This is a genomic window from Bacillus luti (assembly GCF_001884105.1).
Taxonomy (GTDB): domain Bacteria; phylum Bacillota; class Bacilli; order Bacillales; family Bacillaceae_G; genus Bacillus_A; species Bacillus_A luti.
The window spans coordinates 114,814-168,511 of sequence record NZ_MACI01000093.1; the positions used below are offsets into that span (position 1 = coordinate 114,814).

Genomic DNA, 53,698 nt, shown 5'->3' on the forward strand with positions numbered 1-53,698 from the left:
CGCGAAGCACGAGAGAACAATCTTGTGGTCCTAAAATAGCACCGAATGCATTTTGTAAAAAACCAAGTTTTTGAGCGAGTTCGGCATCTTTTACAACCGCTAATCCGGCAGTAACATCACTATGACCAGCAATAAACTTTGTGGCACTATGAAGAACGACATCAGCGCCAAGGTCAAGTGGCTTCTGAAATAATGGTGTCAAAAATGTATTATCAACAAAAGTAAGAGCGCCAATAGATTTTGCGAGTTTAGAAACCTCGCGAATATCTGTCACTTTTAAAAGTGGGTTGGAAGGTGTTTCTACATAAAAGAGCTTCGTATTCGGTTTAATATTCTGCTTTATTTCTTCTAGATTGGTCATATCAACAAAGGTATGTGAAACACCGTATCGAGAGAGCACTTCAGTTATAATTCGGTAAGTGCCTCCATATACGTCCTCTGAAATAAGTACATGATCGCCTTGTGAAAGGAGGAGAAATGCAGTAGAAATTGCCGCAATGCCGGATGCAAAGGCGAATCCCTTTGTTCCGCTTTCTAGTAAAGCGATAATATCTTCAAGAGCTTCACGAGTTGGATTCCCGGATCGGCTATAGTCATATTTTCCAAATGTATCTACATCAAATTGGTGGAATGTTGATGTATTATAGATGGGAACGTTAACAGCTCCTGTTTGCGGGTCATGTTTATATTGGTTGTGCAGTAAGAGTGTATCTATAGAATAACTCATATTCTTACACCTTCTTTTACAAGTTTAATGGCTTGCTTTAAGTCTTGAATTAAATCGTTACTATTTTCAATACCGACGGAGAATCGAAGAAGACGATTGCACACACCGTTTGCTGTTCTGATTTCTTCAGGAATATCAGCATGTGTTTGTGTTGCTGGATATGTCATTAAACTTTCCACACCACCAAGACTTTCAGCAAATGTAATTAAGGATAAAGATTGTAAGAATGGATTAACCCAGGCTTCATCTTTAAGACGAAATGAAATCATACCGCCTCTTCCTGGATAAAATACATCTGTCACACCATCTTCATTGTTTAAATAAGCAACAACAGCTTTCGCATTTTCTTCATGTTGTCTCATGCGAAGCGCTAACGTTTTCATACCGCGAATTAATAGCCATGAGTCAAATGGGCTTAAGACAGCACCAGAGGCATTATGATAATGAGCGATTTCCTCACAAAGTTCCTTTCCTTTTGCAACGACAAGTCCGCTTAGTACATCGTTATGCCCACCTAAATATTTCGTTGCACTATGAAGTACGATGTCGGCACCTTCCGTTAATGGTTGCTGTATATACGGCGTGTAGAAGGTGTTGTCTACAATAAGGAGTAGTCCATGCCTTTTCGCTACAGTTGCGACGGCGGCAATATCAGTAACTTGCATTAATGGATTAGTTGGAGTTTCTATGAAAATAGCCTTCGTTTCAGTGGTGATAGCTTTTTCGATTTGTTTAATAGATTGTGTATTTACGTATCTACATCGAACATTCCACTTTTTTTCGTGCTCAGAGAATAATCGATAAGTGCCCCCGTATAAATCTTCGGATACAATAAGTTCGTCTCCAGAGCGGAATAAAGAAAGGACGAGGAGAACAGCAGCCATCCCTGAACTACAGGCATAACCTTGTTCGCCATATTCTAAGTCCGCGATTGCCTGTTCTAAAAGACCACGAGTTGGGTTACCAGTTCGTGAGTAGTCAAAACCAGTAGATTGACCAATCCCCTCGTGACGATAAGCGGTTGAGAAATAAACAGGTGGATTAACGGTTCCTGTTGTAGTTTCGCTACGATTTCCGATTTGTGCTAGTTTTGTTTCGATAGTTGACATGTAAAAATTCCTCCTTTTTAAATTAACAATTAAGTGAATATAAAGTGAAACTTTAATCAGTGAGGGATTCATCCCCACTGATTATTAGTTGAACCAATCGGGCTTTTATGGGCAGTTCGATTCCAACCTAACTTCTTTGTTCCAGCTGAATTTTGAGGTGGGAATCTTACTGCCCGTTAATGCGGGGTAAAATAAAAAAAGCCTTCTAAGAAGAAGGCTTTCGGTTTGAATAGAGTCTTCTTCTCATCTGTCAAATCGTTCACAATTTGCTGGAATTAGCACCTTATTAACAAATGTTAATGGTTGCTGAGGCGTCATAGGGCCAGTCCCTCTACCTCTCTAGATAAGAAAGTTCGTATGAAATTTTATTATGGTTTTAACTTTACAACAAAAGATAATTGAATTGCAACTTTATTTTAAATAATTTTTATTTTTCCGCAAGTGTCATTGACTTTTGCATTTGTGCATGCTAAATTTATTAAAAAATTAACAAACATTGTTAAAAGGGGAACGCATTTCCTTTTAGCTACATAAATAAAATATATAGACAAACTCTTATTGAGAGCGGTGGAGGGAAAGGCCCTGTGAAACCCGGCAACCTTCAAACAATATGTTTGAAACGGTGCTAATACCTGCAAAACGAATGTTTTGCATAATAAGAGGAGGATCGATTATGTCCCCCTCTTCAAAGTGAAGAGGGGGTTTTTATATTGATAGAAATGAGGGAGATTCGTGAAATTACTAGATTTATTATCAAAAGGAACTGTAATAGGTGATGGTGCAGTTGGAACGTTATTGCATTCACATGGTTTGCAAAGTAGTTTTGAAGAATTGAATATATCAGATCCAGATTTAATTATATCGATTCATAAGCAATATGTAGCTGCTGGGGCAGATGTAATTCAAACAAATACGTACGGTGCAAATGAAGCGAAATTACGTATGTATGGTTTAGAAAATCAAGTTACTGAAATTAATAGAGCGGCAGTAAAACTGGCGAAAGCATCTGTAACAGAAAGAAATGCAATTTTAGGAACAATTGGTGGTATGAAACATATCGGAGCTGTTACAACGACCGATATGGAAAGGGAGTTTATGCTACTTGAGCAGGCAGGTGCTTTACTAGAGGAACAGGTTGATGGACTGCTATTAGAGACTTTCTATGATGAGTTTGAATTACTTCATGCTGTTAAGGTGTTACGAAAACAAACGAATATTCCCATTGTAGCTCAATTAGCGTTACATGAGGCAGGTACGACTCAAAATGGAAATGATGTAAATGAAATATTAAAACAGATTTTAGATTATGGTGCAAATGTTGTTGGATTGAATTGCCAACTAGGACCACTTCATATGACAGAAGCCTTGAAAATGATATCGATCCCTCAAAATGGTTACTTGTCAGCATATCCGAATGCAGGTCTTCCAAATTATGTGGAGGGGCGTTACGTATATGAGGGAAGTCCAGCTTATTTTGAAGCAATGGCACCGAAATTTATTGAGCAAGGTGTTCGCTTATTGGGTGGTTGTTGTGGTACGACTCCAGAACATATTGAAAGTATGAAGCGTGCTACTCTAAATGTTACACCTGTAATAGAAAAGGACACGATTCAAAGACCGAAAGTAGTTCATACACACGAGAAACGTTCGAAAGCCCACGTTACTCTAGCAGAGAAGGCAAAGAAACAAACGACAGTTGTAGTGGAATTAGATCCACCGAAAACGCTAGACACACAGCGGTTTTTTGAAGGGGCAAGAGCGCTGAAAAGAGCTGGAGCGGACGCTATTACTCTAGCAGATAATTCGTTAGCGTCGCCTCGCGTTTCGAATATGGCGATGGGTGCATTATTAACGAAGCATGATATTCCAGTATTGACGCATTTAACGTGTAGAGACCACAACGTCATTGGACTACAATCTCACTTACTAGGTTTATCGGCGTTAGGTATGGAAGAAGTGCTAGCTTTAACTGGTGATCCAGCACGTGTTGGTGATTTTCCAGGTGCCACTTCTGTATATGATTTGTCCTCTATTGAGCTCATTAAAATGATTAAAGAAATGAACGATGGACGTTCTATTTTAGGGAAATCAATTGGTCCAGCGACAAGGTTCTCGGTCGGAGGTGCGTTTAATCCGCATGTAAGGCATTTAAAAGCGGCAGTAAAACGAATGGAACGAAAAATAGATGCTGGAGCAGAATACTTTTTAACGCAGCCGATTTATGATGTTGCTTTAATTAAAGAAGTATATGAAGCGACAAAGCATTTGGAACAGCCTATTTTTATTGGAATTATGCCGTTAGTAAGTAAGCGGAATGCAGATTTTCTGCATTTTGAAGTGCCTGGTATTACTCTCCCAGAAGAGATAAGACAAAGAATGGATGGACATGAAACGAAAGAGGAAGCAATTGAGGAAGGAATCCGTATTTCACAAGAACTAATCGATGTGGCGATGAAATATTTTAACGGCATCTATCTTATTACACCATTTCTAAAATATGAAATTACAGAACATCTTGTTAAATATGTGAGAGAAAAGCAAGAAGTGAAAGAAGGTATTAATTGATGAAATGTATAGAAGAAAAATTACAAAATAACATCTTAATATTAGATGGTGCAATGGGGACAATGATCCAACAAGAGGACTTAACTGCGGAAGATTTCGGGGGAGAAGAGTACGAAGGTTGTAATGAATATTTAGTAGAAACAAGACCAGATGTTATTTTAAAGATTCATAAAGCCTATATTGAAGCTGGAGCTGACATCATTGAAACAAATACATTTGGTGCGACGAACATTGTATTAAGTGATTATGAGTTATCTCATTTAGATGAAGAGTTAAATGAAAAAGCAGCAATCTTGGCGAAGCAAGCTGTTATAGAAAGCGGGAAGGAAGTATATGTTGCAGGTGCGATGGGACCGACAACGAAAGCGATTAGTGTTACTGGTGGTGTAACGTTTGAAGAATTAATTGAAGCCTATACGCGGCAGGCAAGAGGATTGTTGAAGGGAGAAGTTGATGTATTACTCGTTGAGACGAGTCAAGATATGCGTAACGTGAAGGCTGCTTATATTGGAATTCAAGCAGCTTTTGACGAACTAAATAAAATTGTACCTATCATGATTTCGGGAACGATTGAACCGATGGGAACGACTCTGGCGGGGCAAACAATAGAGGCTTTTTACTTATCGATAGAACATATGAAGCCATTATCTGTTGGATTAAACTGTGCGACTGGTCCGGAGTTTATGAGAGACCATATTCGTTCACTATCTGATTTATCGGAGTGTTACATTTCTTGTTATCCAAATGCAGGTCTTCCTGATGAAGATGGACATTATCATGAATCTCCATCTTCTCTCGCTGAAAAAGTGAAGCGATTTGCTGATGAAGGATGGATTAATATTATCGGTGGTTGTTGTGGGACAACACCAGAACATATAAGAGCGATGAAATCCGCATTAGCGTCTCTTAAGCCTCGTGAACATCATGAACGAGAAGGGCATGGGGTTAGTGGATTAGAGGCATTGCAATATGATGATTCTATGAGACCGCTATTTGTTGGTGAAAGAACGAACGTTATTGGATCACGTAAATTTAAACGATTAGTAGCAGAAGGAAAATTTGAAGAGGCCGCTGAAGTCGCAAGAGCGCAAGTGAAGAAGAATGCTCATATTATTGATATTTGTATGGCAGACCCGGACCGCGATGAAATAGAAGATATGGAAAACTTCTTGGCAGAAGTTACGAAAGTGTTAAAAGTACCGATTATGATTGATTCAACAGATGAAAACGTGATGGAGCGAGCTCTTACTTATATTCAAGGGAAAGCTGTTATTAATTCAATTAATTTAGAAGATGGAGAAGAACGATTTAAAAAAGTGACGCCGCTTCTTCAGAAATATGGCGCTGCTATTGTTGTAGGAACAATTGATGAAGATGGTATGGCGGTTAGTGCAGAACGAAAACTTGAAATTGCGAAAAGAAGCTATGATTTATTGACGACGAAATATGGTATACGTCCGTCTGATATTATTTTTGATGCGCTCGTATTTCCTGTAGGTACAGGTGATGAAGAATATATTGGCTCGGCGGCCGCGACGATAGAAGGAATTCGCCTTATTAAAGAAGCATTACCAGAGTGTTTGACGATTTTAGGTGTAAGTAACATATCATTTGGTTTACCACCGGCGGGACGTGAAGTGCTAAATTCGGTATTTTTATATCATGCAACGAAAGCAGGATTAGATTACGCAATTGTTAATACGGAAAAATTAGAACGCTATGCGTCGATTCCAGAGGAAGAAAAACACCTTGCAGATGCATTATTATTTGAAACGACGAAAGAGACGTTAGAAGAATTTACAAACTTTTACCGAGTCGCTAAAAAGAAAGATGTCGTTGTGCAAGAAACGTTAACTCTTGATGAACGACTAGCAAATTATATTGTGGAAGGTACGAAACAAGGGTTACACGAGGATTTAAGTCTTGCACTTGAAGAAGGTAGGAAACCTCTTGATATTATTAATGGTCCACTTATGACAGGAATGGATGAGGTGGGACGATTATTTAATAATAATGAATTGATTGTTGCTGAAGTATTGCAAAGTGCTGAAAGTATGAAAGCAGCTGTAAGTTATTTAGAGCCTCATATGGAATCTAGTGACAGTGCGAAAAAAGGGAAAGTATTATTAGCGACTGTTAAAGGGGACGTACATGATATTGGGAAAAATCTTGTTGAAATTATTTTATCGAATAACGGATATGAGATTATTAATTTAGGAATCAATGTTCGCTCAGATCGAATTGTTCAAGAAGTACAAGAGAAGAAGCCTGATATTATAGGGCTTTCTGGTTTGCTAGTAAAATCAGCTCAACAAATGGTAACGACTGCAGAGGATTTACAAGCGGCGGATATTGACATTCCAATTGTTGTAGGCGGAGCAGCGTTAACGAGAAAGTTTACAGATAATCGAATTTCGCCCTCCTATAAAGGGCTCGTATGTTATGCGAGCGATGCGATGACAGGTCTTGATATTATTAATAAGCTTCAAAAAGAAGAAGAGCGTGAGAAGATGAAGCAGGATAAAAAGGAACGTCATCTTCATATCGTAACAAAAGAAGAGAAGAAAGTAGAAATTCCAGTAGTAATTGAGCCATTACCAAAATCAGAGGTTATCGTGCCTGATTCAACAAAACGAATTGTATTACGGGATATTCCTGCCCTCCATCTTGCTCCATTTTTAAATAGACAAATGCTACTTGGACATCACCTTGGATTAAAAGGAAATGTGAAGAAGCTGTTGAAAGAAGGGGATAAAAGAGCGCACGAATTAAATGATTTAATAGACGAGTTATTAGTGGAAGGACAATCTTGGTTAAAACCGAAAGCAGTGTATCAATTCTTCCCAGCGCAAAGCGACGGACAAAATATTGTAATATATGATCCAGAAGATCATACGCGTGTTATAGAGCGTTTCACATTCCCAAGGCAAGGAAAAGCACCGCATCGTACTTTAGGTGACTATTTAAGACCAATTGGAGATGAAATGGACTATGTTGCTTTCCTATCAGTTACTGTTGGGGAAGGCGTTCGGGACATTGCTGAAGAGTGGAAGGCGAAAGGTGATTATTTACGCAGTCATGCCATTCAATCGTTAGCGCTTGAATTAGCAGAAGGACTTGCTGAAAAAACACATATGCTCATTCGCGATCGCTGGGGTATTCCAGATTCACCAGAACTCACGATGGAAGAACGCTTCCGTACAAAATATAGAGGGATACGCGTGTCATTCGGTTATCCAGCATGTCCAGAACTCGCAGATCAAGAAAAGCTATTTCGCTTAATTAATCCAGAAGAAATAGGGATTTCATTAACGGAAGGATTTATGATGGAGCCAGAAGCATCTGTAACGGCTATGGTATTTTCTCACCCCGAGGCAAGATATTTTAGTGTATTATAGTCTAGAAGGGGGAGACGTATGAAAAAAGTAGTCTTTACAGGTGGCGGTTCGGCAGGGCATGTAACACCTAATTTAGCCATTATCCCGCATTTACAAGAACAGAATTGGGATATTTCTTATATTGGTTCTCATCAAGGAATTGAGAAAACGATTATAGAAAAGGAAGGCATTCCGTACTATAGTATTGCGAGCGGGAAGCTACGCCGTTATTTTGATTTGAAAAATATAAAAGATCCTTTTCTTGTAATGAAGGGTGTTATGGATGCGTATGTAAGGATTCGAAAACTAAAACCGGATGTGATTTTTTCAAAAGGTGGTTTCGTATCTGTACCAGTCGTAATAGGCGGATGGTTAAACAGGGTACCAGTTTTATTACATGAATCTGATATGACGCCAGGACTAGCAAACAAAATTGCGCTCCGTTTTGCTTCGAAAATATTTGTTACATTTGAAGAAGCTGCGAAACATTTACCGAAAGAAAAAGTAATATATACAGGATCTCCTGTGCGTGAAGAAGTGCTAAGGGGAAATCGTGAAAAAGGTTTAGCGTTTTTAGGTTTTTCGCGTAAAAAACCAGTTATTACAATCATGGGAGGAAGTTTGGGCGCGAAGAAAATTAATGAAACAGTTCGAGCCGCGTTACCAGAACTTCTAAAAAAATATCAAATTGTTCATCTTTGCGGAAAAGGTAATCTTGATGAAAATTTACAAAATAAAGAAGGATATAGACAATTTGAATATGTACATGGAGAGCTGCCAGACATATTAGCGATAACAGATTTTGTTATTTCACGTGCGGGCTCTAATGCCATTTTTGAGTTTTTAACATTGCAAAAGCCGATGGTTTTAATTCCATTATCGAAATTTGCGAGCCGTGGAGATCAAATACTAAATGCAGAGTCTTTTGAAAGACAAGGATATGCTTCTGTATTGTATGAAGAAGATGTGACTGTAAAAGCACTTATAAAGCATGTCGAAGAATTAGATCAAAATAATGAGATATACAAAACAGCACTAAAAAAATATAATGGAAAAGAAGCAATTAAAACAATCATTCAACATATTTCAGAGGCATGATGAAACAATCATGTCTCTTTTAGTAGGATGAAAGATTCCAAGAAATGATATTTTTATGTTACAATAAAGTGAAACTTTAATCAGTGGGAGGTTCACCCCCACTGATTATTAGTTGAACCAATCGGGCTTTTACGGGCAGTTAATCCCCCACCTAACTTCTTTGTTTTCGCTGAATTTTGAGGTGGGGGTCTTACTGCCCGTTAATGCGGGGTAACAAATGGTTAATAGGGAAATTCCAATTAATGAAGCGTGAAAATACGAATGGATTAGGAGTGACTGTGTTGGAGCTAAGTCTCTATGAAAATACTGCACTTATTATATGCTTTGTGTTGTACGTTGGTAGTGTTATTGTTTATATCTCAAGGAAATTTTCGCAAGAAAGAGAGCTTGAAAAATCAGAAATAACAGCTGAACTAGAAATGTTAGCTGATGAAAGTTATAAAAAACAAAAAATAAAAGAAGATCATGAAGCATCCCATCATTTAAACGCAAAATAAGTTTTAAAGATGGGGATTTTTTTTTGAAGTCGTTTTTTATTATGTTTATAGCAAGTAACGCTAAAAGGAGTTTCCCGTACATAATGAAGGAGTGTATATAAATGAATTTTTATATCGCCTCAGGATTCCAAAATAAACATCTTGTCCGTTCGATAGCAAATGAACTGAAAAGTGCAGGATGGTCCCATACATATGATTGGACAAGAAACGAAAGAGCAGTGAATCAAGAGCAGTTAAGAGAAATTGGTCAGTCAGAAAAGAATGCTATTAAAGAAGCCGATGTCTTTTTACTTATATTAGATGGCGGAAATGGAAGTCATACAGAGTTTGGAATGGCGATTGCGCTAGAGAAACAGATATATGTATATCATGAAGGCAACCCGCTGCAAACAACGTTCTATCATTTGCCAGAAGTAAATATTTTTGAAGGAGATGCAGCTGAATTTGCATCTCATGTTATGAATCATGTGAAATAATAGTAACTGCCTAAAAGGTTATAAAAGTGATCTTTTGGGTACAGTGATGATAAGAAACGTATATAAAGGAGTTTACATAATATGAAATTAGAAAATGGATGGGAAACGAGCTTTTTAGAAGTCGTACAAAAGAGTGAATTTAAGAAAGATGCGCTTCTTAGTCAATTGCTTTTTGCAGATAACGAAGAAGTAGAAGAACTTGTTGATGATTACGGATACGAAGAGATTATTGAACGCGAACATGACGATGAATTAGCAGAAGTGTTAGGGGAAGAACTGTTCAGTGAGATGGAGAGGTACGTATTTTTATCTTCACAACAAGAAGAGAAACTCATTTCATTCGTAAATGGATTAGGTTTTCATGTACTAGATTGGATCGTGCTTCTTGAAACAGAATTTGGTATTGATAGTGCAAACTTTACGTCGGACGCCGTGAAAATGTTAGAAAAGCGCTTTAGACAATTTCCACATATAGAGGATAAAACAATTTTTGATATGACATTTGGAGAAGCAATGGATGTATTAGAGTCCATTACAGGATTACAACTGAAAGAAAAGATGAACGCATAATGTAAAAAAGAACGTGAGGCTATCACGTTCTTTTTTTACATTATAATAATTTTGTCATCTAGTTTTGTTTGTCCGCTAAGAAGTGCGTTTAAATATTCCACTTTTCTTATACAGGCTTGTATATGTCTTTCAACCTCTTGTAACTCTCCTTGGTGATGCGTTTCAATTGGATGAATTTGCACGTTGAATTTTTCAAATTGACTACTATATGTTATTTCTGCATAGCCGCTCATAATATCGGTTTCGTTATGAAATAAAAATTGCTTCGTTTTGTCACAGAATGATACATCTTGAAATCCATATACTTTTAATGCTTCAATTACTTTTTTAATCATTTTTGTATTCATTTTTTAACCCTCTTTACGAAGTTCTACTTATGTATTATAACATAAAAAATTACATAGAAAGCGCTTCCAAGTGTATTTTATTATAAACTTTACGTTTCAATCATAAAAATGAAACAAAGAAAAAATAATTGTAATGAAGAGAGGATTCTTTTATTGTTCCGTCATATATATAGAGAAATAGTGCAATAAAAGAGGTGAGGATCTTGAACTTTGATATTGTAGGACAAAAAGCATATATAAAAGATGGGCCGCATCGGAACCGAATTGGAATTGTAAGAAAAAACGAAGAGCAATTAAAATCACATTTTGTTATTGTAATTGGAGAACAAAGTATTGATGTGGAGCTAAAGGATATCGTGCTAGTTGGAGTGGACGTAGGACAATTTCATACATGGTGTGAGCAAAATGGTTATTTGTAAAAGGGACGGGCTGTGAGATAATGAAATCTATTTGAGAAAAGAGAATATGTTATTGTATTCTCTTTTTCTATGTGTAAGGAGATAAAGATGAAGTATAGAGAACAAGATTTTACATTGGAGTTAAAAGAGAAAATTCAACGTATGGAAAAGGAAATAGAGCGCATATCATTTAAACTTTCTAAGGAGCATTCGTATTTATACATAGAAAAAACATGGAATTAGATATGGGACTTGTTAAAGATAAAGAGCACCCTTTTGAGGTCGGGTATAATTCATCAGTTGCTATAGCTATATTAGATGAAGAAAAAGAGATGATTGGATTTCACAACATTCCAATTTGGAAATGCGAAAGAATCTTTTTAGGAATGTCAATTCAATCAAACATTTTGGGGAGTAAGAAAGTAGGGGAACTTGTTGATGAATCTTGTTATGAGATTGAGGAAGAGTTAAAAGGGCGACTAAAAGAATACTTGGAATGATAATTCTCAAGATACGATGTATAAAGGGAGAACGGAATAAAAAGACGCTAACAATTGTATGTTAGCGTCTTTTTTTATTATGAAGCAATTTCACCAGTTTTTGTATCATCTTGATTGTACGTATCTTGATCTAATTCACCAAGCCATTTACTAGAAATAAGACCTGCTGTCATAGAGCCACTTACGTTAAGAGCTGTACGACCCATATCGATTAATGGCTCAACTGAGATAACAAGAGCGACAATACCGATTGGTAAGTTCATTGTAGATAGTACGATTAATGCTGCGAATGTTGCACCGCCACCAACACCGGCAACACCGAATGAGCTAATTGCAACGACAGCGATTAAAGTTAAAATAAATTGTGGTTGTAATGGATCGATTCCTACAGTTGGAGCGACCATCATTGCAAGCATTGCTGGGTAAATACCTGCGCAACCATTTTGACCGATAGATACTCCGAATGAAGCTGCGAAGTTAGCGATTCCTTCAGAAATACCAAGTTTTTCTTTTTGAGCTTCAATATTTAATGGCATTGTACCAGCGCTAGAGCGCGATGTGAATGCAAATGTTAATACAGGGAATACCTTTTTCAAATATTGAATTGGATTTAAGCCAGATAGAGTGATTAATAATAAGTGAATAACGAACATTACGATAAGTGCTACATAAGACGCTAATACGAAGTTACCAAGTTTTAAAATAGCATTTATATCACTACCGGCAACTGTTTTTGCCATAAGAGCTAATACGCCGTATGGAGTAAGGCGTAAAATTAATGTTACCATGCGCATTACGATTGCATATACAGCATCAAGCATCTTCTTAAATAGCTCTGCTTGTTCTGGGTATTTCCGTTTTACACCGATAAAGGCGATACCGATAAAGGCTGCAAATATTACAACCGAAATTGTTGATGTAGGACGAGCGCCTGTTAAATCAAGAAATGGATTTGTAGGTAACAGTTCTAATAATTTATCTGGAATTGTTGTCTTTTCAATTGAAGTAAATCTTTCTTCAACTAATTTCAGACGAGCAGATTCTGCATCACCTTGTTGTAATCCTGTTGCTGATACATCAAATCCTGCACTTGCAGCAATACCGACAGCTGCGGCAATTCCTGTAGTTAGAATTAAAATTCCGATAATAAGACCACTAATTTTCCCAAGATTTTTCGTTAACTGTAATTTTGTAAAAGCTGAAATAATCGATACTAAAATAAGTGGCATAACAATCATTTGAAGTAATTTCACATAACCGTTACCGATTAAGCTAAACCACGTATTTGATTCAATAATTACTTTAGAAGTAGGCTCATAAATAAATTGTAATATAAGACCGAAGATAATTCCGACTCCTAAAGCGGTAAATACGCGTTTATTAAAAGATACATGCTTACGTTGCATATAATACAATACGCCGACTAAGATGAGCATGACTGCAACGTTAATTCCGACAAGCAGTGTATTCATGTTGATTCCCCCTAATTCCAATCTGTTATATAGAATATAAGGTAATAAAACCTATAAGTCAACTAGGAAATTGCGGAATTAAAAAAAAGATGGCAAAGTGCCATCTTTTAATGTCCAGCTCCAGGGACGAGTAAAAACGTCGTGTAGTATGTAAATCCAATGAAGAAAACGGTTAAATATGCCCCGAATACGTATATATACATACGCTCTGTTAATTTTAAATAACTTAAAAGTACGAAGAAACCTGTTTGTCCTAAAAATAGTAGTGCGGTCGGGTGCATATCCCCTACGTAAAACATAACCGAGAAAATTCCAGTCCAAAAGCCGAGAACGCGAAACATGCGCTCCATGCAATCTCCCTCCTTTTCTAGAAAAAGTAAAACCTCTCTTCATTATAGTTTATTTTTCTTACTATTGTAAATATTCGTTCATATAAAAAAGAAGCCAATTTCACTGGCTTCTTTTTTTATATGAGATTTAAATAGACATTTTATAATTACAAGATTTACATCCATCTAGTAAACTATCGTGCCGAGTTAATTCCATGTTAGGGAATAGGATTTCAAAAATCCCTTTCATCATATCTCCATGCATATTACAAATTTCAGTCGGGTGATGAACGGCAACTTCTTTAAATGGACAATTGTGTACATCATAGAAAATTGTTGTTCCATCTGGACTTAATTCAAATGCAGGGGATAAGCCAGCTGTTGAGAATGCTTCTTTTGCGATTTGAACTTTGTGTTCTACAGTTAAAGCATCTTCACTCACATTTAAACGCTGCATATGTTGTTGCATTAATTCCATTCCGAATTGTTTTCCTGTTTCGTATAGCGCTTTTTCACCAGCAGCTCCAAGGCTAAGTAGCGAATTGAAAGCTATTTTTGCTAATAATTGATAATCACGGAATGGAAATTGTAATTGGATAACATCTTCAGACAATACATATAGTCTGCTTGGTCTTCCGCCTTTGCCGGTTTTTTTTGTTTCTGATTTTAGCATATGAACATCTTCTAATTTAGATAAATGTAAACGTGCTACGTTCGGATGAATCTCAAATTCATCTGCAATTTCTTGTACTGTTACGTAACTATGTTTTTGAGAAATATATTTATAAATGTAATAACGAGTTGGGTCAGATAATACGCCTGTAATTTTTAAAGCTTGTTCCATGAGGATCTCCACCTTTATCACTTTATCCAAGATAATAACATTATAATACAGATAAACATGCGTATAGGTAATTTCAGACAATAATTCAGAAATTGTTCATAATTTCACAAACATATTTTTCCTTTTTAATCTAATGAAAATGCAAAAGTTCTAATTTTTCTTGTGTGATTTTTCATGCTATATACATAGTGAGGAGGGAAAAATGATGAATGGAATTGAAAGTTTTGCGAATACGATTTTGAAAGAAGCATGTAGGGTACAAGCATCGGATTTACATATTGTACCCCGGCAGAAGGATGTAGTGGTTCAACTGCGTATAGGGAAAGATTTAATGACGAAACAATGCATTGAAAAGGAATTTGGAGAAAAACTTGTTTCACACTTTAAATTTTTAGCATCTATGGATATAGGGGAGAGGCGGAAGCCACAAAATGGTTCATTGTATCTACAAATTGATGGGCAAGAAGCATATTTACGCCTTTCAACACTTCCAACAGTATATCAAGAAAGTCTCGTTATTCGTCTTCATTTACAAGCATCTGTTCAGCCATTATCTCATCTTTCGTTATTTCCAAGTACAGTTAAAAAACTGCTCTCTTTCTTACATTATTCTCATGGATTACTCGTATTTACTGGGCCGACTGGTTCTGGGAAGACAACAACAATGTATGCATTATTAGAGGTAATTAGAAAAAAGAAAACACGCCGTATCGTTACACTGGAGGATCCAGTTGAAAAGAGAAATGATGATTTATTACAAATTCAAATTAATGAAAAAGCAGGGATCACATATGAAGCTGGTTTAAAGGCAATTTTACGCCATGATCCAGATGTTATCTTAGTGGGAGAAATCCGTGATGAAGAAACAGCGAAAATAGCTATAAGGGCAAGTCTCACGGGGCATTTAGTAATGACGACACTGCATACCAATGATACGAAAGGAGCGATACTGAGGTTTATGGATTATGGCATTACGAGGCAAGAGATTGAACAATCTTTATTGGCTATAGCTGCACAGCGACTTGTTGAATTGAAATGTCCATTTTGCAAAGGGAAGTGCTCAACTGTATGTAAATCAATGAGGCAAGTAAGACAAGCGAGCATTTATGAGCTGTTATATGGACATGAGTTAAAACAAGCGATTAAAGGAGCGAACGGAGAATATGTTACGTATAAGCATGAAACAATAGAATCTTCAATACGAAAAGGATACGCTTTAGGGTTTTTAGAAGAAGATGTTTATGTTTAAGAAAACATGGCGTTTAAGTGATCAAGTAGTATTGTTGAAAAGGTTAGGCGAATTATTAGAAAAAGGATATTCTCTTTTACAGGCATTAGAATTTTTGCGATTTCAATTCCCTTTAGAAAAGAAAGAGCAATTGCAGCGCATGATTGAGGGATTAAAAGGTGGAAAAAGTCTGCATGATTCTTTTCATCAATTAATGTTTCATCAGGAGATGTTAAGCTATTTATTTTATGCCGAGCAACATGGTGATATTTCTTTTGCATTGCAACAAGGGAGTGCACTTCTTTATAAGAAGGATAAGTATAGGAAAGATATGATGAAAATAATGCAGTATCCAATGTTTTTAGCATTTTTTTTAATGATCATGATTATTGTGTTTAATCGCATCTTATTACCACAAGTTGAAATGGTTTATAGTGCGTTTAGTTCTACAGTTCCACTATTTACAGAACAAATTTTAAGTGCAATTAAACTACTACCTTACATGATTGTTAGCATCATTTTTATTGTTATTATCGGATGTAGTTCATATATGTTGTATTTTCGAAAACTACCACATATGAAGCAGGTAAAAATTATGCTTCGTATTCCCCTCATAAAAACATTTCTTATTTTAAAGCATTCGCATTATTTCTCCACTCAATTGAGCGGATTATTGCATGGTGGACTATCCGTACTAGAAGCTTTAACGATAATGATGGAACAAAAATATAATCCGTTCTTTCAGTATGAAGCGGGCCGAATTGAAAGGCAATTAATTGCAGGAGAACCGTTACAATTTATTATTGCTAAAAGTGGGCATTATGAGAAAGAACTTTCGTATATTATTACGCATGGACAAGCAAACGGCAATTTAGCAATTGAATTAGGTGACTATAGCGACCTTATTATAGAAAAAATCGAACAAAAAATTAAACGTATATTAGTTATCATTCAACCGATTTTGTTTACATGTATTGGTGGAATAGTTGTTCTTATGTATTTAGCAATGATGATGCCGATGTTTCAAATGATGAGTTCTATTTAGGAGGCATTTATATGCAGAATGAAGAAGGATTTACTCTTTTAGAAATGCTATTAGTTATGGTTGTTATCACTGTATTATTACTATTAATTATTCCGAATGTAGTTACACAGCGCTCATCCGTCCAAGGAAAAGGGTGTGCGGCCTACGTGAAATCGATAGAAGCACAAATACAAGTATACCAATTACAACATAATAAAATTCCGTCATTAACAGAACTAACAAATGAAAAATATATTACAGATGATAAGTGTCCGAATGGTGAATCCATTCATATTTCAAAGGATGGCGCAGTATCAACAGGGAAATCGTGAAACAAAAAGGATTTACTCTCTTAGAAATGCTGCTCGTACTATTTTCAATATCTGTACTAAGTATGATTACGTATTTAAATGTTCATTCATTATATGAAAGACAAAAAATTGAACAATTTTTGAAACAGTTTTCGAATGACATATTATACATGCAGCAATTAGCGATAAACCGTCAAAAACACTATACATTACGATGGCATAAAGAGAGAAATATGTATTATATAGGAGAGTCAGGCTCGACTCAATTTATTATCAAGAGAGAATATGACAATGATATACAAATTAATTTGCATACGTTTCCAAATCCAATGACATATAATCCGAGCGGGAATATCAATAGAGGTGGTACGATTTTGCTTTCGTATCGAAATTATAAATATGAAATTGTATTTCAACTTGGAAGAGGGAGATTTACGTATCGTGAAATGCCAAAAAGGGTCGGTAATGGCTGAGATGCTCGTGGCGTTAAGCTTATTAATGATGGCGGTATCGTTACTCCTACCGCAAACAGTATTAGTTATGCAAGAAAGAAAAAATATACAAATTCATTATAAGGCGTTTGTATTATTAAAAAATGAATCAGCTTTATACATGTATGAGAACGAAGAAAAGCGAATGAAAGAAAAGGTCATAAACGGAATTGTATATTACACATATTGGGGAGGAAAGGAAGTTTGTGCTATGTGGAAAGATATGAAAAAAAGAACGATGGAACAATGCTTTTATGTAGGCGAAAAAACAAATTAGAGGCGGGCTTTACATTATTAGAAATGATCGTATGTTTATTCCTTGTATCGATGTTCTTTTTACTCTTGCCACGCCTTCATTTTATAGGGCTGGAACATTCACAAAAAGGGTTAAGTGATTGGGAGTGGGATGTGTTTATAGGTCAAGTGCAATTGGAGTTTCGTGGAGTATTGTTTGGAGAACATATAGTTTTTGATAATAGAGATAGTATTTTACGCTTTCGACTGCGTGATGGGGAGGAAGTGACGTATGAAAAAATAAATAATCAACTTATAAGGAAAATAAATATGCGTGGAAGGGAAGTTGTGTTGCAAAAGGTTGGAATGATTTCGTACAAGTTAACCCCTCATTTATTATTCATATATGTGGAAGATGTTAGCGGGAAAATACATGAAGGCGTGGCTGTAAGATATAGTGTAATGAGAATGGGGACATGAGAAACCAAGATGGATTTACAATGCCTGGAACAATCATTTTTCTTCTTTTTTTAACTTCTTTTTTTGTGTACGAAACGAATATGTTGCTTACAGATAAAAATTTTCATATGGAAATAGAGCAAAAATTTTTGGTGGAGGAACTAATTAATCGAGCTATTGCCGATATAAAAGTAGACTTACAGAAAATAGAACGAGATGGTACATTTTTCTTTCAATATGAAAAGGGAGAAGCGAGTGGGAAGTACCGCTTTGAAAGTGATACGGTTTTCATTTCCTTGCAGTGCGAAACAAAACAAAAAAATTTCTATACGGTAAGATTTCGGTATAGAAAAAAAGATGAGAAAATATTTGATTGGATAGATGGATGATAAGTAAAATATGTTAATGGAAATCGATACTTCCTATTGTGAAAGGTGTCAATTTATTTGTATAAATGGATGAATATAACGATTGAAAGTTTAAATTTTCTCAAAAAAGAGAAAGGTAGAAAGAATATGATATATTCATGCTATCCAATCATTATTTATTTAGGGAGAATCGGGAAATGACAAACAATAATCAACTAGGTGAAAATAAGGAACAAACTATTTTTGATCATACAGGAAATGCAATTATGACAGAAGATAGGGAAATACACATTATTTCAAGATTCGAAGAACCTCTTATTGTCGTGTTAGGAAATGTATTAAGTGATGAAGAGTGTGATGAATTAATCGAATTGTCTAAAAGTAAGTTAGCACGTTCTAAAGTTGGTTCATCACGTGATGTAAATGATATTCGAACGAGTAAAGGTGCATTTTTGGATGATAATGAACTTACTGCGAAGATTGAAAAACGAATTTCATCTATCATGAATGTTCCTGCGTCGCATGGAGAAGGATTGCACATTTTAAATTATGAAGTGGATCAACAATATAAAGCGCACTATGATTATTTTGCGGAACATAGTAGATCAGCTGCTAATAATCGTATTAGTACGCTTGTAATGTACTTAAATGATGTAGAAGAAGGCGGAGAAACGTTCTTCCCGAAATTAAATCTTTCTGTGAACCCTAGAAAGGGAATGGCAGTATACTTTGAGTATTTTTATCAAGACCAATCACTAAATGAGCTTACGTTACATGGAGGAGCTCCTGTAACGAAAGGCGAAAAATGGATTGCAACGCAGTGGGTGAGAAGAGGTACTTATAAGTAAAAGTGTGTATGTGACGTTTTGTTCTTCATTGTATAAGGAGAACAAAACGTTTTTTTGTTAAATAAAATAACATCTTTCGTTATAATAACAAATAACAAAGGATGATTGAGAGGAACGAAAATGAAATCTATATACATAACCGGTTATATGGGAGCTGGGAAAACAACAATTGGAAAAGCGTTAAGTAAAGAACTTCATATCGATGTTGTAGATACTGATCAAAAAATCGAAGAGAAGCAAGAGAAGGCAATTCGTAATATTTTTGCCGAAGAAGGTGAAATGGCTTTTCGGGAATATGAAAGTGAAATGCTACGTTCACTACCGGTTCATAATGTAATTATTACAACTGGTGGAGGAATTATTGAACGGGCGGAAAATCGAAAGTGGATGAAGGAAAATGGAACAGTTGTGTATTTATATTGTGATCCACATGTAATTGCAGAGAGGCTTCGTGAAGATACGACGCGTCCACTATTTCAAAAGAAAGACATAGATGCATTTGTAGCTAAATTTGAATCGCGCCGAGCTTATTATGAGGAGGCAGAGATTTATATTGATACGACAAATAAGTCGATAGAACAAATTATGAATGAATTAAAGGCGAAGATTAATGTATAAAAAAGTGGACATACTAATCAAGTAGAGGTGATGATAATATGTCTACTAATGATTATGTTCGCTTTGTGACACAGCAGTTTGTGTCGTATATGGATGCTCCAAAAGAAGATCGTAAACAAAAGAAAGAACAACGCCGTGCTGAAAAAGAGCCATTTATGAATAAGTGGTTTGGTGTTATGCCGCTTAGTGCTGCTTTGTTTTATCGCAACGTAAAAAATAAAAGAAAAAAATCAAGTTAACGAGTTCATAATATGTGTAGCAATATGAAAATCCCTAGTAGCATCATACTACTAGGGGATTTTTATTTACTGCACAGATTCTTGTTCTTCAGTAACTGCATGTATTTTATTGTTCACCCATACGAACCCTATTCCGATACAAATGGAAATGCCCCAGCCGACAGCAGTCATAATCGCTCTCATTTCACCGTAGCCATCTACACCGAAAACAGAGATGAAATAAATTTTTAAAAAGCTTTTTAATATAAATTGCAGGCCGAAAAATAGCGTTAAATATTGCAATGCTGGATATATACGACTATCACGATACAGCTCACGGCTTTTATCACGGTCATGCCCTTGCAATGCGGCAATATCTGCAGCGAAATATAACATAAGTGGTTTTTTTATAAATATTGTACATATGACGATAATACCGAGTACGATGTGATAGTACGCATCGTTCCACAACATTCGTTCAGCTGATCCAGATAATAAATCTACCGTTGTATTAGAAATGAGTGTAATTAAAATAAAGAACCCTGTCACGTTAAACTGTTTTTCTTTTTTAAAGGTATACAGTGTATAAATAATCCCCGGAACAGAGGAAAGTAACATCGCGTAATAAGGATCGATATAAGGTTTTGCAAATTTCCAAATGAGGAATGGGATTACGAGATAAAAGACAAGATCTAATATAGCTTTTTTATTTTGATTCATACAAATCCTCCTTAAGTCATACATATATTTTATAATATAATTTCTGAAAATTGTATAAGGTTTAATGGGAAAAGAAAAAATATATCACTTTTTGAGGGATTAGTAGATTGAAAAAATTGCCCCTAGCGTAGTAAGTTTTTTTAGTATATAATAAAGGAAACGCTTTCATTTTTTGGTTTGTTCACAAAATGGACGGAAAATCACATATTTACTATCGATATGTTGCTTTATAATGAAACTAATTAAATATACATGCATACAATATTGTGAAATAAATAACATAAATAATCTATATAAATGTAAACGTTATCAAAAGAGAGAGGTGGAGACAATGAGTAAATTTTTCTTCAATCATAATCCAGCAACAGTAGAGGATGGAAGGCTTGTTAAGTATGCTGAAATTATTTATGGAGAAGGTGGCCGTTCTGTACTAGAAAATTTAATGGTGAAGGCATCTATCAGATTACGTGATCGTTATCCGAATAAATCTGACGAGCAGATCTCGAACCTCGTAAATAAAGGCATCCATGATATGTTTCAAAAATACGTAAATGAGTAAGAGCGGCTAACGGCTGCTCTTATTTTTTTGTATAAGGATTGTCCCTCTAGCTGAAAATAAGGGTGTATTTTGAAAGATATAAAAGGAGTGAAACAGATGAGCAATGGAATTGGCCGTTCAAAAGAGAATCTTCCAACTGATGCAAATCATGTGAGTGCAAAGGATCGTGCGTATCAAAAACGTATGGCAAAGCAAAAACAGCAAGAGCGTAATGGCGATAGAGGATAATTCAAAAATAAAGCTCCTTCTAAAACAGAAGGGGCTTTTTAATTTAGAAAATGATTCGCGGTAATATAAAAAAGACCACCGTTAATAATTTGCACTGTAATGCGTGGTTCATATTGTTCTTGCAAGGCTTGTTTTTCAATTTCATAGCTTTCGGGAAGTTCATCACTTTCTTCATAAAACCGATTTAAAAGATCTAAATCGTGATTCCAGCGCACTCTTGCTTCTTTTGCCCACGTATGGTCATCTTCTGCAATAATATTTTTTAAAGCGTCCTCTATACGTTGTAACCCGCTTTGCGGTTTAATGATAGGCGAGAGTGTAAAACAAAAGTCAGGTATTTTTGGTGTGAGTTTAATATTAGTTAATGTGTCATGAAAGTTTGCCATCATTGTGCCGGAAATGAGATGAATGCCAATGGAGTGAAGGATGTCTTTTTTTCGATCACATTGGTAGGAAACTTTTATATTTATACCGAGCCACGGATGGAGTGGGGTATGCGTTGCACCGTTATGCCTTACCTCTTCGTATAAGCGTATGTAAGATCCGAGTTCTTTTGTCGTCTGGAAAATTTGATGTAGACGTGGTGAACCGTAGTGAATAAGTTCGCCATCGTTTTCTTCATTTTCTGGATTGGTAATAAGAGTAAGGCGCATCGGATTCGGTACGCCTCCTGTTTTCTCAAGATAGTGCCAATAAAAAGGGCGGTTCATCAATAATTTATCCATCTCAATCGTTAATTGCACGTCTAGTAGATGAGGGGAACGCCCTAAAATTTCACAGTTATTCGCCTCAAAGAAATTGTATAAGTAATTATGGATTTCATGTTGCTGCATAGCCTTGCACCTCAGCTTCATTTCGTTTCGCAAAGTCGATAATAGATGTTAAGTTTTCCATCTTAATTCGAATTTCTCCTTCGCTTTTTGATTGAGCAAAAATTTCTTGAATATGTGCATCGATGTTTTTCATATTAATTCTCGTTAAAATTTCATCGAGTTCACCGATAACACGCTCAAATAAATTGATTTTTTCATATAACAGTTTCAAAATATGTTCTTCAACAGTATGCTTTGTAGCTAAGTTATAAATATGAACATCATTTTTTTGACCAAGGCGGTGAATACGTCCAATTCTTTGTTCAAGGCGCATTGGGTTCCATGGTAAGTCGTAATTAATCATATGGCTACAAAACTGTAAGTTAATACCTTCTCCGCCAGCTTCCGTTGCAATTAACACTTGAGCACGGTTTTGGAAAAGTTCCTTCATCCAATCTTTCTTCCCGCGTTTAAATCCGCCTCGGAATGGTACAGAAGAAATGCCGTGTTGTTGTAAAAACCATTGTAAATACATTTGTGATGCTCGGTATTCCGTGAATATGACGACTTTATCATTGATTTCTTGTATAAGCTCTAGAGCTTTAGTTGCCTTTGAGTTAAAAGGAATATGATTAATTTTATCCATTAGGACATCAATATGCGGGTCCTTTATGTAATGCTCATTTTCCTTCTGTCGTTTTTCTACATGTTTTTTTAATGAATAGTAAACAGCCTCACGACTACTGCACGCTTCCCTTTTTAAAGTTAATGATGAGAAAGCAGATGTGAAAGCATCTTGTCCTCGCCAATTTTCAATATCGTTATACAAAGCTTGTTCTTCTTCGTTAAACTCAACAAAAATTGTACGTACATGCCTCTTTGGCCAATCAATTCCAGTATTATGGCGTCTATTTCGGACCATTACTTTGTTAATGAGAGCTTTTAAGTCCTCATCTGATTCGGCTGAACGATTTTTTGAAGCGTAATATTCTTCGAAGTTTGATTGATTTCCTAAATGTCCTGGCTTTAATAAAGAAACAAGGTTGAAAATTTCATCAATCTTATTTTGAACAGGAGTTGCGGTTAGTAATAAACAAAACTTCTTTTTTAATCTTTGTGCAAATTCATAGTTTTTTGTTTTATTATTTTTCAGTTTATGTGCTTCATCGATAATGATAAGGTCATATTCTAAGTTTAAAACGATATCGCGATGTGGTGAACGCTTTGCAGTATCAATGGATGAGACAATCACATCAGCTTGCTCCCATGAATAGCTTTTCTTTTGCGCTACTGCTGGAATGAAAAATTTTGTGTTCAGTTCGTATGCCCATTGTGACACGAGAGAAGCTGGTACAAGTATGAGTACTTTTTTTACAAGCCCACGCACCATATATTCTTTTAAAATAAGTCCAGCTTCAATCGTTTTTCCAAGTCCTACTTCGTCTGCTAGTATCGCTTTACCGTTCATTTGTTCAATCACATTTTGAGCAACTTCTAATTGATGAGGAAGCGGTGTGAAATGGGATAAATGTTTCGGTGCTTGTAGTCCATCGAAAGTAGGAACAAGTAATGATTTTTCTGTTTCATAAGCTAAATGGTATAAATCCCAGTTTGTCCAAGGACCATCTTCATCAATTCTATTTAAAAAATTGTTTTGCCACGTCCGATCTACGGAAATATCAACATTCATTACAACTCTCCCACCTTTTATAAACTAAAGAAATTATTTTTAAGTGTATGATGATTCGCCTTGAAAGAAGGCATTATTATCGTTATTAAAGGCGATATGACAGACAATAATAACGTATGAAATCTCAAAAGCTGTATTTAATAAGATTAAGTGTAAAAAATTCTAAATTATTTTTTATGCTAGAATATTGATGAAATATAGCGAATGATGTTAGGATAATGGTGTGAAATGTGTGGAATCTTTCGTATTTTATCCAAGAAAGTGATTTTTTATTTACGCTTTCATAAAAAAATATAATGAGATTCCGTATATCCTATCTTTTCAGAATGAAAATGTTTAGATAAGGGAAACAACTTTTATTGATTTGTCAGAGCATAAGGGGGAGAGAGCATGATTACATTACAACGTACACCGTTATTTGATGTATACGCTAAGTATGGTGGGAAAACAATCGACTTCGGTGGTTGGGAATTACCAGTTCAATTTTCAAGCATTAAAGAAGAGCATGAAGCTGTACGTACAGCGGCAGGTTTGTTCGATGTATCTCATATGGGAGAAGTTGAAGTAAAGGGTGTAGATAGTTTAGCATTTTTACAACGTGTTGTTACAAATGACGTATCTACCTTAAAGGTAGGGGGCGCACAATATACAGCTATGTGCTACGAAAATGGTGGTACAGTAGATGATTTATTAATCTACAAACGTGGTGAAGAAGACTATTTATTAGTAATCAATGCATCAAATATCGAGAAAGATTACGAATGGTTAGCAAGTCATGTAATTGGCGATGCGACAGTAGTCAATGTTTCTAGTGAAGTTGCACAGCTTGCAATTCAAGGACCAAAAGCAGAAGGCATTTTACAAAAAGTTGTGTCAGAAGATTTGAAAGAAATTAAGTTCTTTAAATTTAAAAACGATATTCTTGTAGATGGAATTCCTGCACTTGTATCTCGTACGGGTTACACAGGTGAAGATGGATTTGAAATTTACTGTAAGAGTGAAGATGCTGCAAAACTTTGGGAGAAACTTCTTGAAGTGGGAGCAGAAGAAGGCTTAAAAGCATGTGGTTTAGGTGCTCGTGATACACTTCGCTTCGAAGCAACATTACCACTTTATGGTCAAGAATTATCGAAAGATATTACACCGATTGAAGCTGGAATTGGCTTTGCGGTAAAACCAAATAAAGAAGCAGACTTCTTTGGAAAAGAAACGTTAAAAGAGCAAAAAGAAAACGGTGCATCTCGTAAATTAGTCGGCATCGAAGTAATCGAACGCGGTATTCCTCGTACGCATTACCCTGTATTTATAGGCGAAGAAAAAATCGGGGAAGTAACGAGTGGTACACAATCTCCAACGTTAAAGAAAAGCATTGGTTTAGCACTAATTGATGTAAAATACGCAGCAGTTGATACAGAAGTAGAAATTGAAATTCGTAATAAACGCGTCAAAGCAGTAGTTGTTCCAACACCATTTTATAAACGTTCAAAGTAACGGGGAGAGGGGTAGATTTCATGTTGCATCGTTATCTTCCAATGACAGAAGAAGACAAAAAAGAAATGTTACAAACGATCGGCGTTCAAACGATCGATGAGTTATTCTCTGATATTCCAGAGAGTGTTCGTTTTAAAGGGGACTTAAAAATTAAAGAAGCAAAATCAGAGCCAGAGCTTTTAAAAGAGTTATCTCAAATGGCTGGCAAAAATGCGAACTTAAAAGAATACGCTTCTTTCTTAGGAGCAGGTGTATACGATCATTACGCTCCAGTAATTGTTGATCATGTGATTTCTCGTTCAGAATTTTATACAGCTTACACGCCATACCAACCAGAAATTTCACAAGGGGAATTACAAGCGATTTTTGAATTCCAAACGATGATTTGTGAATTAACAGGAATGGACGTAGCGAACTCTTCTATGTATGACGGAGGTACAGCTTTAGCTGAAGCAGCAATGCTGGCAGCTGGCCATACTCGTAAAAAGAAAATTCTTGTATCTAGTGCAGTTCATCCGGAATCAAGAGCAGTACTTGAAACATACGCAAAAGGTCAACATTTAGAAGTTGTTGAAATTAATCATAAAGATGGTGTAACAGATTTAGACGTATTACAAAGTGAAGTAGACGATACAGTTGCTTGTGTAATTGTTCAATATCCAAACTTCTTCGGACAAGTTGAAAAGTTAGCGGATATTGAAAAAATCGTTCACCAACAAAAATCATTATTTATCGTTTCTTCAAATCCATTATCATTAGGCGCATTAACACCACCAGGAAAATTTGGTGCTGATATTGTAATCGGTGATGCACAACCATTTGGTATTCCAACGCAGTTTGGTGGACCGCACTGTGGTTACTTTGCAACAACGAAAGCATTCATGCGTAAAATTCCAGGACGTCTTGTTGGACAAACTGTAGATTCAGATGGTAAACGTGGATTTGTATTAACGTTACAAGCGCGTGAACAGCATATTCGCCGTGATAAAGCGACGTCTAACATTTGTTCAAACCAAGCGTTAAATGCATTAGCAGCATCAGTTGCAATGACTGCACTTGGAAAACAAGGTGTGAAAGAAATGGCGCGTCAAAATATTTCTAAAGCACAATACGCAAAACGTCAATTCGAAGCGAAAGGCTTCACTGTAACATTTGCTGGTCCGTTCTTCAATGAGTTCGTTGTAGATTGCAAACGTCCAGTAAAAGAAGTAAACGATGCATTAATCCAAAAGAATATTATCGGTGGTTACGACCTAGGCCGTGATTATAAAGAGCATGAAAACCATATGCTTGTAGCAGTAACAGAGCTTCGTACAAAAGAGGAAATTGACACACTTGTAAACGAAATGGGGGCTATCCAATGAAGAACCAAGACCAAGCACTTATCTTTGAAGTGAGTAAAGAAGGACGCGTAGGATATAGCTTACCCAAATTAGATGTAGAAGAAGTGAAACTAGAAGATGTGTTCGAGAGCGATTATATTCGAGTAGAAGATGCTGAGTTACCAGAAGTATCTGAACTTGACATTATGCGCCACTATACAGCACTTTCAAACCGTAACCACGGTGTTGATTCTGGCTTCTATCCACTTGGATCTTGTACGATGAAATATAATCCGAAAATTAACGAAAACGTAGCTCGTTTTGCAGGATTTGCAAATATTCATCCACTTCAAGATGAAAAAACAGTACAAGGTGCAATGGAATTAATGTACGACTTGCAAGAGCATTTAATTGAAATTACAGGTATGGATACTGTTACTTTACAACCAGCAGCTGGTGCACACGGAGAATGGACAGGTTTAATGTTAATTCGTGCATACCATGAAGCAAATGGTGACTTTAACCGTACGAAAGTAATTGTTCCTGACTCTGCTCACGGAACGAATCCAGCATCTGCAACTGTAGCTGGTTTTGAAACAATTACAGTAAAATCAAATGAAAATGGTCTTGTTGACTTAGAAGATTTAAAACGTGTTGTAAACGAAGAAACAGCGGCACTTATGTTAACAAATCCTAATACATTAGGTCTATTCGAAGAAAATATTTTAGAAATGGCAGAAATTGTCCATAACGCAGGCGGTAAATTATACTATGATGGTGCAAACTTAAATGCAGTATTAAGCCAAGCACGCCCAGGAGATATGGGATTTGACGTTGTGCATTTAAACCTTCATAAAACATTTACAGGTCCTCACGGCGGCGGTGGCCCAGGTTCTGGTCCAGTAGGTGTGAAAGCTGATTTAATTCCTTACTTACCAAAACCAATTTTAGAGAAAACAGAAGATGGTTATCGCTTCAATTACGATCGTCCAGAGGCAATTGGGCGTGTGAAACCATTCTATGGTAACTTCGGAATTAACGTTCGAGCGTACACATACATTCGTTCTATGGGTCCAGATGGACTACGTGCAGTAACTGAGTATGCTGTATTAAATGCAAACTATATGATGAGAAGATTAGCTCCGTTCTATGATCTTCCGTTCGATAGACATTGTAAGCATGAATTTGTATTATCAGGTCGTCGTCAAAAGAAACTTGGTGTACGTACACTAGATATTGCAAAACGTCTGCTTGATTTCGGTTACCATCCACCAACAATTTACTTCCCATTAAACGTGGAAGAATGTATTATGATTGAGCCAACAGAAACAGAATCAAAAGAAACATTAGATGGTTTCATTGATAAGATGATTCAAATCGCTAAAGAAGTAGAAGAAAATCCAGAAGTTGTACAAGAAGCACCACATACGACAGTCATTAAACGTCTAGACGAAACACTGGCTGCACGTAAACCAGTTTTACGTTATGAAAAGCTAGCTCCTGTACAAGTTTGATGAGAATAAAAAAGAACTCGCTACATGCGGGTTCTTTTTTTATTTGGAGAATTTGTGCAGAAATAGTAAAGAAAATGTTAAAAATTAAATTTTTTTGTTCCATATTGCTGTAAAGATGTAGTTTTATAGGTGGTTTTGTTGAAAAAGTCGGTTTGATAAAAGTATTTATTTTTGTTAGAATTTTATTGAAATTAAGAAGATGTAATGAGATAGGAAAGACTCATTTTTATTTATATGTGAAAAAACGAACAAGTTTGGGGGTGAAATTGTGGGATATCGGTGTTATAGAATGATATACCATTTAGAAAACGGAAAAACGATTAAAGATGTAAAAGAATTTTGTTATCGAGACCAAGGAAAAGTACTAGAAAGAGTAGCGCATCGTGTAATGGATAATAGAGAAGTGACGGCGATTGATAAGCAAGGAACAATCATTTCAATAGCGTGTGAGGACATCATAAAGGTGGAACTTGATTACATAACAGAAAGTTAACCTTGAGTCATATCGAATTATTCGATAAAATATACTGTTGAATGGCGAAGTGAGAAGAGAGGAGTTTATCATGGGTAGTACAAGACACTTTTATATGTTTATCTTAGCGTTTGTTCTTGTTGTGGCATTAACGATTTATTTAATTGTTGATAGCAGCTGGTACAACACAGTTCATCCGGCATTCCTTCTGTTTATGTATATAGGAATTGCGGTAGTGAGTTTCGGAATGAGAGACGAGATGTTAGATCGCTTTGAAAAGTGATACATATACGAAAGACCAACAGGAAAATGTTGGTCTTTTTTTCTTGCCAAAAATAGGATGCTGTGTATATACTGTGTATATAAGGTATATACAGTATATACACACTGGAGGAAAACATGAATATTATTATTTCGAATTCTTCCCAAGACCCTATTTATGTGCAAATAAGAAAACAATTAAGCCAGCTTATTTTAAATGGTGGTTTAAAGGGTGGAGACCAATTACCGTCTATTCGTAGCTTAGCGAAGGAATTACAAATTAGTGTAATTACAACGAAGCGTGCGTACGAAGAGCTTGAAAAAGAAGGATACATAGAAACGGTCGCTGGGAAGGGGACTTATGTTTCACGTAAAAATAATGAACTACTAAAAGAACAGCGGCTACGTCTATTGGAGAATAAAGCTGAAGAAATTGTGAAAGAAAGTAAAGTGTTGCAGCTGTCGCTTGAAGACTTACAGCAGATGATTGCGTGTTTATACGAGGGGGAATAAGGGATGTTAGAGTTAAAAAACGTTTGTAAAAGTTATGAAGATTTTGCAGTGGAAAATATAAGTTTTGCATTACCGCGTGGATATATTATGGGATTTGTCGGACCGAACGGGGCCGGGAAAAGCACGACAATCAAAATGATTATGAATTTAATTAGAAAAGATAGTGGTGATATAAAAATTTTTGGCAAAGACAATAAGAAAGCCGAAAAGGAAATAAAACAAAATATCGGTTTTGTATATGATGAAAATCATTACTACGAAGATTTAACGTGTGAACAAATGAAACGTATTATTGCACCGTTATATAAAAAATGGGACGAAAAGCAGTATCAATCGTATATGCAGAGATTGCAAGTCCCAAAGTATAAAAAGATTAAAGAACTATCTAAAGGGATGAAAATGAAGTTTGCGATTGCTATCGCACTTTCGCATCATGCAGAGTTTATTATTATGGATGAACCGACAGCAGGATTAGATCCAGTTGTTCGAAGTGAATTACTTGATATGTTGCAAGAAATTGTAATGGAAGATGAAGTATCTGTATTATTCTCAACCCACATTACAACGGATTTAGAACGTATTGCAGATTATATTACGTTTATCAACGATGGAGAAATTATATTTACTGGTGAAAAAGATGAATTAATGGAGAACTACGTAATCGTAAAGGGAAGCAATGATTTATTAGATCGAGAAGGAAAAGAACTATTTGTTGGATTACGAAAAAATAAATTCGGTTTCGAAGGTTTAGCGAAGGATAAACAAGCAATTATCGATTGGTTTGGAAATGAGGTTGTAATAGAAAAGCCTACATTAGACGATATCATCGTTTACACTGCGAAAGGAAGAGGTGCTTATGCGTCAGCTCGTATATAAAGATTTGTTCTTTTTTCGGGTAATTTGGTTAGTGAATCTTGTTATGCCCCTTTTGTTCTTTATGTTAGATGCAAGTGGTGAATTGTTATTTCCAATGAGTTGTCTATTTATAACCTTTTCATCGGTTATGACGTTAACCGTTATGGATGAAAGAAATAAAAGTGACATTGTTATAAATAGTTTACCGGTAAGTCGAAAGGATATCATAATTGCTAGATATATTTCCTGTGCAATATTCATTGTTGGTGCCATTCTCTCTACGATGTTAGTTGTTTTTCTTATAAGAGGTATTGTGGTTATTAGTGATATCGGTGTATATCATCCTAATCTATACATTGAAATTCCATGGTATGAAGTCATAAATGGAGCTGTTTATGCCACATTTTTTGTTGTCACGTTTTTCCCTAGTTATTATGGTACAAAATCGAAGGTAGTAAGAAGTATAGGATCAGCAGCATCAATAGGAGTGGGTGTAATTCTTTGGATATTTATTAGTGATGGGCTGAATGAAACAACATCTTCATTCAGTGAGTGGATTATGAATCCAGTACATATTGGTGTATTTATAGTTGGAGGAATGATATTAGCTAGTGTCTATATCGTTTCTATGTTTCTTACAATTAAAATTTATGAAACGCGTGATTTATAGAGAGGAGAATTTATATGCAACAATTGATTTTGAAGGAGTTTTTCTTGCAGAAGAAGATGTTTCTTTTATATTTTTTAATACCTATTTTCTCTGTTTTTAGGAATCCAGTCCAACCCATGGGGATTGCAATAGGATTATTTATAACATGCAGTACGATCATATATATTTCTTTTTATTATGAAGAGAAAAGTAAAACAGAAAAAATATTAGTGAGTTTGCCTATAACGAGAACAGAGATAGTTATAGCTAAATATATTGCAAGTTCATTATTTATTATGGCTGGTTTGAGTACAACTTTTATAGTCATAATATTAGGAAATATTCTATTGAACAGAGATATAGTTATGCCTGGATATGCAGTATTTTCAGCAATAGTAGCAACTTTGATTTATTGTGCAGTAACGATACCGACTAATTACATTGGGGGATATAAAGTTATTACTGTCTTGAATTTGATTATGCTTTTTCCTTTAATTGGTATGATTGGTCTTATGTGCAATATTTTTGGTGATAAAACAATTATGTTAAAAGTACTTCACTCTCAAGAGGCTACACAAGCAATGGGTGTTCTTGGTATCGGAGTATTAGTGAGTATATTCGTATCAATGTTCCTCTCAATGAAAATGTTTCAGGAGGCAGAGTTATAGAAGGGACATTTTCATATTAGGGGGTGTAATACATGATCAAGCAACTAATTTTAAAAGATTTCATCATTCAATGGAAATTTTTAATTTGGTACATACTGTATCCTGTTTTCTTTTATATGGCCTTAACAGATACGGAAAATTTATTCATCATTATGTCAGTAATTATTACAATTGGGGCAACAGTAAAAACATTTGAAGCAGATAGTAAAAATGAGAGTGAAGTTATAGTAAATAGTTTACCAATATTGAGAAAACAAATTGTGTATGCGAAATATATAGTAGCAATTATTATTCTTTTTATAAGTGTAACGGTCGGTTGTTTCACGATGGGAATGAAGAGCGGGGTTAACTTATTTGAATTTATTGAAACGACAATAGTTGCTAGTATTAGCTTTATTTTAGTGTATTTAAGCTTTGTATTACCAATATCCTTTTGGCTAGGGTATAAGAAAACTATTTTTATTACGATAGTAATATTCATGGCACCGATAGTTGTTTTAGAAGTTTTGTTTCAAATCAACTTGGAACAAATTCAATTATATAATACCTTGTTATTCATTGGTTCAATATGCATGTTCATAGCATCTATCTTCGTTTCAGTAAAAATATATGAAAAAAGAGAATTTTAAAAGGTGCCCTACAAAAGGCACCTTTTTCAATAACGACAATATGAAAGTAAGAGTTTATAAACAGAGAGGCTATTCGGTACATCTTTCGGAGTATGTAATATAAAGCTGAAAACGATAACGAGTATGAGAAAGAGGAAAAATAAAAATAGGATTTGCTTATGTATAGAATTTTGCATATTATCCACTCCTTTTTTAGGTAGTATGTCCAAAAGAAAGGAGCGTATGAAAAATGTTAGGGGGAGAATGATGAATAAAAGAAAATGGTTATATAGAATAGGGATATTTTTATTTTCAATCGGTCTCATATTATCAAATTTTTATTCAGATATACCATCACCATTTCCTAATTTACATAAAGGGGTCGGTATAAGTGTTGTCATAGTTGGTCTTCTTTGTCTTATCGCATCAAACTTCTATAGAAAGTCTGAATGAATATAAAAAAGGACAGTTACTCTTTTTCAGAAGTACTGTCCTTTTTAAATAATTTATTCCATAGTTTGGCGATACTCCATATAATGACGATTGCAATGGAGGCGATAATGGACCAAACAATTGATATAATTTCAAGTGTCATGTTAGGAAGGAATGTGAAAATGGATAATACTCTATGAAACAACCATTCTATTATATGAAAACTTATTTGTAATAGAATGACGATACCAAGTGTACTCCATGCTAACATTTGCCTTCCTTTTTCTTTCCACATGACATTCACCTCACGTTAGCTTAATAGTTTTAAGCCAACAGCGCCGCATAGAATGCAACTTAAGAAGGCAAGGCGACGCCAATCCGCTGATTCACGGAAAATTAGAATGCCTAGAAGTGCACTACCGGCAGTTCCGATTCCAGTCCAAATCGCGTAAGCAGTTCCCATCGGTAACGTGTCCATCGCAAGGGATAAGAAGAAGAAACTTACTGCGAAGTTAGCGATTAAAATAACTTTTGGTGCCCAGCCTTTCTTTTCAGTGGCTACTTTCATAAAGAGTACACCAATAATTTCACAAATACCAGCTAGAATTAAAAATACCCAAGCCATTTTATGCGGCCTCCTTCGCTTCTTTTTCTTCTGTTACTCGTTTTAAACCAATTACTCCGAAGAAGATTAAACCGATTAATAATACTTTTACAATAGAGAAAGGTTCTCCAAAGACGAAAATCTCTGTCAGAACGATTCCGCCAGCCCCAATTCCTGTGAAGACTGCATATACAGTGCCGACAGGTAAATCTTTATAAGCTCTAAATAATAAGACGAAACTAATTGTAATTAATAGCGCAACACCAGCCCATTCAAGTGGTGCCTCCGCTTTTTTTAGTCCAATCACCCAAAAGATTTCAATAATACCAGCTATGATTACATAAATCCAAGCCATGTGTCATTTCTCCTTCCTACCAGTCGTTAGGTAAAGGGCTTAAAAACGACGCATTGCAAAGGAGCAATCCGTCAGTTTGAAAGTCCGCGCCAAAATACTTTCCAAGAAGCGTCTAAACGTGTCTCAAAACGATTTAAACCTGCGTATAGTAGTTCAACCATGAGACCGTCAAGTAAGCATAGAAAAGCCTCTAAGGCATCTTTTACTTCAATGTTATGCAGCTCATCTTGTTCGCTTGCTCTTTTAAATACAGGGAATAAAAGTTTTCCGACGTTTTCAATGTGCACATTTGCTTTATTAATAATTTGTTCGCGAAATGCATCAGGCGGAAAATAAGAAGTTCGTAACCAAAACATGGATTCTTCACTTTCACCAAATCGTTTTGCATATCCTTTTAATAAATTTAATAGCAATTCTTCAGTGGACGAATTGGAAAAGCTTTCGATATCGCCTGTGAAGCTCTGCAAATCTTTTTGAAGAGCCGATTCTAAGCATATAAAATATAGCTCTTCTTTTCCTTTAAAGTGTGCGTAAATTGATGGTTTTTTAATCCCAACTTCTTGAGCAATATTTGCTAATGAAGTTCCTTCGTAGCCGTAGCGTGCGAAATGAGAAAGTGCTACAGCTTTAATGCGGTTTGCTGTCATTTTCATCCCCTACCTACCGTTCGTTAGGTTCATTATATGAGATAGGAAATATAAAGTCAATAGGTGAAAGACTGAAAAAGAGCGTTATCGTCAACGCTCCCTTTTAGACTGTTTTTCGCTCAATTAAATGGAATGAAAGTTCTTCTGAGTTCCCGGTTATTTGTTCGTCTTGCATCTGTTTATGGAATAAGGTGAAAGCGCGTGATCCCATCGTGAGACCAGGATGTTCAATGGTCGAAATGTCTAACGCCTTTGAAATTTCATGATTATCAAATCCAAGAATAGCGAGGTCTTCGGGGACTCGAATGCCATGTTTTTTAGCCTCTGTTAGTAAGCCGGCGGCAACTTGATCATTCGCTGTGAAAATAGCGGTTGGACGATTTTTCATCTTTAAAATACGATGAAGTATTTTTGCACCATCTTGCATCGTATAACATTGATGGAAAATCCAATCGGGATGTACTGTTTTACCATCTTTATGAAGTGTATCAGCAAATGCCTTTTCACGCTCCATAGAATTAGCACTTGTTTTTCTTGCTAAACAAATCGCGATTTTTTCATGGCCTTTATTGAGTAAATAGGCAGTACCGAGGCGGAAGCCTTCATAATGATCTACATAGACAGATGAAATGAGGGGGTGGTTCATTTTTTCACATGAAATAATAGGGGCAAATTTGGCGAAAGGTTCAATTTGTTCCCATGAACTCGTTTGAGAGCAAATAATCATTCCGTCGAATTGTTTCATTTTCATCATTTCAAGAACGCGAATTTCTTCAATACTATCGTAATTTGTTTGGCATAAATTAATGTGGTATCCAGCTGCTAATGCTTCGTTTCCGATTCCTTCAATAATGGTACTGAAGTAGGGGAGGTTAATAAAAGGGAGCATAACACCGATCGTATATGTTTTACCCTTTATTAAATGAATAGCATTTATATTTTTCGCATAGTTCAATTCTTCAACAGCATCTAGAACACGCTTACGTTTTTCTTCTTTTACGTAAGGGTGATTATTCAGGACACGAGAAACAGTTGATATAGATACACCAGCAGTTTTTGCAATTTGTTTTATATTGGCCATATGTATCACCTCTTTCTCTTATTATAAAGGGAAAAGAATAAGAAAGAAAAAATCTTGACCTGAAAAGCTTTTCACAAACTATGTTATTAAAGAAGCTTCTTTTTATTCGCGTAACCTTTTCATTTGGGCGTAAGAATGACAGGAGGCTTTTTGGTGTCTATAAAAAGTTTTGTCAAAATGTGTGAGAATAACGTGGAAAGTATTCAAAGGAGGAGTTTGCTAACGAAGCGAATATGAAGAGCATATAAACGCTTCATTTGTTAAGAGAGCGGTAGGAAAGGGCGGAAACAAATTGAAAAAAAGAATCATTTGTTTCGTGTTTTCTAGTCTAGTGCTAAGTTCGTGCTCGTTTCAGCAAACGATGCAAGAAGAAAAAAATTTTGTGGGAACAACAGGCGGGGCTATGGATCGTGTTACGGATCCCATTCCGCTTAAGGAAATCCCGAAATATTTTCCGGTGAAGTTTAAAGCTCCGACATTTTTACCATACGACATTACGAGTGATGTGAAGGGGGAAGTAAGGACGATTGGAAAAAGGAATAAGGTCTTAACGATTAAATATAAACAGCAGGAGCAAGGTAGGCGTGAATATATTGAGTTAAATGTTGCGGATTTTTCTTATAATTTTCCGGATTTCGTGGAAGAGAAACGATTTCAAGAGCAAATAAGATTGAATAATGGAGCAGCCGCTTATTTTAAAAATAAGGATGACTTTGAACGAGGGGAGGAGTTTGCGACGCTTATTTGGAAAGAGAAGGGGATTGAGTATCAGCTATTGTATCGTAATGTAGAAGAGAATGATGTAGATGTGATTAAGCAAAATTTATTATACATTGCGAACAATATGAAATGAAAAAACTAGCTGTATGATGCAGCTAGTTTTTGTATGTTATTATTTCTTTTTAATTTTTCCAGTCCACGTTTTGAATCCACCTTGTAATTGGTAGAAATCTTTGTAGCCTTGTTTCTTTAAGTATTGAGCCGCACGACCAGTACGGAATCCGCTTTGGCAGTATAAGTAAACTGGTTGATCTTTACGAAGTTCTTTATGACGAAGGCGAATTTGTGATAACGGAATGTTACGTGCGCCTAAAATATGCCCTGCAGTATATTCGTCTGCTTCGCGAATATCGATAAGCTGTGCTTTACGGTAACCAGCGCGAAACTCTTCTTCTGAAAGTGTTGTAATTAATTTTTTCTGATAGAAATACATCCATACAGTGTAGCCGATGAACGCTACGATTACGGCTAATAAAATAATCCAAGTTGTTGACACGATTCTATCGCTCCCTTTTTTCTTATCCTACTTTCAATATTATAATGCCCGTATGTATTTATGCAACAGATTCATTTGTATATACGAAGAAATTTCGTATTCTTTCACAAATTTTGTCGAATTTGGTAGACTAGAGAATGTGAAAAATAATTGGTTATATGAGGTGCAGGATGGGAAAAGAAAAATGGTGTTATATTAACTCTGGTCAATGTTCACCAGCATTTAATATGGCGTTAGATGAATGTTTATTAAATTGGCAAAGTGAAAAGAAAATGCAACCAACAATTCGTTTTTATGAATGGGAAGTACCAACATTAACAGTCGGTTATTTCCAGCGTGTTGAAAAAGATATTAATATGGATATAGTTAATGAAAAGAAATATGGATTCGTTCGTCGTCAAACAGGTGGTAGGGGTGTATTACACGATAAAGAATTAACGTACAGTGTTATTGTGTCTGAAGATCACCCGAATATGCCTAAAACAGTTACAGAAGCGTATCGTATTATTTCGCAAGGTTTATTAGATGGTTTTAAAGCGCTAGGATTAGAAGCGTATTACGCAGTTCCGAAAACAGAAGCAGATCGTGAAAATTTAAAAAATCCACGTTCAGGCGTATGTTTTGATGCACCATCTTGGTATGAAATTGTAGTAGAAGGAAGAAAAATTGCAGGTAGTGCGCAAACACGTCAAAAAGGTGTTATTTTACAGCACGGATCGATTCCGTTAGAAATAGATTTAGATGAATTATACGACCTATTTTTATTCCCGAACGAACGGGTGAAAGAACGTATGAAGAGTATGTTCTCTTCAAAAGCGGTAGCAATTAATGAATTGACAGACCGTACATTTACGATCGAACAATTAATAAAAGCGTTTGAGGTTGGGTTTGAAAAAGGATTAGATGTAGAGCTTGTTCCGTATGAATTAACAGAAGAACAGTTACATGAAGTTCAAACGTTAGCGAAAGAAAAGTATGAAAGTGATGAATGGAATTATAAAAAATAAGAGATGGCGATTGCCACCTCTTATTTTTTTATCCCGCTATTTGCGGACAGTAAGCATCCTGCCCAAAAACTCTGCTGGGTAAAGAAGTTAGGCGGGAGCTGGGCTACCCGTAAACTCCCGATTTGTGAAGGCTAATAATCAGCGGGGGATGAACAAAACCCCCACTGATTAAAGTTTCACTTTATAGTAAATTAAGTACTTTTTCTACTTTGATTCCTTTATCTTGTAAAGAACGAAGGCGATTTACAACGTCCATAATTTCTTTGTCGAATGTAACGCTAATACCTTGGCTTTGTAGTTCTTCTTTTAAGCTTTCGATAGAATCATCTATGTCGATGCCAAGCTCGTAATCCTGACAAACTTCAATCGTCTTTTTCACGAGTTTAACATAATTTTCTTGTAATTTTGAGTTTGTTTCAGTCAAAGCAGGCTGCTTCGGTTTTGCAGGAGCAACCGGTGCTGTCTCTTGCTTTGTAACTGGAGTCGGTACTTCTTTTTTCACAGGTGCTGGAGTAGATAATTCTACAGCAGCTTCTACGCTGACTGGCTTCGGCGTTGATACCGGAGTAGGCTTAGGTATTGCAACAGGTGCTTCTACACGCGTAACAGGCTTTGGAGCAGGTGTAACTGCTTTTGGAGCTTCTACAACTACTTCTTTTTTCGGCGCTACTTCTACAGGTGCTTCTTCTTGCTCAGCAGCCTCTTTATTTTCTTTACTCCACATAACGCGTTCTATTTCTAGAGAAACATTGTTTTTGTTCATCGCTGTTAATGTAACTTTACCAACTTCAGCGTTTCCAGTGAAATCAACAATCTTATAAATAACACTCTTGTTCCAATCCACGTTTCCGCTCAAAAATAATTCTTCGTTACATTTCGGCGTTAAGCCCTCGATTTTAATTTCTGCGTTTACACCGTTTTCACTATATACCATAATTAGCGAAGCATTTACATCTTCGTCTGCTAACATTAGTTCACGTACCATTTTGCCGGTGCGTACTTGCGTTTTCTTCTTAACTGACATCTAATTTCTCCTCTCAAAAACTCAGTAATAATAAAAAAATCGTATAACGAAAAATAATTGCTCACGAAGATTTATGATACCGATAATAAAAGCATCACGTCAACAATTAACTTTAATTATTTTGCATTTTTCTTATTTTCTTTATGAAATTTTTCAATTTGTAAAATTAGACAGAAGAAAAACAGCCTTTTGAAAGGCTGTTAAAACGTGGAAAACTTTAGTGAGTGTTAATTTTTTTACGTTTCCCATACTAACGAGAGGAGGGAAGCGTATGAAACCATTTATGCCAAAAATCGTCTACTTTGAACCGAAGGCGCTTGAATATCCACTTGGAAAAGAGCTATATGAGAAGTTTACGAAGATGGGATTAGAAATCCGTGAAACGACGTCTCATAATCAAATTAGAAATTTGCCAGGCGAGAATGATTTGCAAAAATATCGTAATGCAAAGGCGACGCTTGTTGTTGGGGTGAGGAAGACATTAAAGTTTGATACGTCAAAACCATCAGCTGAATATGCAATCCCGCTTGCAACAGGGTGCATGGGACATTGTCATTATTGTTATTTGCAAACGACGCTTGGGAGTAAGCCTTACGTTCGTGTGTATGTTAATCTTGATGAAATATTTCAGAAGGCAAAGCAATACATGGACGAAAGAGCACCTGAAATAACAAGATTTGAAGCGGCGTGTACATCAGATATCGTTGGGATTGATCATTTAACACATGCATTAAAGCGGGCGATAGAGTTTATTGGAGAAAGTGAATACGGGCGTTTACGTTTCGTTACGAAATATTCGCACGTTGATCATTTGTTAGATGCAAAACATAATGGGAAAACTCGTTTCAGGTTTAGTATTAATTCACGGTATGTGATTAAAAATTTTGAGCCAGGGACATCACCCTTTGAAGAACGAATTGAAGCGGCTCGTAAAGTAGCAGGCGCGGGTTATCCACTTGGGTTTATTGTTGCGCCACTTTATATGCATGAAGGGTGGGAAGAAGGATACCGTGAACTATTTGAGCGACTGTACAATGCGCTAAAAGACTTGTCGATACCGAATTTAACGTTTGAATTAATTCAACATCGCTTTACAAAACCGGCAAAAAAGGTCATTCAAGAGCGTTATCCGAATACGAAACTTGAAATGGATGAAGAGAAGCGTAAATATAAATGGGGACGATACGGAATCGGAAAATACGTTTATAAAAAAGATGAAGCGGAAGTATTAGAAGAAACAATAAGAGGTTATATACATGAGTTTTTCCCTGATGCAGAAATACAATACTTTACTTAAGAAGAGTCTGTATACAGATACAGATTCTTTTTTGTTTTATATATTTAGGCTTGTTTTCAACTTGTCACGTTATTCTTTCTGGTGTATCATTTTATTGATTGCTTCGTACGGAATGAGCAAAATGAAATTGGATGGAGGAAACCGATGCCTACCCCTAGTATGGAAGATTATATTGAACAAATTTATTTGTTGATTGATGAAAAGGGTTATGCCCGCGTATCTGATATTGCTGAAGCGCTTAGTGTACATCCATCCTCTGTAACAAAAATGGTGCAAAAATTAGACAAAGATGAATATCTAATTTATGAAAAATATAGAGGGCTTGTATTAACATCAAAAGGTAAAAAAATCGGAGAACGTCTCGTATACCGTCATGACTTGCTAGAGCAATTTATGCGTATTATCGGTTTGGATGAAAGTAAAATTTACAATGATGTAGAAGGAATTGAACATCATTTAAGCTGGGAAGCAATTGACCGCATTGGTGATTTAGTGCAATACTTTGAACAAGATGAGGTTCGAGTGGAAACCCTTCGTGGTGTTCAAAAAGCAAATGAAGAGAAAAGTAATTAAGGGGAACGTATGTCGTTTCCTTTTTTATTTCAATCGAAAAGGATGGGAGAATTATGAAAGCAATTATTTTTGATTTTGATGGATTAATTGTGGACACAGAAACAATATGGTTTCACTCTTTCAGAGAAGCCGTTCATGAGTATGGCGGGGAGTTACCTTTAGAGGAATTTGCAAAATGTATTGGAACGACAGATGATGTACTATATGCATATTTAAATGAGCAATTAAAAGAGAAGTTTAACAAGCATTTATTAAAAGAAAAAGTGAAAACTTTACATAAAGAGAAAATGAAAATAACAGAAGCTCGTGACGGTGTAAAAGAATATTTAGAGGAAGCGAAAGAAATGGGATTGAAAATCGCATTAGCCTCTAGTTCATCTAGAGAATGGGTTATTCCTTTTTTGGAAGAGCTACAAATTCGAGATTATTTTGAAGTCATTAAAACGAGAGAAGATGTTGAAAAGGTAAAACCAGATCCAGCACTTTATCAAATTGCGATAAAAGATTTAGGGATTGATCCATCTGAAGCGGTTGTATTTGAAGACTCGTTAAACGGATTGAAAGCAGCGATTGCAGCAGGATTAAAGTGTGTCGTTGTACCTAATGATGTGACACGGAACTTACCCTTTGAAAATCATCACCTTCGAATTGAAAGTATGAAAGATAAAAGTTTGAAAGAAGTGCTTCAAAGTATAAAAAAAGACCGTATTTCCTAAAAGGAAGCACGGTCTTTCTTTTTGTTTTTCTTACCTTCAATGACAGTTAAATGAGATTGTTTTCTTTTTCGTTTCACAGTAGAAGAATTCCCTTTTTTGCCCTTGTCATTAGAAGCATTTGACTTAAAGAAAGAATTGCTTAGGGGTGCTACATTTTGTTTCCCGTGTTTGCGGTTCGATTGTTTTGCAGCGCGCTTATATGAGCTTTGCGAATTTGCAGAACCACTAGAATTTGTAAACATCTTGTATAGCAAATAAAAGATACCGACAACAAGTAACATGTACCCGATATTTCTTAATACACCCATTGGGTTTGTAATAACAGATGAAACAAGGCCGAATATTGCTAATCCGATAATAAGCACAACTATAGCGAATGTAAACGAACGACCGTTCATAAGGAACACCTCCTAAAAACATATATTAAAATTAGTATATTAACGATGAGGAAAGGAGTTGAACACCATTTTTAAATAATTATTGTTTGTTTTCTAAACGTAATAATTCTTCAAACGATGCAATGGCTACTTCCACTTGATCATCTGTTGGTTCTTTCGTTGTTAATAGTTGCAGCCATAATCCTGGATAGCCAAGTATACGCAATACAGGAACATCTCGTAATCGATTCGTAAATTGCAATACTTCAAACGAAATGCCGAGAACGACTGGAATTAATAAAATTCGGTTTACTACCCTTGCCCAAAGTGGATCTGTAGGGACGAGGAAATAAACAAACATTCCAATAATGACTGTAAATATAATAAAACTACTACCACATCTATAATGGAGGCGGGTTTGTTTTTGAACATTTTCAACAGTCAATGAAAGGTTATTCTCATAAGCATTGATCACTTTATGCTCCGCACCGTGGTACTGAAATACCCGCTTAATAAGTGGAGTTAAAGAAATAAAGTATATATAGCTCAATAATAGCATGAGCTTAATGACACTTTCGACAATGATTTGCCCTGTATGAGATGGGAAAATCGGTCTCGTTAATTCAGCTAGTAGTGCAGGAACTGCTGTGAAAATTACTTTTCCGAATATGAAAGATAAAACACCAACTGCTGCAACTCCTAATACCATCGTTAATTTTGATTGTTCTTCTTTTTTATTTGCAATTTGTTCGTCTTCTTCTGGGTGGACATCAAATCGTTCTGAAGCAAAGTTTAAATGCTTCGCTCCATTGGCACTTGCATCCACAATAGCTGCAATTCCTCGTAAAAATGGAATTTTTTTCAGGATAGATAATGCTTTGTTACGAACGCGTGGTAATCGATAAAATTCAATCGATTTATCTTTACGACGAACCGCTGTAACAGTATATTCTCTACCACCAAACATAACTCCTTCTATGACTGCTTGCCCGCCATATATTTGTTTTGACTCTTCTGCCATGTTAACACCAACCTGTATTTGTTTCTCTCTTATGTAGAAAAAGAGGCAATTGTCATACTGGGTTCTGTCATTTTGAAATAAGACAATCACCAAGTTTCCTTTATTTTATCGACAAATACAAGTAGATGACAAGGGGAAATGTTACGAGAGTCGGACATTTCTTATTCTTTTTATAGACAAATTTCGCAGTATTTAAACATGCTTCAAAACAGTTTCGGGCATACTATTGAACGGAGGTGTCGATGTGAGTCAAGAACAATTAGGAACGAGGAATTTTTTGCAAATTGGTTTGTTTGGTGGAATCTTTTGGGGAGGGATATGGTATTTCCTTCATATTTTTTCATTTACGGAAGCTGGACCGAATTATTTCCTTTTACCATTTGCGTTTGGGGGTTGGAAGGAAGGGGTATGGGGGAACGTGTTAGGAATTGTTTGTATGGGATTTCTTTCGATTTTAATTGCCTTTTTGTATAAAGCATTTTTTGCAAAATTTGAAGGGATTCTTCCAGGGATGATTTACGGTCTATTTTGGTGGGCGTTACTATTTTTCGGAATGGGGTTACTAGCGCCTGCTATTAAAAGTGCACTCCATTTACCGAAAGAAACAATTGTGACGACGATATGCATTTTTATATTGTATGGTGTGTTTATAGCATACTCTGTTTCCTACGCAGTGAATACCAATAAAGCCGAGCGAGAAGGGGAAGAGAAGACAAACTATTCAAATAAGTAACTCCTATGTTAAAATGTTGTATAGATATTTAATATTAAGGAGTTTTAAGCATATGAAAAAGGTACTCCTCGTAAACGGTCCTAACCTAAATCGCCTCGGTGTCAGAGAGGTAAATGTATATGGAAAGGGCACGCTAGCGACACTTGAAGCAGATATGAAGCAAGAAGCAGAAACAATGGGAGTGGAATTAGAATGTTTCCAATCAAATCATGAAGGCGCGATTATCGATCGTATTCATGAGGCGGAAGATATATATGAAGGGATCATTTTAAATCCTGGAGCATTTACGCATTATAGCTATGCGATTCGAGATGCAATTGCGAGCATTTCGATTTCTGTCATTGAAGTACATATTTCTAACATTCACCAGCGTGAGTCGTTCCGTCACGAATCTGTGACGGCAGCTGTTTGTGCGGGACAAATTGTTGGATTTGGTTTTTATGGCTATAAGTTAGCGTTATTTGCATTAATGGAGAAATTGAGGGAGGCATAAAGTAATGGAGAAAATTGAAAGATTAAGAAGTGCATTTGATGAGGCTGGTATTGACGGTATCTTGTTAACAAATGAACATAGTCGCAGATATATGGCTAACTTCACAGGAACAGCTGGTGTTGTACTGATTTCGAAAAATCGTGCTCAATTTATTACAGATTTCCGTTACGTAGAGCAGGCTACTAAGCAAGCTGTTGGATATGAGATTGTACAGCATGCAGGATTAATTATCGATGAAGTTGCAAAGCAAGTGAAGGAACTAGGAATTCAAAAGCTTGGCTTTGAGCAAGATACTCTTACATATAGTTCTTATTCAGCTCATAAAGAAGCGATCGATGCTGAATTTATCCCAACTTCTGGGCTTGTAGAAAAGTTACGCTTGATAAAGACTGATTCAGAGATTAAGATATTAAAGGAAGCTGCACAGATTGCAGATGCTGCCTTTGAACATATTCTATCATTCATTCGCCCGGGAGTATCTGAAATTGAAGTGTCAAATGAACTTGAATTTTTCATGAGAAAACAAGGAGCAACATCTTCTTCGTTTGATATTATCGTTGCTTCAGGTCTTCGTTCGGCATTACCGCACGGCGTGGCATCTGAAAAAGTGATAGAAACAGGAGATTTCGTTACATTAGACTTCGGCGCTTATTACAAAGGATATTGCTCTGATATTACTCGTACGATTGCAGTCGGTGAACCATCTGATAAATTGAAAGAAATTTATAATATCGTTTTAGAAGCACAACTTCGTGGTGTGAACGGTATTAAAGCTGGTTTAACAGGCCGTGAAGCAGATGCGCTAACGCGTGATTACATAACGGAAAAAGGATACGGTGAATACTTCGGACACTCTACTGGTCATGGAATCGGTCTTGAAATCCATGAGGCACCAGGTTTAGCGTTCCGTTCTGATACAGTACTTGAACCAGGTATGGCTGTAACAGTAGAACCAGGTATTTATATTCCAGGTATTGGCGGCGTACGTATTGAAGATGATATCATTGTAACGAGTGAAGGTAATGAAGTAATTACGAAATCACCAAAAGAACTTATTATTTTGTAATACACAGGAGGATTTTTTTACATGATTTCAGTAAACGATTTTCGTACAGGTTTAACAATTTCAGTGGATAATGCCCTTTGGCAAGTACTTGATTTCCAACACGTAAAGCCAGGTAAAGGTGCTGCTTTCGTTCGTTCGAAACTACGTAACATTCGCACAGGTTCTGTTCAAGAGAAAACATTCCGTGCTGGTGAGAAAGTAGAAAAAGCACATATCGAAAACCGTCGTATGCAATACTTATACGCGAGCGGTGAGGCTCACGTATTTATGGATAACGGAACTTATGAGCAAATCGAACTTGGTGAAAACCAAATCGAGCGCGAGCTTAAATTCCTAAAAGAAAACATGGAAGTAGCAATTATGACTTACCAAGGCGAAGTACTTGGTGTTGAACTTCCAAATACTGTTGAATTACAAGTGGCAGAAACAGAGCCTGGTATTAAAGGTGATACAGCTTCTAACGTAACAAAACCAGCTAAATTAGAAACTGGTCTTGTTGTACAAGTACCAATCTTCATTAACGAAGGCGAAATGCTTATCATCAACACTGGTGAAGGTAAATACGTTTCTCGTGCATAGTAAAAAAGCACTCGTGATTATCACGAGTGCTTTTTTTTATAGGAAATAGGGAAGGTAGTAAATCGCGGTGACAACAAAGCTAATTAAAACAAGTGAAAGAGTACCCGCTATATATGGTGTGAAAACGAATTGAAATGGTTTTATTTCACCAGTCTCAACGCCAGTTAATGTTTTATTTATTGTGTGATCCATGTTGTTATTTCTATAGTTACTCATAATAATTAACCATGTAATTGCAAATATTGCTAAACTACCAAGGAAAAAGGTATCCATAAATGACCAACCGACCAATATTGAAAAAAGATAAATAAGAGCTAATTCTACTACAATCGTTAAACTAATTTTTAATGCCTTCATGTACTTCCTCCTCAATTTTTAATTCCAACCAATTTAAAAAATTATCGTGTGATACGACATGTAGTGCACAAGATGACTTTACTTTTTTCTCTAATGCATCTTGTTCATCCGAAAACTCGGCTTCCACATGCAATGAAGTATAAGGTAATTTCTCTTGTGCTTTTCAAGAACGAATACTAGTTTTAGCATCAGCGAATACGTATGTAAGTTGTAAGTCTAAAAATGCAATTGTAAAGATCTCTTTTTTTAACCTCCTCGTTATAGCCTTTTCCCCAGTATGGATAGCCGAGTCAACTCCTGATGTGAGATTGCCTCTTCTCATTTGCATATCGTAAATCGAGTGGTAATACAGAGTAATATGCTGCATTGTTTATAATCTCTTTTGTTATTAAATATACCATAAAATACCACTTGATAATAAGAATATTCAGATAGAAAGAGGGTGGTAGAGAAAAATTATGTTTTTACTTCTGAAATAGACAACCCCTGCATATGGTTGTACAAATATATTCTTTTTTGGAATGTAGAATTCGTAACCGTTACGGGAGAAGGTGGGAGAATGAAACAGTGGCTAGCGGCAATGGAAACATCTGTGCTTGTAATGGGATTACTTCGGTTGTTTTCAGGTAGCGCGGAAATATTCGCCGCTTTGCTTATGCTTTATGTGAATGATGCGAAGAAAGCATTGTTTATAAATGGTATGTTGGCGTTTGTTGGGCCGACCGTATTAATTTTAACGATGACAATTGGGATAGCGAGTGTAGCAAGTGAGATTTCTTTCTTAAAACTCTTTTTTCTAGCACTTGGAATTGGCTGTATTTTTATCGCGTTGTTGAAATAAGTAAGCCAGGTATAGTGGGGAGAAGCATATGAAAGAAGTATTAGAGGTTTTACCGAAGACGATGAAACAGTTAGTGGAAGGGTGTAAGCAATATGATACTTTAGAGGAAATTCGGGTTCGAATTGGAAAACCGCTAGAGTGTATTGCACATGGAGAGGTATTTTTTTATGACTATATCACTACAGCAGAAGATGCTATTTACTTATTGAATAAGTTAAGTCAATTCTCGATTTATACGATGGAAGAGGAATTGAAACGAGGATATGTAACGCTTCGAGGGGGACATAGAATTGGTCTAGCTGGAAAAGTCATTACAGAAAAAAGCGCAGTGAAAATGATTCGTGATGTCTCTTCATTTAATATTCGTATTGCTCGTCAAAAAATAGGAATAGCTGAGCCACTTTTGCCGTATTTGTATGAAGCAAGATGGTTAAACACAATGGTAATTGGCCCACCGCAAACAGGGAAAACGACACTGTTAAGAGATGTAGCACGCTGCATGAGTCAAGGGGTAAGTGCCTCGGACATCCCTTCTTGTAAAGTGGGAATTGTTGATGAGCGGTCAGAAATTGCTGGCTGTGTGAAAGGAATCCCTCAGTATGAATTTGGCACACGAGTAGATGTGCTAGACGCATGTCCAAAGGCTGAAGGCATGATGATGATGATTCGTTCTATGAGCCCTGATATTTTAATTGTGGATGAAATTGGCCGTAAAGAAGATAGTGAAGCGATTATGGAGGCGGTGCATGCAGGGGTTCAGCTTTTCATAAGTGCACATGGATTCTCCTATGAAGATGTTGTGAAGCGGCCATCGCTACAGGCGGTGCTGGAACTGGGTGTATTTGATAGGTTTGTGGAACTGTCAAAAGCAAGAGGTCCAGGGACAGTTATGCAAGTGAAAGATAGAGATGGAAAACCAGTACTATCAAATAGAAAGGCTGGGGGCGTATGGTGAAAATAATTGGTGCAGTGTTAATAGTTGCAGTTAGCACCTTTTTCGGTTTTTCATACGCTAAGAGGTACAGTGAGAGACCGAGGCAACTTAGATTGTTAAAAGCGGCACTTCAATCACTAGAAGCAGAAATTATGTACGGGCACACACCTTTATCCGAAGCCGCTGAGCGATTAGTTAAACAAATGCCGAAGCCACTAAATTGGATATTTCAAAGTTTCGCTCAAAAATTAGAGAACGGAGAACAAACAGTAAGAGAAGCTTGGATAGATAGTTTGAAAGAGAACTGGAAGTTAACAGCATTTCAACAAACTGAGTATGAAATACTGCAGCAATTTGGTGAAACGCTCGGACAACATGATCGCGACTCTCAACAAAAACATATTCGCTTATGTATTACACATTTGGAGAGAGAAGAAGGAGAAGCGAAAGCATTACAACTGCAATATGAAAAAATGATTAAGAGTTTAGGAGTACTAGCAGGACTACTTATCGTAATTTTACTGCTATAGGAGGGAGAAAGGCGATGTCCATTGATGTTGGATTAATATTTCAAATCGCCGGAATCGGCATTGTTTTAGCTTTCATTCATACCGTACTAAAAGAATTAAAGCGTGAGGATATTGCAAATTGGGTTATCCTTGTCGGTTTTGTCGTTATTTTATTTCATGTTGCATTTTTAATTAATACGCTATTCGACAAGATTAAAAGTGTCTTTCTCTTCCAGTAAAGGAGGCGGTTCGAATCGAAATTATACAAATTGTCGGATTAGGCCTCGTTGCTACGTTTTTAGCAGCTGTTTTAAATCAGCATAAATCTAGTATTACATCATTATTTATTGTGTTTGTAGGCAGTGTAATGTTTCTTCTTTTAATCGATCAAATTCACGCTATTTTACAAATGATTGAGAGAGTAGCCAGTGAAGCGAAAGTTAGCAACGTATATGTAGAAACGTTATTAAAAATTATTGGGATTGCTTATATTGCCGAGTTTGGAGCGCAAATTACAAAGGATGCAGGGCAAGGTGCCATCGCTTCGAAAATTGAATTAGCTGGAAAAATCTTAATTCTCGTAATGGCAATTCCTATTTTGACGGTTGTAATTGAAACTATTCTCGGATTTTTACCGACGGGATAAGGGGGAGTGAATGTTGAGGAGGTTTGGAGCTAAGCTGCTATTTGCTTGCTTCCTTTTCTTTTCTTTACCAGTTGTTGTACAAGCTTCTCCTGTAGAAACAAACGTCGTTGATCAACAATTGGATAAGCTCGGAATTGAAGATGTGAAGCAATTTTGGGACGGGCTTGTTACAAAATATGGAGGCTACTTACCAGAGAGTCAAAAAGGAAGTTTTATGGAGTTTGTAAAGGGAGAAAAAGAATTCTCTATAAAAGAGTGGATGATAGGTTTATTAAAATATTTATTTCACGAGCTTGTTGCAAACGGAAAGCTACTTGGAACGCTCATTATGCTCACAATTTTTAGTGCACTGTTGCAATCATTGCAATCTGCTTTTTCAAAGAGTAGTGTAAGTAAAATTGCTGATGCAGTTGTATATATGGTGCTTATTATTTTCGCTTTAAATAGTTTTTATGTCGTTATGACATATGCAAGAGAAACGATACAAACAATGGTAGATTTCATACTAGCACTATTACCAATTTTGCTTGCGCTCATAGCAACCGGGGGCGGTGTTGTATCTGTATCGTTTTTTCATCCGATTATCATTTTCTTGATGAATACAAGTGGGCTTCTTATGAATTATATTGTTCTACCACTTTTATTACTTGCAACGATATTAAGTATTGTAAGTACGATGAGTGATCAATATAAAGTTACGAAATTGTCCAAGCTTTTGCAAAACGTTAGTGTCGGGATTATCGGTATCTTTTTAACGATTTTTTTGGGGGTATTATCTGTACAAGGAACAGCGACAGCTGTTGCTGATGGGATAGCGGTGAAAACTGCTAAATTTGTAACAGGGAACTTTATTCCTGTAGTAGGAAGGATGTTTACAGAGGCGGCGGATACTGTTATTAGTGCGTCAGGATTATTAAAAAACACAGTCGGAATTATCGGGCTCGTCATTCTATGCTTAATTGTCGCTTTTCCAGCGATTCAAATCTTTTGTATTGCGTTTATTTATAAGTTCGCAGCAGCAGTATTGCAACCAGTTGGAGGCGGAGCGATTATTCAATGTTTAGATATCATTGGACGGAGCATCATTTACGTATTTGCTTGCTTAGCTATCGTATCATTTATGTTCTTTTTAAGTATCACAATTATTATTGCTGCGGGGAACATTACACTTATGATGCGGTAGGGGGTGGAGAGTATGCAATTTGTTACAGAATGGATTAGAAATATTATCGTTTTTTTACTCTTAGCGACAATGCTTCATCTTATTCTTCCAAATTCCAATTTGCAAAAGTACGTTAAATTCGTTGTAAGTCTATTATTAGTTGTTTTAATTTTAACGCCCCTTTTTAAACTATTGCAAACAGATGTAAATGAAGTAATCGCAAATTTTAATGAAGAAAAGTACGTGGCAGAAGGATCTGTAAAAAATTCAATAGATTCGAAGAAAAAAGAAATACAAGCTCTAACACGTGCATATAGTTTAGAAGAGATGGCTACCAAAATGAAAAAAGAAGTAGGAAAAGAATTTGAGAAAAAGTATGGTATGGCAGTCTCTGAAATACAAATAGTCGCAGCGGAAAGTGCAGCGGAAGTAAAGTCAGCGAAAGATATTCAATCTGTTGTTGTGACGTTGAAAGAAAAAGAACGTAGTAAAAATGATGCAATTGAAACAGTAAAGCCAGTTGAAATTAACACGAAAGAACCTCCGAAAAAAGTAGAAGAAACGAATGTAGAAATGAAAGATTTCTTTTCAAGCAGGTGGCAACTAGAGAATAAACAAATCCAAGTTCAAATGGAAGGGAGGACAGGTAGAGTAAATGGACAATAAAGATAAAAATTCGAAGTTCTCATTTTTTCGAAACTTATTGAATGGGGATGAAAAAGAAAGCAATGAGAAGGGAAAAAAGGTGACACCTAAGTTTTTACTTGTCCTACTCATACTTGGAATTTTGCTTATGTTTTCTAGTAGTTTATTTTCAAGTAAAAAAGAAGAAGTACCTGTATTTAAAGAACAAAAAACTCAAAATCAAGAAAAAGATGTACCAACTTTCGGACAAAAAAATAACGATAGTATGTCAAATGTAGAAAAGTATGAAAAAGCGTATGAACAAGAATTAAAAGCAGCTTTAGAAGAAATAGCAGGAGTAAAAGATGTAACGATTAAAGTGAATTTGGATTCATCAGAAGAAAAAATATTAGAGAAAAATACAGTGAAACGTTCACAAACAACAGGTGAAACAGATAAGGCAGGCGGCAAGAGGGAAGTAGAGGACGAGTCTCTTGATGAAAAGACAGTCATTATACGTGAAGGGGATAAAGAAACTCCCGTTGTTTTACGAACAGAGAAACCGAAAGTGCGAGGTGTCCTTGTCGTAGCAAAGGGAGTGGATAACATACAAGTTAAAGCGATGGTAAAAGAAGCTGTCATACGGCTGCTAGATGTACCAGCTCATCGCGTTTCAGTATCACCGAAAAATTGATAGGGAGGAAATAAAGTGTTAAAAAAACAAACGGTTTGGTTATTAACGATGTTAAGTTTGGTGGTTGTACTATCTGTTTATTACGTAACAACTCCTGACAAAATGAATACAGCATCGCCGACAACAGGTGAAAAGATTGGACAAGAAAAACAAGGTACTGATAAAGCAGTAACAAATGAAACGCCAAGCAAAGAAACAACAAAAGAATCTTCAAACAAAGAAAATACAAGTAAGGAAACACCAAATAAAGAAACAGATAAAGAAACAGATAAAAAAGAGAGTGCCAAAAAAGAAACAAGTAAAAAAGAAGCTAACGTATCAGTTCAATCAAGTGATGAAAACTTCACAGCTTTACGCATGCAAATGGATGATCAGAGAAGTGAACAAAAAGCAAGATTACAAGAAGTAATGAATTCATCAAAATCTTCAGCAACAGAAAAGAGTAAAGCAAAAGATAATTTTGATGCAATTACTACAATGGAAACGAAACAAGAATTACTTGAAACAGTAATTAAGTCTCAAGGTGGATATAAAGATGCCCTTGTAAGAGCTGATGGAACTGACATTAGAGTAACTGTTAAAGCGGCAAAGCATTCACAAAAAGAAGCGAATAAAATTATACAGCTTGTAAGAAGTGAAGGCGGATCAAAAGATGTAGGTGTGAAATTTGATCCACCAGCAAAATAAATGGAATGTTAACCCGTGGGGAATTCCCCACGGGTTATTAGCGATTGTATGCACGTGGTAGGAAGAAATAAAGTTTTATGTACTTCAAAATAGTTAGATAAAAATAATAATAGAAAAAAGCTATCATTTTCGATAGCTTTTTTCTATATCATCTTTGAAGTTGTTTTTACTATGTTCAACTCGAAACGGAGAAATACGCTGTGAGTAAAAGATTAACGGTTCATGGTTGTGGTGATTACTTTTCCCAGATTTGACGTGGATGAAGAGAACAAATGCCCAGACCATTACGGCAGGTAAGAAGAGAATGAGCCATATCATATGTCCACACCTCGATACAATATATTTTCTACACTTTGAACATACTATTTTTATATGAAGGAACGATGAACGGTGTGTAAACAAAAAAATAATATTTGGTAAAAATATGTTATTGACTATAAATGAAGTGAAGAGTGGAGAGGGAATTGTATGTGTATTGTGTAGTATTTTTGAGAAGTAAGGAATGTTTTTTAGGAAGTGGTCTTGCCAATTTTGTGTGAAACTTGGTATTATTACTAGGTAATAATTTTTTTGGTGGAATAATATTTTTACAGGAGTTTCGATTTATTACAAAGAAAAATAAATTGGAATGTTTAAAAAATTTATCGTAAGATAGGAATAGTTAATATTTCTATTAGTAAATGAAATGAATTATCTAATAGAATACATCGTATTTTTACAGCCAATCTAGTTTTAGTATCTGTAAAAACGGGACAAACAAGAGTATGGGAGTGGATTTTACATGTTTAAAATTCAAGAAGTTCGTGAATTAATTAAATTAATTGATAGCTCTAATATTGATGAATTTGAATACAAAAAAGACGGTACCACAATTAAAATGAAAAAGCGTGGTAATGAAGTTGTTGCGATGCAAGCACCTGTAGCAAAACAAGTTATGCAACCAGTGGCACCTGTTGAAGTAGAAACAACAGTGGCAGCAGCACAAGTGGAAGCACCAAAACAAGAAGAGAAGAAAGCTATTCAAAATGAAAACCTACATAAAATTACATCACCGATGGTAGGTACATTCTATTCTTCTTCTTCGCCTGATACACCTGCATATGTAAGTGTAGGGGATAGAGTATCGAAAGATTCTATCGTATGCATTGTCGAGGCTATGAAATTATTTAACGAAATCGATGCTGATGTAGATGGCGAAATTGTTGAGATTCTTGTTAATAATGGACAGCTTGTTGAGTATGGACAACCGCTATTTCTTGTAAAAGCGTAATAAGGGAGTCTTTGTGATGATAAAAAAAGTATTAATAGCCAATCGTGGGGAAATTGCTGTACGAATTATTCGTGCTTGTAAAGAAATGGATATTGAAACAGTCGCAATTTATTCAGAAGCAGATAAAGAATCACTTCACGTGCAAATTGCAGATGAGGCGTATTGTGTAGGACCAACGGTTTCAAAAGAAAGCTATTTAAATTTGACGAACATTATTAGCGTT

General features: G+C 35.9%; 70 protein-coding genes, 3 pseudogenes and 2 riboswitches (2 of these 75 running past the window's edge). Of the genes and pseudogenes, 51 read left to right on the forward strand and 22 right to left on the reverse strand.

Annotated features, from left to right (window positions below; translation table 11 throughout):
• Nucleotides 1-727, reverse strand: partial view of a cystathionine beta-lyase gene (metC, locus tag BAQ48_RS23280; protein ID WP_071713000.1) — the 5' portion only. Its footprint begins 437 nt before the window's first position; only the first 727 of its 1,164 coding nucleotides appear in the window; its start codon is at nucleotides 725-727; the stop codon falls past the left edge of the window.
• Nucleotides 724-1,836 carry a cystathionine gamma-synthase/O-acetylhomoserine thiolyase gene (metI, locus tag BAQ48_RS23285; RefSeq protein ID WP_071713001.1) on the reverse strand — a complete coding sequence of 371 codons (1,113 nt, stop codon included), beginning with the start codon at nucleotides 1,834-1,836 and terminating at the stop codon, nucleotides 724-726. Before metI ends, metC begins: the two co-directional genes overlap by 4 nt.
• A 240-nt stretch (nucleotides 1,837-2,076) precedes the next feature.
• Nucleotides 2,077-2,186, reverse strand: a riboswitch (SAM riboswitch).
• Nucleotides 2,187-2,388: 202 nt separating this feature from the next.
• Nucleotides 2,389-2,498, forward strand: a riboswitch (SAM riboswitch).
• Nucleotides 2,499-2,568: 70 nt separating this feature from the next.
• Here metI and BAQ48_RS23290 point away from each other — a divergent pair.
• The 6 genes from BAQ48_RS23290 to BAQ48_RS23320 all read left to right on the forward strand — a co-directional run bounded on the left by BAQ48_RS23290 (nucleotide 2,569) and on the right by BAQ48_RS23320 (nucleotide 10,419).
• Nucleotides 2,569-4,401 (forward strand): bifunctional homocysteine S-methyltransferase/methylenetetrahydrofolate reductase, encoded by a 1,833-nt coding sequence (locus BAQ48_RS23290; RefSeq protein WP_071713002.1) that lies wholly within the window; start codon nucleotides 2,569-2,571, stop codon nucleotides 4,399-4,401.
• Nucleotides 4,401-7,799 (forward strand): methionine synthase, encoded by a 3,399-nt coding sequence (metH, locus tag BAQ48_RS23295; RefSeq protein ID WP_071713003.1) that lies wholly within the window; start codon nucleotides 4,401-4,403, stop codon nucleotides 7,797-7,799. The genes BAQ48_RS23290 and metH overlap by 1 nt, the downstream gene beginning before the upstream one ends.
• 18 nt (nucleotides 7,800-7,817) lie before the next feature.
• Nucleotides 7,818-8,876 carry an undecaprenyldiphospho-muramoylpentapeptide beta-N-acetylglucosaminyltransferase gene (gene murG / locus BAQ48_RS23300; RefSeq protein ID WP_071713004.1) on the forward strand — a complete coding sequence of 353 codons (1,059 nt, stop codon included), beginning with the start codon at nucleotides 7,818-7,820 and terminating at the stop codon, nucleotides 8,874-8,876.
• A gap of 242 nt (nucleotides 8,877-9,118) precedes the next feature.
• Nucleotides 9,119-9,373: a DUF3966 domain-containing protein gene (locus BAQ48_RS23310; RefSeq protein WP_071713006.1), complete on the forward strand. Its 255-nt coding sequence runs from the start codon at nucleotides 9,119-9,121 to the stop codon at nucleotides 9,371-9,373.
• A 101-nt stretch (nucleotides 9,374-9,474) separates the two neighbouring features.
• The gene (locus tag BAQ48_RS23315) at nucleotides 9,475-9,849 is read left to right on the forward strand and encodes a nucleoside 2-deoxyribosyltransferase (protein ID WP_071713007.1); all 375 of its coding nucleotides are present in this window, start codon (nucleotides 9,475-9,477) and stop codon (nucleotides 9,847-9,849) included.
• 81 nt (nucleotides 9,850-9,930) lie between these two features.
• Nucleotides 9,931-10,419, forward strand: a complete 489-nt coding sequence (locus BAQ48_RS23320) for a hypothetical protein (RefSeq protein ID WP_071713008.1) — start codon at nucleotides 9,931-9,933, stop codon at nucleotides 10,417-10,419.
• Nucleotides 10,420-10,454: 35 nt separating this feature from the next.
• On the opposite strand, the gene BAQ48_RS23325 is transcribed toward BAQ48_RS23320, so the two are convergent.
• Complete coding sequence (locus BAQ48_RS23325; protein WP_063222956.1) at nucleotides 10,455-10,766, reverse strand: hypothetical protein; 312 nt, start codon at nucleotides 10,764-10,766, stop codon at nucleotides 10,455-10,457.
• Nucleotides 10,767-10,969: 203 nt separating this feature from the next.
• On the opposite strand from BAQ48_RS23325, the gene BAQ48_RS23330 reads away from it, so the two are divergent.
• Nucleotides 10,970-11,185, forward strand: a complete 216-nt coding sequence (locus BAQ48_RS23330; protein WP_001008335.1) for a DUF3912 family protein — start codon at nucleotides 10,970-10,972, stop codon at nucleotides 11,183-11,185.
• An 87-nt stretch (nucleotides 11,186-11,272) separates the two neighbouring features.
• Nucleotides 11,273-11,664: pseudogene (locus tag BAQ48_RS23335) on the forward strand (hypothetical protein).
• A 77-nt stretch (nucleotides 11,665-11,741) separates the two neighbouring features.
• On the opposite strand, the gene BAQ48_RS23340 reads toward BAQ48_RS23335, so the two are convergent.
• The 3 genes from BAQ48_RS23340 to BAQ48_RS23350 all read right to left on the reverse strand — a co-directional run bounded on the left by BAQ48_RS23340 (nucleotide 11,742) and on the right by BAQ48_RS23350 (nucleotide 14,309).
• Nucleotides 11,742-13,136, reverse strand: a complete 1,395-nt coding sequence (locus BAQ48_RS23340; RefSeq protein WP_071713009.1) for an L-cystine transporter — start codon at nucleotides 13,134-13,136, stop codon at nucleotides 11,742-11,744.
• Nucleotides 13,137-13,243: 107 nt separating this feature from the next.
• Nucleotides 13,244-13,486 carry a DUF2626 domain-containing protein gene (locus tag BAQ48_RS23345; protein ID WP_000440709.1) on the reverse strand — a complete coding sequence of 81 codons (243 nt, stop codon included), beginning with the start codon at nucleotides 13,484-13,486 and terminating at the stop codon, nucleotides 13,244-13,246.
• Nucleotides 13,487-13,613: 127 nt separating this feature from the next.
• Nucleotides 13,614-14,309 (reverse strand): helix-turn-helix transcriptional regulator, encoded by a 696-nt coding sequence (locus BAQ48_RS23350; RefSeq protein WP_071713010.1) that lies wholly within the window; start codon nucleotides 14,307-14,309, stop codon nucleotides 13,614-13,616.
• Nucleotides 14,310-14,514: 205 nt separating this feature from the next.
• On the opposite strand from BAQ48_RS23350, the gene comGA reads away from it, so the two are divergent.
• The 10 genes from comGA (at nucleotide 14,515) to BAQ48_RS23400 (ending at nucleotide 20,129) form a co-directional block, all read left to right on the forward strand.
• Entirely contained in the window at nucleotides 14,515-15,558 is a 1,044-nt protein-coding gene (comGA, locus tag BAQ48_RS23355; protein WP_071713011.1) for a competence protein ComGA, read from the forward strand.
• Nucleotides 15,551-16,582, forward strand: a complete 1,032-nt coding sequence (gene comGB / locus BAQ48_RS23360) for a competence type IV pilus assembly protein ComGB (RefSeq protein WP_084065036.1) — start codon at nucleotides 15,551-15,553, stop codon at nucleotides 16,580-16,582. The genes comGA and comGB overlap by 8 nt, the downstream gene beginning before the upstream one ends.
• Nucleotides 16,583-16,593: 11 nt before the next feature.
• Entirely contained in the window at nucleotides 16,594-16,893 is a 300-nt protein-coding gene (comGC, locus tag BAQ48_RS23365; RefSeq protein ID WP_001178698.1) for a competence type IV pilus major pilin ComGC, read from the forward strand.
• Complete coding sequence (gene comGD / locus BAQ48_RS23370) at nucleotides 16,890-17,345, forward strand: competence type IV pilus minor pilin ComGD (RefSeq protein ID WP_071713013.1); 456 nt, start codon at nucleotides 16,890-16,892, stop codon at nucleotides 17,343-17,345. The genes comGC and comGD overlap by 4 nt, the downstream gene beginning before the upstream one ends.
• On the forward strand, nucleotides 17,338-17,640 hold the full coding sequence (locus BAQ48_RS23375) for a hypothetical protein (protein WP_000829520.1): 303 nt from the start codon (nucleotides 17,338-17,340) through the stop codon (nucleotides 17,638-17,640). Before comGD ends, BAQ48_RS23375 begins: the two co-directional genes overlap by 8 nt.
• Nucleotides 17,610-18,077 (forward strand): competence type IV pilus minor pilin ComGF, encoded by a 468-nt coding sequence (gene comGF / locus BAQ48_RS23380; protein ID WP_071713071.1) that lies wholly within the window; start codon nucleotides 17,610-17,612, stop codon nucleotides 18,075-18,077. Before BAQ48_RS23375 ends, comGF begins: the two co-directional genes overlap by 31 nt.
• The gene (gene comGG / locus BAQ48_RS23385; RefSeq protein WP_071713014.1) at nucleotides 18,074-18,445 is read left to right on the forward strand and encodes a competence type IV pilus minor pilin ComGG; all 372 of its coding nucleotides are present in this window, start codon (nucleotides 18,074-18,076) and stop codon (nucleotides 18,443-18,445) included. The genes comGF and comGG overlap by 4 nt, the downstream gene beginning before the upstream one ends.
• A gap of 176 nt (nucleotides 18,446-18,621) precedes the next feature.
• A complete protein-coding gene (locus BAQ48_RS23390) occupies nucleotides 18,622-19,272 on the forward strand; it encodes a 2OG-Fe(II) oxygenase (protein ID WP_000183888.1) in 651 nt (216 codons plus the stop codon).
• Between the two features lie 120 nt (nucleotides 19,273-19,392).
• Nucleotides 19,393-19,890: a shikimate kinase gene (locus BAQ48_RS23395; protein ID WP_071713015.1), complete on the forward strand. Its 498-nt coding sequence runs from the start codon at nucleotides 19,393-19,395 to the stop codon at nucleotides 19,888-19,890.
• Nucleotides 19,891-19,928: 38 nt separating this feature from the next.
• Nucleotides 19,929-20,129: a YqzE family protein gene (locus tag BAQ48_RS23400; RefSeq protein ID WP_000106081.1), complete on the forward strand. Its 201-nt coding sequence runs from the start codon at nucleotides 19,929-19,931 to the stop codon at nucleotides 20,127-20,129.
• Between the two features lie 66 nt (nucleotides 20,130-20,195).
• Here the strand turns inward: BAQ48_RS23400 and BAQ48_RS23405 are convergent, their stop codons facing one another.
• Nucleotides 20,196-20,828, reverse strand: coding sequence for a VC0807 family protein (locus BAQ48_RS23405; protein ID WP_001073111.1), 633 nt, complete (start codon nucleotides 20,826-20,828; stop codon nucleotides 20,196-20,198).
• 140 nt (nucleotides 20,829-20,968) lie between these two features.
• Nucleotides 20,969-21,086: pseudogene (locus tag BAQ48_RS23410) on the reverse strand (GTP pyrophosphokinase).
• Nucleotides 21,087-21,159: 73 nt separating this feature from the next.
• On the opposite strand from BAQ48_RS23410, the gene BAQ48_RS23415 reads away from it, so the two are divergent.
• Complete coding sequence (locus BAQ48_RS23415; protein WP_000032701.1) at nucleotides 21,160-21,387, forward strand: hypothetical protein; 228 nt, start codon at nucleotides 21,160-21,162, stop codon at nucleotides 21,385-21,387.
• Between the two features lie 96 nt (nucleotides 21,388-21,483).
• Nucleotides 21,484-21,615 carry a hypothetical protein gene (locus BAQ48_RS28440; protein ID WP_000064669.1) on the forward strand — a complete coding sequence of 44 codons (132 nt, stop codon included), beginning with the start codon at nucleotides 21,484-21,486 and terminating at the stop codon, nucleotides 21,613-21,615.
• Between the two features lie 38 nt (nucleotides 21,616-21,653).
• Here the strand turns inward: BAQ48_RS28440 and BAQ48_RS23425 are convergent, their stop codons facing one another.
• Together BAQ48_RS23425 and BAQ48_RS23430 are read right to left on the reverse strand one after the other, a co-directional pair.
• Nucleotides 21,654-22,448 (reverse strand): YqhG family protein, encoded by a 795-nt coding sequence (locus tag BAQ48_RS23425; protein ID WP_071713016.1) that lies wholly within the window; start codon nucleotides 22,446-22,448, stop codon nucleotides 21,654-21,656.
• A complete protein-coding gene (locus BAQ48_RS23430; RefSeq protein ID WP_001100034.1) occupies nucleotides 22,435-24,117 on the reverse strand; it encodes a DEAD/DEAH box helicase in 1,683 nt (560 codons plus the stop codon). The genes BAQ48_RS23425 and BAQ48_RS23430 overlap by 14 nt, the downstream gene beginning before the upstream one ends.
• Before the next feature lie 390 nt (nucleotides 24,118-24,507).
• On the opposite strand from BAQ48_RS23430, the gene gcvT reads away from it, so the two are divergent.
• The 11 genes from gcvT (at nucleotide 24,508) to BAQ48_RS23485 (ending at nucleotide 32,923) form a co-directional block, all read left to right on the forward strand.
• Nucleotides 24,508-25,608, forward strand: coding sequence for a glycine cleavage system aminomethyltransferase GcvT (gcvT, locus tag BAQ48_RS23435; protein WP_000631767.1), 1,101 nt, complete (start codon nucleotides 24,508-24,510; stop codon nucleotides 25,606-25,608).
• A 20-nt stretch (nucleotides 25,609-25,628) separates the two neighbouring features.
• The gene (gene gcvPA, locus BAQ48_RS23440) at nucleotides 25,629-26,972 is read left to right on the forward strand and encodes an aminomethyl-transferring glycine dehydrogenase subunit 1 (RefSeq protein ID WP_000903225.1); all 1,344 of its coding nucleotides are present in this window, start codon (nucleotides 25,629-25,631) and stop codon (nucleotides 26,970-26,972) included.
• On the forward strand, nucleotides 26,969-28,444 hold the full coding sequence (gcvPB, locus tag BAQ48_RS23445; protein WP_071713017.1) for an aminomethyl-transferring glycine dehydrogenase subunit 2: 1,476 nt from the start codon (nucleotides 26,969-26,971) through the stop codon (nucleotides 28,442-28,444). Before gcvPA ends, gcvPB begins: the two co-directional genes overlap by 4 nt.
• A gap of 289 nt (nucleotides 28,445-28,733) precedes the next feature.
• Complete coding sequence (locus BAQ48_RS23450; protein ID WP_000639159.1) at nucleotides 28,734-28,937, forward strand: DUF3929 family protein; 204 nt, start codon at nucleotides 28,734-28,736, stop codon at nucleotides 28,935-28,937.
• 70 nt (nucleotides 28,938-29,007) lie between these two features.
• On the forward strand, nucleotides 29,008-29,199 hold the full coding sequence (locus tag BAQ48_RS23455) for a hypothetical protein (protein WP_000535933.1): 192 nt from the start codon (nucleotides 29,008-29,010) through the stop codon (nucleotides 29,197-29,199).
• Nucleotides 29,200-29,315: 116 nt separating this feature from the next.
• Entirely contained in the window at nucleotides 29,316-29,690 is a 375-nt protein-coding gene (locus tag BAQ48_RS23460; protein WP_071713018.1) for a GntR family transcriptional regulator, read from the forward strand.
• Nucleotides 29,691-29,693: 3 nt separating this feature from the next.
• Nucleotides 29,694-30,566: an ABC transporter ATP-binding protein gene (locus BAQ48_RS23465; RefSeq protein ID WP_071713019.1), complete on the forward strand. Its 873-nt coding sequence runs from the start codon at nucleotides 29,694-29,696 to the stop codon at nucleotides 30,564-30,566.
• The gene (locus tag BAQ48_RS23470) at nucleotides 30,547-31,215 is read left to right on the forward strand and encodes an ABC-2 transporter permease (RefSeq protein ID WP_001249554.1); all 669 of its coding nucleotides are present in this window, start codon (nucleotides 30,547-30,549) and stop codon (nucleotides 31,213-31,215) included. The genes BAQ48_RS23465 and BAQ48_RS23470 overlap by 20 nt, the downstream gene beginning before the upstream one ends.
• Before the next feature lie 14 nt (nucleotides 31,216-31,229).
• Nucleotides 31,230-31,862, forward strand: coding sequence for an ABC-2 transporter permease (locus tag BAQ48_RS23475; RefSeq protein WP_071713020.1), 633 nt, complete (start codon nucleotides 31,230-31,232; stop codon nucleotides 31,860-31,862).
• 32 nt (nucleotides 31,863-31,894) lie between these two features.
• Nucleotides 31,895-32,491 (forward strand): ABC-2 transporter permease, encoded by a 597-nt coding sequence (locus tag BAQ48_RS23480; protein ID WP_000595341.1) that lies wholly within the window; start codon nucleotides 31,895-31,897, stop codon nucleotides 32,489-32,491.
• 246 nt (nucleotides 32,492-32,737) lie between these two features.
• Nucleotides 32,738-32,923: a hypothetical protein gene (locus tag BAQ48_RS23485; RefSeq protein WP_071713021.1), complete on the forward strand. Its 186-nt coding sequence runs from the start codon at nucleotides 32,738-32,740 to the stop codon at nucleotides 32,921-32,923.
• 16 nt (nucleotides 32,924-32,939) lie between these two features.
• Here the strand turns inward: BAQ48_RS23485 and BAQ48_RS23490 are convergent, their stop codons facing one another.
• From BAQ48_RS23490 to BAQ48_RS23510, 5 genes are all read right to left on the reverse strand, one after another.
• The gene (locus BAQ48_RS23490) at nucleotides 32,940-33,197 is read right to left on the reverse strand and encodes a DUF3975 family protein (protein ID WP_071713022.1); all 258 of its coding nucleotides are present in this window, start codon (nucleotides 33,195-33,197) and stop codon (nucleotides 32,940-32,942) included.
• A gap of 15 nt (nucleotides 33,198-33,212) precedes the next feature.
• A complete protein-coding gene (locus tag BAQ48_RS23495) occupies nucleotides 33,213-33,527 on the reverse strand; it encodes a DMT family transporter (protein ID WP_016080306.1) in 315 nt (104 codons plus the stop codon).
• Between the two features lies 1 nt (nucleotide 33,528).
• Entirely contained in the window at nucleotides 33,529-33,861 is a 333-nt protein-coding gene (locus tag BAQ48_RS23500; protein ID WP_000312344.1) for a DMT family transporter, read from the reverse strand.
• Nucleotides 33,862-33,932: 71 nt separating this feature from the next.
• Nucleotides 33,933-34,514, reverse strand: coding sequence for a TetR/AcrR family transcriptional regulator (locus BAQ48_RS23505; RefSeq protein ID WP_071713023.1), 582 nt, complete (start codon nucleotides 34,512-34,514; stop codon nucleotides 33,933-33,935).
• Between the two features lie 97 nt (nucleotides 34,515-34,611).
• Entirely contained in the window at nucleotides 34,612-35,589 is a 978-nt protein-coding gene (locus tag BAQ48_RS23510; protein ID WP_071713024.1) for a LacI family DNA-binding transcriptional regulator, read from the reverse strand.
• 316 nt (nucleotides 35,590-35,905) lie between these two features.
• Between BAQ48_RS23510 and BAQ48_RS23515 the strand changes: the two genes are divergently transcribed.
• Nucleotides 35,906-36,442 carry a DNA polymerase III subunit delta gene (locus BAQ48_RS23515; RefSeq protein WP_071713072.1) on the forward strand — a complete coding sequence of 179 codons (537 nt, stop codon included), beginning with the start codon at nucleotides 35,906-35,908 and terminating at the stop codon, nucleotides 36,440-36,442.
• Between the two features lie 39 nt (nucleotides 36,443-36,481).
• Here the strand turns inward: BAQ48_RS23515 and BAQ48_RS23520 are convergent, their stop codons facing one another.
• Complete coding sequence (locus BAQ48_RS23520) at nucleotides 36,482-36,865, reverse strand: rhodanese-like domain-containing protein (protein ID WP_000108655.1); 384 nt, start codon at nucleotides 36,863-36,865, stop codon at nucleotides 36,482-36,484.
• A gap of 170 nt (nucleotides 36,866-37,035) precedes the next feature.
• Here BAQ48_RS23520 and BAQ48_RS23525 point away from each other — a divergent pair, with 170 nt between their 5' ends.
• On the forward strand, nucleotides 37,036-37,872 hold the full coding sequence (locus BAQ48_RS23525; RefSeq protein WP_000514087.1) for a lipoate--protein ligase family protein: 837 nt from the start codon (nucleotides 37,036-37,038) through the stop codon (nucleotides 37,870-37,872).
• Between the two features lie 181 nt (nucleotides 37,873-38,053).
• Here the strand turns inward: BAQ48_RS23525 and BAQ48_RS23530 are convergent, their stop codons facing one another.
• Nucleotides 38,054-38,896: a hypothetical protein gene (locus BAQ48_RS23530; RefSeq protein WP_071713025.1), complete on the reverse strand. Its 843-nt coding sequence runs from the start codon at nucleotides 38,894-38,896 to the stop codon at nucleotides 38,054-38,056.
• 271 nt (nucleotides 38,897-39,167) lie between these two features.
• Between BAQ48_RS23530 and splB the strand changes: the two genes are divergently transcribed.
• From splB to BAQ48_RS23545, 3 genes are all read left to right on the forward strand, one after another.
• Nucleotides 39,168-40,193, forward strand: coding sequence for a spore photoproduct lyase (gene splB, locus BAQ48_RS23535; RefSeq protein ID WP_071713026.1), 1,026 nt, complete (start codon nucleotides 39,168-39,170; stop codon nucleotides 40,191-40,193).
• 144 nt (nucleotides 40,194-40,337) lie between these two features.
• Nucleotides 40,338-40,766: a transcriptional regulator MntR gene (mntR, locus tag BAQ48_RS23540; RefSeq protein ID WP_001143071.1), complete on the forward strand. Its 429-nt coding sequence runs from the start codon at nucleotides 40,338-40,340 to the stop codon at nucleotides 40,764-40,766.
• A 53-nt stretch (nucleotides 40,767-40,819) separates the two neighbouring features.
• A complete protein-coding gene (locus BAQ48_RS23545; protein ID WP_071713027.1) occupies nucleotides 40,820-41,482 on the forward strand; it encodes an HAD family hydrolase in 663 nt (220 codons plus the stop codon).
• Here BAQ48_RS23545 and BAQ48_RS23550 read toward each other — a convergent pair.
• Nucleotides 41,479-41,880: an SA1362 family protein gene (locus tag BAQ48_RS23550; protein WP_001014469.1), complete on the reverse strand. Its 402-nt coding sequence runs from the start codon at nucleotides 41,878-41,880 to the stop codon at nucleotides 41,479-41,481. The genes BAQ48_RS23545 and BAQ48_RS23550 overlap by 4 nt on opposite strands.
• Before the next feature lie 79 nt (nucleotides 41,881-41,959).
• The gene (locus tag BAQ48_RS23555; RefSeq protein ID WP_000807114.1) at nucleotides 41,960-42,880 is read right to left on the reverse strand and encodes a DUF1385 domain-containing protein; all 921 of its coding nucleotides are present in this window, start codon (nucleotides 42,878-42,880) and stop codon (nucleotides 41,960-41,962) included.
• Between the two features lie 244 nt (nucleotides 42,881-43,124).
• On the opposite strand from BAQ48_RS23555, the gene BAQ48_RS23560 reads away from it, so the two are divergent.
• The 4 genes from BAQ48_RS23560 to efp are packed head-to-tail and all read left to right on the forward strand — an operon-like array spanning nucleotide 43,125 to nucleotide 45,751.
• Nucleotides 43,125-43,613 (forward strand): YqhR family membrane protein, encoded by a 489-nt coding sequence (locus BAQ48_RS23560; protein ID WP_071713028.1) that lies wholly within the window; start codon nucleotides 43,125-43,127, stop codon nucleotides 43,611-43,613.
• Nucleotides 43,614-43,665: 52 nt separating this feature from the next.
• Nucleotides 43,666-44,106: a type II 3-dehydroquinate dehydratase gene (gene aroQ / locus BAQ48_RS23565; RefSeq protein ID WP_061687153.1), complete on the forward strand. Its 441-nt coding sequence runs from the start codon at nucleotides 43,666-43,668 to the stop codon at nucleotides 44,104-44,106.
• 4 nt (nucleotides 44,107-44,110) lie between these two features.
• On the forward strand, nucleotides 44,111-45,172 hold the full coding sequence (pepQ, locus tag BAQ48_RS23570) for a Xaa-Pro dipeptidase (protein ID WP_000411051.1): 1,062 nt from the start codon (nucleotides 44,111-44,113) through the stop codon (nucleotides 45,170-45,172).
• A gap of 21 nt (nucleotides 45,173-45,193) precedes the next feature.
• Nucleotides 45,194-45,751 (forward strand): elongation factor P, encoded by a 558-nt coding sequence (gene efp / locus BAQ48_RS23575; protein ID WP_000626515.1) that lies wholly within the window; start codon nucleotides 45,194-45,196, stop codon nucleotides 45,749-45,751.
• 36 nt (nucleotides 45,752-45,787) lie between these two features.
• Here efp and BAQ48_RS23580 read toward each other — a convergent pair whose 3' ends face one another.
• Nucleotides 45,788-46,108, reverse strand: a complete 321-nt coding sequence (locus BAQ48_RS23580; RefSeq protein ID WP_071713029.1) for a hypothetical protein — start codon at nucleotides 46,106-46,108, stop codon at nucleotides 45,788-45,790.
• Nucleotides 46,089-46,443, reverse strand: a pseudogene (locus BAQ48_RS23585) (GNAT family N-acetyltransferase); the annotation flags it as partial. The pseudogene BAQ48_RS23585 and the gene BAQ48_RS23580, both read right to left, overlap by 20 nt.
• A gap of 224 nt (nucleotides 46,444-46,667) precedes the next feature.
• Here BAQ48_RS23585 and BAQ48_RS23590 point away from each other — a divergent pair.
• Genes BAQ48_RS23590 through BAQ48_RS23630 form a run of 9 tightly spaced genes read left to right on the forward strand, consistent with a single transcriptional unit; the run spans nucleotide 46,668 to nucleotide 52,205 of the window.
• Nucleotides 46,668-46,949 (forward strand): YqhV family protein, encoded by a 282-nt coding sequence (locus BAQ48_RS23590; protein ID WP_000816054.1) that lies wholly within the window; start codon nucleotides 46,668-46,670, stop codon nucleotides 46,947-46,949.
• Between the two features lie 28 nt (nucleotides 46,950-46,977).
• Complete coding sequence (spoIIIAA, locus tag BAQ48_RS23595; RefSeq protein WP_071713030.1) at nucleotides 46,978-47,904, forward strand: stage III sporulation protein AA; 927 nt, start codon at nucleotides 46,978-46,980, stop codon at nucleotides 47,902-47,904.
• Entirely contained in the window at nucleotides 47,898-48,413 is a 516-nt protein-coding gene (gene spoIIIAB, locus BAQ48_RS23600) for a stage III sporulation protein SpoIIIAB (protein ID WP_071713031.1), read from the forward strand. Before spoIIIAA ends, spoIIIAB begins: the two co-directional genes overlap by 7 nt.
• Before the next feature lie 14 nt (nucleotides 48,414-48,427).
• Nucleotides 48,428-48,631, forward strand: coding sequence for a stage III sporulation protein AC (gene spoIIIAC, locus BAQ48_RS23605; RefSeq protein ID WP_000020914.1), 204 nt, complete (start codon nucleotides 48,428-48,430; stop codon nucleotides 48,629-48,631).
• Between the two features lie 23 nt (nucleotides 48,632-48,654).
• Complete coding sequence (gene spoIIIAD / locus BAQ48_RS23610) at nucleotides 48,655-49,038, forward strand: stage III sporulation protein AD (RefSeq protein ID WP_077317075.1); 384 nt, start codon at nucleotides 48,655-48,657, stop codon at nucleotides 49,036-49,038.
• 10 nt (nucleotides 49,039-49,048) lie between these two features.
• Nucleotides 49,049-50,221: a stage III sporulation protein AE gene (spoIIIAE, locus tag BAQ48_RS23615; protein ID WP_000946108.1), complete on the forward strand. Its 1,173-nt coding sequence runs from the start codon at nucleotides 49,049-49,051 to the stop codon at nucleotides 50,219-50,221.
• A gap of 12 nt (nucleotides 50,222-50,233) precedes the next feature.
• Complete coding sequence (spoIIIAF, locus tag BAQ48_RS23620) at nucleotides 50,234-50,866, forward strand: stage III sporulation protein AF (protein ID WP_071713032.1); 633 nt, start codon at nucleotides 50,234-50,236, stop codon at nucleotides 50,864-50,866.
• On the forward strand, nucleotides 50,856-51,518 hold the full coding sequence (spoIIIAG, locus tag BAQ48_RS23625) for a stage III sporulation protein AG (RefSeq protein WP_071713033.1): 663 nt from the start codon (nucleotides 50,856-50,858) through the stop codon (nucleotides 51,516-51,518). The genes spoIIIAF and spoIIIAG overlap by 11 nt, the downstream gene beginning before the upstream one ends.
• Before the next feature lie 15 nt (nucleotides 51,519-51,533).
• On the forward strand, nucleotides 51,534-52,205 hold the full coding sequence (locus BAQ48_RS23630; RefSeq protein WP_071713034.1) for a SpoIIIAH-like family protein: 672 nt from the start codon (nucleotides 51,534-51,536) through the stop codon (nucleotides 52,203-52,205).
• A gap of 123 nt (nucleotides 52,206-52,328) precedes the next feature.
• Here the strand turns inward: BAQ48_RS23630 and BAQ48_RS23635 are convergent, their stop codons facing one another.
• Nucleotides 52,329-52,523: a DNA recombination protein RecO gene (locus BAQ48_RS23635; protein ID WP_071713035.1), complete on the reverse strand. Its 195-nt coding sequence runs from the start codon at nucleotides 52,521-52,523 to the stop codon at nucleotides 52,329-52,331.
• Nucleotides 52,524-52,986: 463 nt separating this feature from the next.
• On the opposite strand from BAQ48_RS23635, the gene accB reads away from it, so the two are divergent.
• The gene (accB, locus tag BAQ48_RS23640; RefSeq protein ID WP_071713036.1) at nucleotides 52,987-53,475 is read left to right on the forward strand and encodes an acetyl-CoA carboxylase biotin carboxyl carrier protein; all 489 of its coding nucleotides are present in this window, start codon (nucleotides 52,987-52,989) and stop codon (nucleotides 53,473-53,475) included.
• Between the two features lie 16 nt (nucleotides 53,476-53,491).
• Nucleotides 53,492-53,698, forward strand: the start of a protein-coding gene (gene accC / locus BAQ48_RS23645) for an acetyl-CoA carboxylase biotin carboxylase subunit (protein ID WP_071713037.1). Its footprint extends 1,146 nt past the window's final position; 207 of the gene's 1,353 nt are visible here — the first part of the coding sequence; it begins with the start codon at nucleotides 53,492-53,494; its stop codon lies off the right edge, out of view.

What these genes read in the sequence shown, in the direction of transcription:
- gcvPB (WP_071713017.1), top strand. Translation starts at nt 26,969, where the DNA reads ATGAAGAACCAAGACCAAGCACTTATCTTTGAAGTGAGTAAAGAAGGA.
- spoIIIAC (WP_000020914.1), top strand. Translation starts at nt 48,428, where the DNA reads ATGTCCATTGATGTTGGATTAATATTTCAAATCGCCGGAATCGGCATT.
- BAQ48_RS23490 (WP_071713022.1), bottom strand. Translation starts at nt 33,197, where the DNA reads ATGTGGAAAGAAAAAGGAAGGCAAATGTTAGCATGGAGTACACTTGGT.
- BAQ48_RS23325 (WP_063222956.1), bottom strand. Translation starts at nt 10,766, where the DNA reads ATGAATACAAAAATGATTAAAAAAGTAATTGAAGCATTAAAAGTATAT.
- spoIIIAA (WP_071713030.1), top strand. Translation starts at nt 46,978, where the DNA reads ATGAAAGAAGTATTAGAGGTTTTACCGAAGACGATGAAACAGTTAGTG.
- spoIIIAE (WP_000946108.1), top strand. Translation starts at nt 49,049, where the DNA reads ATGTTGAGGAGGTTTGGAGCTAAGCTGCTATTTGCTTGCTTCCTTTTC.
- BAQ48_RS23550 (WP_001014469.1), bottom strand. Translation starts at nt 41,880, where the DNA reads ATGAACGGTCGTTCGTTTACATTCGCTATAGTTGTGCTTATTATCGGA.
- BAQ48_RS23400 (WP_000106081.1), top strand. Translation starts at nt 19,929, where the DNA reads ATGTCTACTAATGATTATGTTCGCTTTGTGACACAGCAGTTTGTGTCG.
- metH (WP_071713003.1), top strand. Translation starts at nt 4,401, where the DNA reads ATGAAATGTATAGAAGAAAAATTACAAAATAACATCTTAATATTAGAT.
- BAQ48_RS23500 (WP_000312344.1), bottom strand. Translation starts at nt 33,861, where the DNA reads ATGGCTTGGATTTATGTAATCATAGCTGGTATTATTGAAATCTTTTGG.
- BAQ48_RS23505 (WP_071713023.1), bottom strand. Translation starts at nt 34,514, where the DNA reads ATGAAAATGACAGCAAACCGCATTAAAGCTGTAGCACTTTCTCATTTC.
- aroQ (WP_061687153.1), top strand. Translation starts at nt 43,666, where the DNA reads ATGAAAAAGGTACTCCTCGTAAACGGTCCTAACCTAAATCGCCTCGGT.
- BAQ48_RS28440 (WP_000064669.1), top strand. Translation starts at nt 21,484, where the DNA reads ATGAGCAATGGAATTGGCCGTTCAAAAGAGAATCTTCCAACTGATGCA.
- BAQ48_RS23405 (WP_001073111.1), bottom strand. Translation starts at nt 20,828, where the DNA reads ATGAATCAAAATAAAAAAGCTATATTAGATCTTGTCTTTTATCTCGTA.
- BAQ48_RS23470 (WP_001249554.1), top strand. Translation starts at nt 30,547, where the DNA reads ATGCGTCAGCTCGTATATAAAGATTTGTTCTTTTTTCGGGTAATTTGG.
- spoIIIAG (WP_071713033.1), top strand. Translation starts at nt 50,856, where the DNA reads ATGGACAATAAAGATAAAAATTCGAAGTTCTCATTTTTTCGAAACTTA.
- metI (WP_071713001.1), bottom strand. Translation starts at nt 1,836, where the DNA reads ATGTCAACTATCGAAACAAAACTAGCACAAATCGGAAATCGTAGCGAA.
- comGB (WP_084065036.1), top strand. Translation starts at nt 15,551, where the DNA reads ATGTTTAAGAAAACATGGCGTTTAAGTGATCAAGTAGTATTGTTGAAA.
- BAQ48_RS23510 (WP_071713024.1), bottom strand. Translation starts at nt 35,589, where the DNA reads ATGGCCAATATAAAACAAATTGCAAAAACTGCTGGTGTATCTATATCA.
- BAQ48_RS23375 (WP_000829520.1), top strand. Translation starts at nt 17,338, where the DNA reads ATGGCTGAGATGCTCGTGGCGTTAAGCTTATTAATGATGGCGGTATCG.
- BAQ48_RS23395 (WP_071713015.1), top strand. Translation starts at nt 19,393, where the DNA reads ATGAAATCTATATACATAACCGGTTATATGGGAGCTGGGAAAACAACA.
- comGC (WP_001178698.1), top strand. Translation starts at nt 16,594, where the DNA reads ATGCAGAATGAAGAAGGATTTACTCTTTTAGAAATGCTATTAGTTATG.
- BAQ48_RS23390 (WP_000183888.1), top strand. Translation starts at nt 18,622, where the DNA reads ATGACAAACAATAATCAACTAGGTGAAAATAAGGAACAAACTATTTTT.
- comGA (WP_071713011.1), top strand. Translation starts at nt 14,515, where the DNA reads ATGAATGGAATTGAAAGTTTTGCGAATACGATTTTGAAAGAAGCATGT.
- BAQ48_RS23545 (WP_071713027.1), top strand. Translation starts at nt 40,820, where the DNA reads ATGAAAGCAATTATTTTTGATTTTGATGGATTAATTGTGGACACAGAA.
- BAQ48_RS23530 (WP_071713025.1), bottom strand. Translation starts at nt 38,896, where the DNA reads ATGTCAGTTAAGAAGAAAACGCAAGTACGCACCGGCAAAATGGTACGT.
- accB (WP_071713036.1), top strand. Translation starts at nt 52,987, where the DNA reads ATGTTTAAAATTCAAGAAGTTCGTGAATTAATTAAATTAATTGATAGC.
- BAQ48_RS23430 (WP_001100034.1), bottom strand. Translation starts at nt 24,117, where the DNA reads ATGAATGTTGATATTTCCGTAGATCGGACGTGGCAAAACAATTTTTTA.
- BAQ48_RS23475 (WP_071713020.1), top strand. Translation starts at nt 31,230, where the DNA reads ATGCAACAATTGATTTTGAAGGAGTTTTTCTTGCAGAAGAAGATGTTT.
- murG (WP_071713004.1), top strand. Translation starts at nt 7,818, where the DNA reads ATGAAAAAAGTAGTCTTTACAGGTGGCGGTTCGGCAGGGCATGTAACA.
- BAQ48_RS23425 (WP_071713016.1), bottom strand. Translation starts at nt 22,448, where the DNA reads ATGCAGCAACATGAAATCCATAATTACTTATACAATTTCTTTGAGGCG.
- BAQ48_RS23485 (WP_071713021.1), top strand. Translation starts at nt 32,738, where the DNA reads ATGAATAAAAGAAAATGGTTATATAGAATAGGGATATTTTTATTTTCA.
- pepQ (WP_000411051.1), top strand. Translation starts at nt 44,111, where the DNA reads ATGGAGAAAATTGAAAGATTAAGAAGTGCATTTGATGAGGCTGGTATT.
- BAQ48_RS23310 (WP_071713006.1), top strand. Translation starts at nt 9,119, where the DNA reads ATGAAGCGTGAAAATACGAATGGATTAGGAGTGACTGTGTTGGAGCTA.
- comGG (WP_071713014.1), top strand. Translation starts at nt 18,074, where the DNA reads ATGAGAAACCAAGATGGATTTACAATGCCTGGAACAATCATTTTTCTT.
- BAQ48_RS23345 (WP_000440709.1), bottom strand. Translation starts at nt 13,486, where the DNA reads ATGGAGCGCATGTTTCGCGTTCTCGGCTTTTGGACTGGAATTTTCTCG.
- BAQ48_RS23460 (WP_071713018.1), top strand. Translation starts at nt 29,316, where the DNA reads ATGAATATTATTATTTCGAATTCTTCCCAAGACCCTATTTATGTGCAA.
- efp (WP_000626515.1), top strand. Translation starts at nt 45,194, where the DNA reads ATGATTTCAGTAAACGATTTTCGTACAGGTTTAACAATTTCAGTGGAT.
- BAQ48_RS23580 (WP_071713029.1), bottom strand. Translation starts at nt 46,108, where the DNA reads ATGAAGGCATTAAAAATTAGTTTAACGATTGTAGTAGAATTAGCTCTT.
- BAQ48_RS23480 (WP_000595341.1), top strand. Translation starts at nt 31,895, where the DNA reads ATGATCAAGCAACTAATTTTAAAAGATTTCATCATTCAATGGAAATTT.
- splB (WP_071713026.1), top strand. Translation starts at nt 39,168, where the DNA reads ATGAAACCATTTATGCCAAAAATCGTCTACTTTGAACCGAAGGCGCTT.
- BAQ48_RS23450 (WP_000639159.1), top strand. Translation starts at nt 28,734, where the DNA reads ATGATATACCATTTAGAAAACGGAAAAACGATTAAAGATGTAAAAGAA.
- BAQ48_RS23525 (WP_000514087.1), top strand. Translation starts at nt 37,036, where the DNA reads ATGGGAAAAGAAAAATGGTGTTATATTAACTCTGGTCAATGTTCACCA.
- BAQ48_RS23590 (WP_000816054.1), top strand. Translation starts at nt 46,668, where the DNA reads ATGAAACAGTGGCTAGCGGCAATGGAAACATCTGTGCTTGTAATGGGA.
- BAQ48_RS23555 (WP_000807114.1), bottom strand. Translation starts at nt 42,880, where the DNA reads ATGGCAGAAGAGTCAAAACAAATATATGGCGGGCAAGCAGTCATAGAA.
- BAQ48_RS23455 (WP_000535933.1), top strand. Translation starts at nt 29,008, where the DNA reads ATGGGTAGTACAAGACACTTTTATATGTTTATCTTAGCGTTTGTTCTT.
- BAQ48_RS23635 (WP_071713035.1), bottom strand. Translation starts at nt 52,523, where the DNA reads ATGATATGGCTCATTCTCTTCTTACCTGCCGTAATGGTCTGGGCATTT.
- BAQ48_RS23415 (WP_000032701.1), top strand. Translation starts at nt 21,160, where the DNA reads ATGAGTAAATTTTTCTTCAATCATAATCCAGCAACAGTAGAGGATGGA.
- BAQ48_RS23465 (WP_071713019.1), top strand. Translation starts at nt 29,694, where the DNA reads ATGTTAGAGTTAAAAAACGTTTGTAAAAGTTATGAAGATTTTGCAGTG.
- BAQ48_RS23350 (WP_071713010.1), bottom strand. Translation starts at nt 14,309, where the DNA reads ATGGAACAAGCTTTAAAAATTACAGGCGTATTATCTGACCCAACTCGT.
- comGF (WP_071713071.1), top strand. Translation starts at nt 17,610, where the DNA reads ATGCTTTTATGTAGGCGAAAAAACAAATTAGAGGCGGGCTTTACATTA.
- BAQ48_RS23320 (WP_071713008.1), top strand. Translation starts at nt 9,931, where the DNA reads ATGAAATTAGAAAATGGATGGGAAACGAGCTTTTTAGAAGTCGTACAA.
- spoIIIAF (WP_071713032.1), top strand. Translation starts at nt 50,234, where the DNA reads ATGCAATTTGTTACAGAATGGATTAGAAATATTATCGTTTTTTTACTC.
- gcvT (WP_000631767.1), top strand. Translation starts at nt 24,508, where the DNA reads ATGATTACATTACAACGTACACCGTTATTTGATGTATACGCTAAGTAT.
- BAQ48_RS23315 (WP_071713007.1), top strand. Translation starts at nt 9,475, where the DNA reads ATGAATTTTTATATCGCCTCAGGATTCCAAAATAAACATCTTGTCCGT.
- spoIIIAB (WP_071713031.1), top strand. Translation starts at nt 47,898, where the DNA reads ATGGTGAAAATAATTGGTGCAGTGTTAATAGTTGCAGTTAGCACCTTT.
- BAQ48_RS23340 (WP_071713009.1), bottom strand. Translation starts at nt 13,136, where the DNA reads ATGAATACACTGCTTGTCGGAATTAACGTTGCAGTCATGCTCATCTTA.
- mntR (WP_001143071.1), top strand. Translation starts at nt 40,338, where the DNA reads ATGCCTACCCCTAGTATGGAAGATTATATTGAACAAATTTATTTGTTG.
- BAQ48_RS23495 (WP_016080306.1), bottom strand. Translation starts at nt 33,527, where the DNA reads ATGGCTTGGGTATTTTTAATTCTAGCTGGTATTTGTGAAATTATTGGT.
- gcvPA (WP_000903225.1), top strand. Translation starts at nt 25,629, where the DNA reads ATGTTGCATCGTTATCTTCCAATGACAGAAGAAGACAAAAAAGAAATG.